The sequence below is a fragment of the Luoshenia tenuis genome (assembly GCF_014384745.1).
Lineage (GTDB): Bacteria > Bacillota > Clostridia > Christensenellales.
This window is the reverse complement of sequence record NZ_JACRSO010000001.1, coordinates 173,015-229,644: the sequence shown is the minus strand read 5'-3', so window position 1 is coordinate 229,644 and position 56,630 is coordinate 173,015. Positions and strand designations below refer to the sequence as shown.

The 56,630-nt window shown below is 56.5% G+C and carries 60 protein-coding genes and 1 tRNA gene (2 of these 61 running past the window's edge); 45 read left to right on the top strand and 16 right to left on the bottom strand.

What is annotated here, in order from left to right; translation table 11 throughout:
• Both H8699_RS01115 and H8699_RS01110 read right to left on the bottom strand, forming a co-directional pair.
• A protein-coding gene (locus H8699_RS01115; RefSeq protein WP_249284098.1) for an MATE family efflux transporter crosses the window boundary here: on the bottom strand, positions 1–861 show its 5' portion. Its footprint begins 567 nt before the window's first position; the window shows 861 of its 1,428 coding nt (coding positions 1–861); the start codon lies at positions 859–861; the stop codon falls past the left edge of the window.
• A 183-nt stretch (positions 862–1,044) separates the two neighbouring features.
• Positions 1,045–1,845: a peptidoglycan-binding domain-containing protein gene (locus H8699_RS01110; RefSeq protein WP_249284097.1), complete on the bottom strand. Its 801-nt coding sequence runs from the start codon at positions 1,843–1,845 to the stop codon at positions 1,045–1,047.
• Between the two features lie 155 nt (positions 1,846–2,000).
• Between H8699_RS01110 and H8699_RS01105 the strand changes: the two genes are divergently transcribed.
• Genes H8699_RS01105 through H8699_RS01085 form a run of 5 tightly spaced genes read left to right on the top strand, consistent with a single transcriptional unit; the run spans position 2,001 to position 7,099 of the window.
• Positions 2,001–2,207: a hypothetical protein gene (locus tag H8699_RS01105; protein ID WP_147518245.1), complete on the top strand. Its 207-nt coding sequence runs from the start codon at positions 2,001–2,003 to the stop codon at positions 2,205–2,207.
• A gap of 26 nt (positions 2,208–2,233) precedes the next feature.
• On the top strand, positions 2,234–3,739 hold the full coding sequence (locus H8699_RS01100) for a tagaturonate reductase (RefSeq protein WP_249284096.1): 1,506 nt from the start codon (positions 2,234–2,236) through the stop codon (positions 3,737–3,739).
• A 9-nt stretch (positions 3,740–3,748) separates the two neighbouring features.
• Positions 3,749–5,227: a UxaA family hydrolase gene (locus H8699_RS01095; protein ID WP_249284095.1), complete on the top strand. Its 1,479-nt coding sequence runs from the start codon at positions 3,749–3,751 to the stop codon at positions 5,225–5,227.
• Between the two features lie 54 nt (positions 5,228–5,281).
• Complete coding sequence (locus H8699_RS01090; RefSeq protein ID WP_249284094.1) at positions 5,282–6,532, top strand: glucuronate isomerase; 1,251 nt, start codon at positions 5,282–5,284, stop codon at positions 6,530–6,532.
• A gap of 39 nt (positions 6,533–6,571) precedes the next feature.
• Complete coding sequence (locus H8699_RS01085) at positions 6,572–7,099, top strand: peptidylprolyl isomerase (RefSeq protein ID WP_249284093.1); 528 nt, start codon at positions 6,572–6,574, stop codon at positions 7,097–7,099.
• 647 nt (positions 7,100–7,746) lie between these two features.
• Here H8699_RS01085 and H8699_RS01080 read toward each other — a convergent pair.
• From H8699_RS01080 to H8699_RS01070, 3 genes are all read right to left on the bottom strand, one after another.
• Entirely contained in the window at positions 7,747–8,214 is a 468-nt protein-coding gene (locus H8699_RS01080) for an AAA family ATPase (protein ID WP_249284092.1), read from the bottom strand.
• Positions 8,215–8,279: 65 nt separating this feature from the next.
• Positions 8,280–9,653, bottom strand: a complete 1,374-nt coding sequence (locus H8699_RS01075) for a sulfatase family protein (protein ID WP_249284091.1) — start codon at positions 9,651–9,653, stop codon at positions 8,280–8,282.
• Positions 9,654–9,794: 141 nt separating this feature from the next.
• Positions 9,795–10,430 carry a zinc ribbon domain-containing protein gene (locus tag H8699_RS01070; protein ID WP_249284090.1) on the bottom strand — a complete coding sequence of 212 codons (636 nt, stop codon included), beginning with the start codon at positions 10,428–10,430 and terminating at the stop codon, positions 9,795–9,797.
• Between the two features lie 209 nt (positions 10,431–10,639).
• Here H8699_RS01070 and H8699_RS01065 point away from each other — a divergent pair, with 209 nt between their 5' ends.
• Entirely contained in the window at positions 10,640–12,724 is a 2,085-nt protein-coding gene (locus H8699_RS01065) for a PTS sugar transporter subunit IIC/EAL domain-containing protein (RefSeq protein WP_249284089.1), read from the top strand.
• Positions 12,725–12,796: 72 nt separating this feature from the next.
• Here the strand turns inward: H8699_RS01065 and H8699_RS01060 are convergent, their stop codons facing one another.
• The 4 genes from H8699_RS01060 to H8699_RS01045 form a co-directional block, all read right to left on the bottom strand.
• A complete protein-coding gene (locus H8699_RS01060; RefSeq protein WP_249284088.1) occupies positions 12,797–13,666 on the bottom strand; it encodes a glycosyltransferase in 870 nt (289 codons plus the stop codon).
• Between the two features lie 189 nt (positions 13,667–13,855).
• The gene (locus tag H8699_RS01055) at positions 13,856–14,419 is read right to left on the bottom strand and encodes a 6-pyruvoyl trahydropterin synthase family protein (RefSeq protein ID WP_249284087.1); all 564 of its coding nucleotides are present in this window, start codon (positions 14,417–14,419) and stop codon (positions 13,856–13,858) included.
• Between the two features lie 481 nt (positions 14,420–14,900).
• Positions 14,901–16,211: an MFS transporter gene (locus H8699_RS01050; protein ID WP_249284086.1), complete on the bottom strand. Its 1,311-nt coding sequence runs from the start codon at positions 16,209–16,211 to the stop codon at positions 14,901–14,903.
• Positions 16,212–16,376: 165 nt separating this feature from the next.
• Positions 16,377–16,461: transfer RNA gene (locus H8699_RS01045), tRNA-Leu, on the bottom strand.
• Positions 16,462–16,660: 199 nt separating this feature from the next.
• Here H8699_RS01045 and H8699_RS01040 point away from each other — a divergent pair.
• Positions 16,661–16,879 (top strand): hypothetical protein, encoded by a 219-nt coding sequence (locus tag H8699_RS01040; RefSeq protein ID WP_147518424.1) that lies wholly within the window; start codon positions 16,661–16,663, stop codon positions 16,877–16,879.
• Positions 16,860–17,171: a YbjQ family protein gene (locus tag H8699_RS01035; RefSeq protein WP_249284085.1), complete on the top strand. Its 312-nt coding sequence runs from the start codon at positions 16,860–16,862 to the stop codon at positions 17,169–17,171. Before H8699_RS01040 ends, H8699_RS01035 begins: the two co-directional genes overlap by 20 nt.
• A gap of 146 nt (positions 17,172–17,317) precedes the next feature.
• Here H8699_RS01035 and H8699_RS01030 read toward each other — a convergent pair whose 3' ends face one another.
• The 3 genes from H8699_RS01030 to pdxS all read right to left on the bottom strand — a co-directional run bounded on the left by H8699_RS01030 (position 17,318) and on the right by pdxS (position 19,867).
• A complete protein-coding gene (locus tag H8699_RS01030) occupies positions 17,318–18,070 on the bottom strand; it encodes an EFR1 family ferrodoxin (RefSeq protein ID WP_249284084.1) in 753 nt (250 codons plus the stop codon).
• A 328-nt stretch (positions 18,071–18,398) separates the two neighbouring features.
• On the bottom strand, positions 18,399–18,986 hold the full coding sequence (pdxT, locus tag H8699_RS01025; protein ID WP_249284083.1) for a pyridoxal 5'-phosphate synthase glutaminase subunit PdxT: 588 nt from the start codon (positions 18,984–18,986) through the stop codon (positions 18,399–18,401).
• 2 nt (positions 18,987–18,988) lie between these two features.
• Positions 18,989–19,867, bottom strand: coding sequence for a pyridoxal 5'-phosphate synthase lyase subunit PdxS (gene pdxS / locus H8699_RS01020; protein ID WP_249284082.1), 879 nt, complete (start codon positions 19,865–19,867; stop codon positions 18,989–18,991).
• A 162-nt stretch (positions 19,868–20,029) separates the two neighbouring features.
• On the opposite strand from pdxS, the gene H8699_RS01015 reads away from it, so the two are divergent.
• Positions 20,030–20,566, top strand: coding sequence for a DJ-1/PfpI family protein (locus H8699_RS01015; protein ID WP_249284081.1), 537 nt, complete (start codon positions 20,030–20,032; stop codon positions 20,564–20,566).
• Positions 20,567–20,644: 78 nt separating this feature from the next.
• Here the strand turns inward: H8699_RS01015 and H8699_RS01010 are convergent, their stop codons facing one another.
• Entirely contained in the window at positions 20,645–22,072 is a 1,428-nt protein-coding gene (locus H8699_RS01010; RefSeq protein ID WP_249284080.1) for an SPFH domain-containing protein, read from the bottom strand.
• An 89-nt stretch (positions 22,073–22,161) separates the two neighbouring features.
• The gene (locus H8699_RS01005) at positions 22,162–22,752 is read right to left on the bottom strand and encodes a LexA family protein (RefSeq protein ID WP_249284079.1); all 591 of its coding nucleotides are present in this window, start codon (positions 22,750–22,752) and stop codon (positions 22,162–22,164) included.
• A gap of 173 nt (positions 22,753–22,925) precedes the next feature.
• Here H8699_RS01005 and H8699_RS01000 point away from each other — a divergent pair, with 173 nt between their 5' ends.
• The 27 genes from H8699_RS01000 (at position 22,926) to H8699_RS00870 (ending at position 47,808) form a co-directional block, all read left to right on the top strand.
• Entirely contained in the window at positions 22,926–23,123 is a 198-nt protein-coding gene (locus tag H8699_RS01000; RefSeq protein ID WP_138295445.1) for a hypothetical protein, read from the top strand.
• A gap of 156 nt (positions 23,124–23,279) precedes the next feature.
• The gene (locus H8699_RS00995; protein ID WP_249284078.1) at positions 23,280–25,190 is read left to right on the top strand and encodes an elongation factor G; all 1,911 of its coding nucleotides are present in this window, start codon (positions 23,280–23,282) and stop codon (positions 25,188–25,190) included.
• Between the two features lie 25 nt (positions 25,191–25,215).
• A complete protein-coding gene (locus H8699_RS00990; RefSeq protein ID WP_249284077.1) occupies positions 25,216–25,989 on the top strand; it encodes a sugar phosphate isomerase/epimerase family protein in 774 nt (257 codons plus the stop codon).
• 170 nt (positions 25,990–26,159) lie between these two features.
• Positions 26,160–26,648, top strand: a complete 489-nt coding sequence (locus H8699_RS00985; RefSeq protein ID WP_249284076.1) for a MarR family winged helix-turn-helix transcriptional regulator — start codon at positions 26,160–26,162, stop codon at positions 26,646–26,648.
• Between the two features lie 13 nt (positions 26,649–26,661).
• Positions 26,662–27,618, top strand: coding sequence for a beta-ketoacyl-ACP synthase III (locus tag H8699_RS00980; protein WP_249284075.1), 957 nt, complete (start codon positions 26,662–26,664; stop codon positions 27,616–27,618).
• Positions 27,619–27,659: 41 nt separating this feature from the next.
• Positions 27,660–27,878 (top strand): acyl carrier protein, encoded by a 219-nt coding sequence (locus H8699_RS00975; protein ID WP_249284074.1) that lies wholly within the window; start codon positions 27,660–27,662, stop codon positions 27,876–27,878.
• Positions 27,879–27,881: 3 nt separating this feature from the next.
• Positions 27,882–28,829, top strand: a complete 948-nt coding sequence (locus H8699_RS00970) for a nitronate monooxygenase (RefSeq protein WP_249284073.1) — start codon at positions 27,882–27,884, stop codon at positions 28,827–28,829.
• Positions 28,817–29,746 (top strand): ACP S-malonyltransferase, encoded by a 930-nt coding sequence (gene fabD / locus H8699_RS00965; RefSeq protein WP_249284072.1) that lies wholly within the window; start codon positions 28,817–28,819, stop codon positions 29,744–29,746. Before H8699_RS00970 ends, fabD begins: the two co-directional genes overlap by 13 nt.
• Positions 29,740–30,480, top strand: coding sequence for a 3-oxoacyl-[acyl-carrier-protein] reductase (fabG, locus tag H8699_RS00960; RefSeq protein WP_249284071.1), 741 nt, complete (start codon positions 29,740–29,742; stop codon positions 30,478–30,480). The genes fabD and fabG overlap by 7 nt, the downstream gene beginning before the upstream one ends.
• 11 nt (positions 30,481–30,491) lie before the next feature.
• Complete coding sequence (gene fabF / locus H8699_RS00955; protein WP_249284070.1) at positions 30,492–31,742, top strand: beta-ketoacyl-ACP synthase II; 1,251 nt, start codon at positions 30,492–30,494, stop codon at positions 31,740–31,742.
• Positions 31,742–32,203, top strand: a complete 462-nt coding sequence (gene accB, locus H8699_RS00950; RefSeq protein ID WP_249284069.1) for an acetyl-CoA carboxylase biotin carboxyl carrier protein — start codon at positions 31,742–31,744, stop codon at positions 32,201–32,203. Before fabF ends, accB begins: the two co-directional genes overlap by 1 nt.
• 15 nt (positions 32,204–32,218) lie before the next feature.
• The gene (fabZ, locus tag H8699_RS00945; RefSeq protein ID WP_249284068.1) at positions 32,219–32,638 is read left to right on the top strand and encodes a 3-hydroxyacyl-ACP dehydratase FabZ; all 420 of its coding nucleotides are present in this window, start codon (positions 32,219–32,221) and stop codon (positions 32,636–32,638) included.
• Between the two features lie 8 nt (positions 32,639–32,646).
• A complete protein-coding gene (gene accC / locus H8699_RS00940; protein WP_249284067.1) occupies positions 32,647–33,981 on the top strand; it encodes an acetyl-CoA carboxylase biotin carboxylase subunit in 1,335 nt (444 codons plus the stop codon).
• 31 nt (positions 33,982–34,012) lie between these two features.
• Positions 34,013–34,888: an acetyl-CoA carboxylase, carboxyltransferase subunit beta gene (gene accD, locus H8699_RS00935; protein WP_249284066.1), complete on the top strand. Its 876-nt coding sequence runs from the start codon at positions 34,013–34,015 to the stop codon at positions 34,886–34,888.
• Entirely contained in the window at positions 34,867–35,667 is an 801-nt protein-coding gene (locus H8699_RS00930) for an acetyl-CoA carboxylase carboxyltransferase subunit alpha (protein WP_407943991.1), read from the top strand. The genes accD and H8699_RS00930 overlap by 22 nt, the downstream gene beginning before the upstream one ends.
• Positions 35,664–36,497, top strand: a complete 834-nt coding sequence (locus H8699_RS00925; protein ID WP_249284064.1) for a DegV family protein — start codon at positions 35,664–35,666, stop codon at positions 36,495–36,497. The genes H8699_RS00930 and H8699_RS00925 overlap by 4 nt, the downstream gene beginning before the upstream one ends.
• 132 nt (positions 36,498–36,629) lie before the next feature.
• Positions 36,630–37,310: a DNA/RNA nuclease SfsA gene (gene sfsA / locus H8699_RS00920; RefSeq protein ID WP_249284063.1), complete on the top strand. Its 681-nt coding sequence runs from the start codon at positions 36,630–36,632 to the stop codon at positions 37,308–37,310.
• A gap of 23 nt (positions 37,311–37,333) precedes the next feature.
• Positions 37,334–38,044, top strand: coding sequence for an ABC transporter ATP-binding protein (locus H8699_RS00915; protein ID WP_249284062.1), 711 nt, complete (start codon positions 37,334–37,336; stop codon positions 38,042–38,044).
• Positions 38,041–39,609 carry a putative ABC exporter domain-containing protein gene (locus tag H8699_RS00910; RefSeq protein WP_249284061.1) on the top strand — a complete coding sequence of 523 codons (1,569 nt, stop codon included), beginning with the start codon at positions 38,041–38,043 and terminating at the stop codon, positions 39,607–39,609. The genes H8699_RS00915 and H8699_RS00910 overlap by 4 nt, the downstream gene beginning before the upstream one ends.
• A gap of 122 nt (positions 39,610–39,731) precedes the next feature.
• Positions 39,732–40,601 (top strand): DegV family protein, encoded by an 870-nt coding sequence (locus tag H8699_RS00905; RefSeq protein ID WP_249284060.1) that lies wholly within the window; start codon positions 39,732–39,734, stop codon positions 40,599–40,601.
• 164 nt (positions 40,602–40,765) lie between these two features.
• A complete protein-coding gene (locus H8699_RS00900; RefSeq protein WP_249284710.1) occupies positions 40,766–41,275 on the top strand; it encodes a GNAT family N-acetyltransferase in 510 nt (169 codons plus the stop codon).
• Entirely contained in the window at positions 41,272–41,952 is a 681-nt protein-coding gene (locus H8699_RS00895; protein WP_249284059.1) for a response regulator transcription factor, read from the top strand. The genes H8699_RS00900 and H8699_RS00895 overlap by 4 nt, the downstream gene beginning before the upstream one ends.
• On the top strand, positions 41,945–42,955 hold the full coding sequence (locus H8699_RS00890; protein ID WP_249284058.1) for a sensor histidine kinase: 1,011 nt from the start codon (positions 41,945–41,947) through the stop codon (positions 42,953–42,955). Before H8699_RS00895 ends, H8699_RS00890 begins: the two co-directional genes overlap by 8 nt.
• A gap of 128 nt (positions 42,956–43,083) precedes the next feature.
• Positions 43,084–43,851: an ABC transporter ATP-binding protein gene (locus H8699_RS00885; RefSeq protein WP_138295467.1), complete on the top strand. Its 768-nt coding sequence runs from the start codon at positions 43,084–43,086 to the stop codon at positions 43,849–43,851.
• The gene (locus H8699_RS00880) at positions 43,844–45,829 is read left to right on the top strand and encodes an FtsX-like permease family protein (protein WP_249284057.1); all 1,986 of its coding nucleotides are present in this window, start codon (positions 43,844–43,846) and stop codon (positions 45,827–45,829) included. Before H8699_RS00885 ends, H8699_RS00880 begins: the two co-directional genes overlap by 8 nt.
• Before the next feature lie 132 nt (positions 45,830–45,961).
• The gene (locus tag H8699_RS00875; protein ID WP_249284056.1) at positions 45,962–46,447 is read left to right on the top strand and encodes an HD domain-containing protein; all 486 of its coding nucleotides are present in this window, start codon (positions 45,962–45,964) and stop codon (positions 46,445–46,447) included.
• A gap of 14 nt (positions 46,448–46,461) precedes the next feature.
• Positions 46,462–47,808, top strand: coding sequence for a CCA tRNA nucleotidyltransferase (locus H8699_RS00870; protein WP_249284055.1), 1,347 nt, complete (start codon positions 46,462–46,464; stop codon positions 47,806–47,808).
• Positions 47,809–47,860: 52 nt separating this feature from the next.
• On the opposite strand, the gene H8699_RS00865 is transcribed toward H8699_RS00870, so the two are convergent.
• Complete coding sequence (locus H8699_RS00865; RefSeq protein WP_249284054.1) at positions 47,861–48,973, bottom strand: acyltransferase family protein; 1,113 nt, start codon at positions 48,971–48,973, stop codon at positions 47,861–47,863.
• Between the two features lie 173 nt (positions 48,974–49,146).
• On the bottom strand, positions 49,147–49,884 hold the full coding sequence (locus H8699_RS00860; RefSeq protein WP_249284053.1) for an SH3 domain-containing protein: 738 nt from the start codon (positions 49,882–49,884) through the stop codon (positions 49,147–49,149).
• A gap of 240 nt (positions 49,885–50,124) precedes the next feature.
• On the opposite strand from H8699_RS00860, the gene H8699_RS00855 reads away from it, so the two are divergent.
• The 9 genes from H8699_RS00855 to H8699_RS00815 form a co-directional block, all read left to right on the top strand.
• Positions 50,125–51,543 (top strand): potassium/proton antiporter, encoded by a 1,419-nt coding sequence (locus H8699_RS00855; protein WP_249284709.1) that lies wholly within the window; start codon positions 50,125–50,127, stop codon positions 51,541–51,543.
• Between the two features lie 13 nt (positions 51,544–51,556).
• The gene (locus H8699_RS00850) at positions 51,557–51,760 is read left to right on the top strand and encodes a YwbE family protein (protein WP_138295473.1); all 204 of its coding nucleotides are present in this window, start codon (positions 51,557–51,559) and stop codon (positions 51,758–51,760) included.
• A 5-nt stretch (positions 51,761–51,765) separates the two neighbouring features.
• Entirely contained in the window at positions 51,766–52,119 is a 354-nt protein-coding gene (locus H8699_RS00845; RefSeq protein WP_249284052.1) for an arsenate reductase family protein, read from the top strand.
• Positions 52,120–52,263: 144 nt separating this feature from the next.
• On the top strand, positions 52,264–53,070 hold the full coding sequence (locus tag H8699_RS00840) for a sugar phosphate isomerase/epimerase family protein (RefSeq protein ID WP_147518204.1): 807 nt from the start codon (positions 52,264–52,266) through the stop codon (positions 53,068–53,070).
• Between the two features lie 54 nt (positions 53,071–53,124).
• A complete protein-coding gene (locus H8699_RS00835; protein ID WP_249284051.1) occupies positions 53,125–53,970 on the top strand; it encodes a sugar phosphate isomerase/epimerase family protein in 846 nt (281 codons plus the stop codon).
• 188 nt (positions 53,971–54,158) lie between these two features.
• Entirely contained in the window at positions 54,159–55,460 is a 1,302-nt protein-coding gene (locus H8699_RS00830; protein WP_249284050.1) for a phenylacetate--CoA ligase family protein, read from the top strand.
• A gap of 15 nt (positions 55,461–55,475) precedes the next feature.
• Positions 55,476–55,907, top strand: coding sequence for an ACT domain-containing protein (locus tag H8699_RS00825; RefSeq protein WP_138295478.1), 432 nt, complete (start codon positions 55,476–55,478; stop codon positions 55,905–55,907).
• 134 nt (positions 55,908–56,041) lie between these two features.
• Positions 56,042–56,449 carry a rhodanese-like domain-containing protein gene (locus H8699_RS00820; protein ID WP_249284049.1) on the top strand — a complete coding sequence of 136 codons (408 nt, stop codon included), beginning with the start codon at positions 56,042–56,044 and terminating at the stop codon, positions 56,447–56,449.
• Positions 56,446–56,630 carry the start of a TlpA family protein disulfide reductase gene (locus H8699_RS00815; protein WP_249284048.1) on the top strand. 889 nt of this gene lie beyond the right edge of the window, so 185 of the gene's 1,074 nt are visible here — the first part of the coding sequence; the start codon lies at positions 56,446–56,448; its stop codon lies off the right edge, out of view. The genes H8699_RS00820 and H8699_RS00815 overlap by 4 nt, the downstream gene beginning before the upstream one ends.

Sequence of the window (56,630 nt, the reverse complement as noted above, 5' to 3'; positions counted from 1 at the left end):
GACCAGCCCTTCCACCACCCGGAACACTGCCAACGCGGCCAAAGCAGCAGCGGGCTGGCGGCCGATAATGGCGTTTAAGATCATATTCCCCACGCCCATGGCCGCCTCATTCCCCACAATAAACGAGCTTTTGGCGAAAAACTGCTTTAAAAATGCCTTGTTCCAGCGGAAATGCTCGCTGAAACGGAACAGATAAGGGTTGCGATCCCACAGGCAGGCCACCACGATAAAACCCAGGTTGACCACACCGGAGATCAGCGTGGCGATGGCGGCGCCCGCAATACCCAGGGCAGGGAAGCCGAGTTGCCCATAGATCAGCACCCAGTTGAGCGCGGTATTGGTCAAAAGTGCGGCGATAGAAGCGTAAAGGGGGATGCGTACCCGCTCGGTAGCGCGCAGCAGGGCGCTCATCCCATAGGCCAGCACCTGAAGGGGATAGTTGAAGCCGACGATGCTCAGGTACAGGGCGCCGGCCTGCTGTATGGGCGCTTTATCCGTATAGACCTGCATGATGGCCTGGGGCGCCAGCACCGCCAGCGCGCCAAAGAGCAGACCGAAAAACATCATACAGCTGATCATCAGGCCATAAGTCCGGCAGATACCCTGTTTGTTGTTGGCGCCCCAATATTGGGCCACAAAGATCACGCCGCCGTGGCAGAACCCAAAATAAGCGCTGAACAACAGGGACATGAACTGTGCGCACAGCCCCACGGCGGCCACCGCAGTCTCCCCCTGGGTGCTGATCATCAGCGTGTCTACGATGCCGGCCGAAGAGATCAGCAGATTTTGCAGTGCCACCGGCAGGCCGATGCGCAGCACGCCATCGTAAAAAGTCCGGTTCCCGAGCAAAGGGGTCTTCATCCCACATACCCTCCTAGTGCTTTAGCGCCGGAGCGCTATCAAAACGTTTTGAGACCAGTAACACTACCATAGCAAGAATGGCGGGCAAAGTCTAGCATTTATGTCTGCTTATTTATGCTTTATGACGATTTTTAAGCAAGAAAAAGGGGCGCGGCGACCAGCCGCGCCCCTCTGTGAAAGCTGTCACTCTCCCGCCGCCACCCGTACCATGGCCTGATGGTCTGAATCCTTCATATTGCGGATATGGGTCTTACTGTTTAAAAAGTGAATGCACACCTGCCCGGTCATCCCATTATCGGGCACGGTTTCATACCCATGGGGCATGCCGTTGGTAGAGCCGGCCACCCAGGTATCTCCGATTTTGACCAATACTGGCCGCCGGTTCCAGGCCCAAACGCCGCCGTAGCTGGCCTTCAAACGCTGGCAATCCTCCTGGGTAGCGGGCTCCACATCGGCATGGTTGCTGCCGCCCACCCGCACCATGGTGTAGGTAATGCCAGTCCACACGTCTTTAACCAGGGCGCTGCCTCCTCGGGGGAAGGCCCTCTCTACCTGGGTAAACCAATCCCACTTTTCGCCGGTCTGCACCGCGGCGGCAGCAGCCTCGGCAGCCTGCGCGGGCGTCAACTTCGGCGCTTTGGGGGCGACGGAACAAGGCGGTCTGCGTTTAGCGGCATTGCTGTAGAGAAAGGCCGCGGTCTCGGGGCCCACGGAGCCATCCACCGTCAGGCCGTTGGCGTCTTGAAAGGCGCATACCGCATCCACTGTAAGCAGGCCGTAATAGCCCGTGATTTTGTAATTATAATAGCCCAGATCCCGCAGGCGCATTTGCAGGTTCAAAACGCCGTCCCCCTGGCTGCCGTTATTAAAGATCTCCTGCTGCGTTTCCGGCGCGGCCACGGCACCGCACGGAAAGACATTTATCACACCCAGGCATAAAAGCAGCGCCAGGCTGATCCACCATTTTACAGCATTTTTGCGCACGCCGTTGCCCCCCTTGCTTTTTTTTCTAAAGTCATTTTATCACGCTTTTTTTAACTTATGCAATCCCCTGTGAAAGTATGGACAGCGACGCGATAAAAGGGATACAATATATACATGTATGGCTATAGACCATAGGGGATAGAGGAGGCGCAAAAATGCAGTGTGGCTGCCCCCATTGTGGGGATTTGATGGCTCAGGTACCCAAGGGCATGAACAGCTATTGCATCTGCCCGCAGTGCGGGCATACCTGCAACGCCTGCATGGGCACGGGCCAGAGCGTGCGTGCACCCAAGGTAGGCAAACTACAGCTCTCCCGCGAATTGCGGGAGTACCTTGAACATGAATTTGACGACGAGGCTTGACTTTCAGGAAAGAGGGGGAATAAAAAATGGCACTACTTACGCGCGCGTACTTAAAAGAGCATACCCCGCAGGGCATCGCGGTAGGGTCGCTGAAACAATACCCGGAGAAGGTGCTGCAGATCGGCGAGGGCAACTTTATGCGCGGTTTTGTGGATTGGATGATCGACGGGCTGAACCGGCAGGGCCTTTTTAACGGCAGCATTCTGGTGGTGCATCCTACGCCCCGGGGCCACGCAGCGCAGCTGGACGCCCAGGATGGATTGTATTCACTGATCCTGCGCTCGCGCATCGATGGCCAGGTGCGGGACGACCGCCAGATCGTGACCGCTATCGACCGGGCGCTGGACCCATATCAGCAGTATGAAGCGTTTTTGGCCAGCGCGCGCCAGAAAGAGATGCGCTTTATCTTTTCCAACACCACGGAGGCCGGCATTGCCTACGTGGCGCAGGCCAGGCCGGATGCCTGCCCGGAGAGCTTCCCGGCCAAGCTGGCTATCTGGCTGTATGAGCGCTACCGGGCTTTTGGCGGCGCACAGGATAAGGGAATGGTGGTCATCCCTTGCGAACTGATCGAGCAAAACGGGCAGAAGCTGCGGCAGATCATCCTGCGCCATGCCAAGGATTGGGGGCTGGAATCTGGGTTTGAAAGCTGGATCACATCTGCCTGCACGTTTTTGGATACTTTGGTAGACCGCATCGTCACCGGTTACCCGGCCGCCGAGGCAGAGAGCCTGCAGGCCGCCTGGGGCTATGAGGACCGCATGATCGATACCGGCGAGATCTTCCACTTTTTCGCCATCCAGGGGGACGCAAGCTGGGACGAGGAGCTGCCGCTGGTCAAAGGCGGTTATAACGTGGTGTGGGCCCGGGATATCGCGCCCTATCGGGACAGGAAGGTGCGCCTGTTAAACGGCGCGCATACCATGAGCGTGCTGGCCGCCTACCTGGGCGGGCTGGATATCGTGGGCGAGATGGTGGCCGACGGGGACTTTGGCGCTTTCCTGCGCAGCGGCCTTTATCAGGAGATCATCCCGGGGGTCGCGCTGCCGCTGGAGGAAAAACAGGCCTTTGCGGACGCGGTGCTGGAGCGCTTCTCCAACCCCTTTATGAAGCATAAGCTGCTGGATATTTCCTTAAACTCGGTATCCAAGTTTAAGGTGCGCAATCTCCCCTCTATCAAGGCGGCGCTGGAGCGGGGGGAGACGCCCCGCCGGCTCTTGCTGGCGCTGGCCGCGCTTTTTGCCTTCTACCGGCCGGCCAGGCAGGCGGATGGCGCGTTCTTTGGCCGCCGCGCAGGAGGGGATGAGTATCCCATCAGGGACGATCAGGAGATATTGCAGGCTTTTGCCGAAGCCTGGGCGGCGTATGACGCCAATGCTGACGCGGCCGCACTGGTCCGCGCGCTGTGCGCCCGTGCGGATTTCTGGGGCGAGGATCTGACGCGTCTGCCCGGTTTGACGGCGGGCGTGACCGAGCAGCTGCAGACCATACTCGATAAGGGTACGCGCGCGGCCTGCGCGGCGCTGAAATAGGAGGGGCTCATGCAAGATTTTATCCGCATCCACCCGCAGGATAACGTGGCGGTGGCCCTGCAAGCACAGCAGGCAGGGCAGAGTTTTATGGGGGTGACGGCGCTGCAGGGCATCCCTGCCGGGCATAAGATGGCGCTTAAACCCATCGCCGCGGGGGAAAAGATCATCAAATACGCCAGCCCCATCGGCGTAGCCACGGCAGATATTCCCGCCGGCGCGTGGGTGCATACCCATAACGTGAAAACACTGTTGGACGGGACGCTGGAATACAGCTATCAGCCGCAGCCTTCAGCCTTTCACCATCAGGATACCGGACGCACCTTTATGGGATATCGGCGGGCGGATGGGCGTGTAGGCATCCGCAACGAGATCTGGATCATCACGACGGTGGGCTGCGTCAACACCTCGGCCGCGCGCCTGGCAGAAAAGGCGCGCCAGCGCATAGCCGGCACCAGCATCGAGGGCGTCTATACCTTCCCGCATCCCTATGGCTGCTCTCAGATGGGGGAAGACCTGAAGCTTACCCAAAAGCTGCTGGCGGCATTGTGCCGCCATCCCAACTGCGCGGGCGTATTGGTGATGAGCCTGGGGTGTGAGAATAACCACCTGGGCGTGTTTAAAGAGGTGCTGGGGCCGGTGGATGAGAGCCGGGTCAAGTTCCTCATCGCCCAAGAGGTTGAGGACGAAGTGGAAGCGGGCCTGGAGCTGATCGATGAGATGATCGCATCCGCCCGGGAGGACCGGCGCGAGCCCATCCCGGTCAGCGAGCTGTGCGTAGGCCTTAAGTGCGGCGGTTCCGATGGGTTTTCGGGCATTACCGGCAACCCCTTATTAGGAGATTTTTCGGACCGGCTGTGCGCCGCGGGCGGCACTACGGTGATGACCGAGGTGCCCGAGATGTTCGGCGCGGAGACCCTGCTGATGAACCGGGCCAAGGATGAGGCGACCTTCCATAAGGTCGTGGATCTGATCAACGGCTTTAAAGAATACTTTATCCGCCACGGCCAAGTGGTGTACGAGAATCCCTCGCCAGGCAATAAGGAGGGAGGGATCACCACCCTGGAGGATAAATCGCTGGGCTGCACGCAAAAGGGCGGATCTTCCCCTGTGGTAGACGTGCTGGGCTTGGGCGAGCACGCCCGGGAGCACGGCCTCAATCTGCTGGACGGCCCGGGGAACGACCTGGTAGCCGTCACCATGCTGACCTGCGCCCACGCGCACCTGATCCTGTTTACCACCGGCCGGGGTACCCCCTTTGGCGCGCCGGCGCCCACGGTCAAAGTGGCCACTAATTCGGCCATGGCCGCCCGAAAGAAGGGGTGGATCGACTTTGACGCCGGACTTCTGCTGGATGGGCATAGCATGGATGAAGTGGGCGCGGCCTTTTTTGACTATATTATCGCCCTGGCCAGCGGGGAGACAGAAACCCGCGCCGAGCGCAACGGTTACCGGGAGATCGCCCTGTTTAAAGGCGGGGTCACGGTATAAAGCGCTTTTTGAATCGAATATAAAGAGAGATAAAGCAAGAAGGAGTGGAGAACCATGGCTGTATTACAAAGTAAAGAGGCGATTTGCAAACGGGTGGATGAGGCTGTGAAAAATGTTTGGGTGACCGATGTACATACCCACCTTTACCCGCCGTCCTTTGGGGACATCCTGCTGTGGAACGTGGATGAACTGCTGACTTATCATTATTTGGTGGCGGAGACCTTCCGCTATATCGACATGGATTATGACGCTTTTTGGGCGCTGAGCAAGCGCGAGCAGGCGGACCTGATCTTTAAGACGCTATTTATCGACCATTCTCCCATCAGCGAGAGCTGCCGCGGGGTGCTCACAGTGCTGCAAAAGCTGGGGCTGGACCCGGCAAGCCGCGACCTTGCCGCCTGGCGGGAGTATTTTGATCAGCTGACCGTTGAAGACTATACGGATAAGGTGTTTGAACTGGGCCGCATCAAACGGGTGGTAATGACCAATGATCCCTTTGACGACCTGGAGCGCCCCCACTGGGAAAAGCCGCAGACGGACGCGCGCTTTTTAGCCGCGCTGCGCATCGATCAACTGCTGCTGCACTACCCTGAAAACTGGGAGAAGATCAAGGGCTGGGGCTATGATGTGGATGCGGAACTCTCTATTAAGGCCGTGATCGAGGTGCAGCGCTTCCTTCGGGATTGGGCGGTGCGCATGCAGGCCCAGTACATGGCTGCCAGCCTGCCGCCGGCCTTTAAGGTGCCGGATAACACCCTTTGCGCCCGGCTGGTGGAGCAGGCGGTGCTGCCGGTCTGCCGGGAGATGAACATCCCCTTTGCGATGATGATCGGCGTGAAGAAACTGAGCAACCCCGACTTGCAGTTGGCCGGCGATTCTGAGGGCAAGGGCGATATCGATACGGTGGAGTATCTGTGCCGGACCTATCCCCACAACAAATTCCTTTGCACCATGCTGGCAAGGGAGAACCAGCACGAGCTGGCCGTTGCCGCCCGTAAATTCCGCAACCTTCTGGTCTTTGGCTGTTGGTGGTTCCTAAACAACCCCAGCCTTATCGAGGAGATGACCCGTATGCGCATTGAGCTGCTGGGCCTGAGCGTCGTGCCCCAGCACAGCGATGCGCGGGTGCTGGATCAGCTGATCTACAAATGGACCCACTCGCGCCGGATCATCGCCAAGGTGCTGCGGGATAAGTATTGCGACCTGTACGACACCGGCTGGCGCGTGACGGATGAGGAGATCGACCGGGATGTGGATAAGCTCTTCGGCGGCGCGTTTGACGATTTCCTGGCCTTGCAGCTATAATAGAGCGGCATGCGTTAATAAAGAAAGGGGCATTGTAAAATGGCAAAAAATCCTATTGTGACCTTTGAGATGGAGGATGGCGGCCGTATCGAGGCGGAGTTGTACCCCGAGGTCGCGCCCAACACGGTCAATAACTTTATTTCATTGGTGAAAAAGGGCTTTTACGACGGATTGATCTTCCACCGCGTGATCCCCGGTTTCATGATCCAGGGCGGCTGCCCGGATGGCACCGGCATGGGCGGACCGGGCTACAGCATCAAGGGCGAGTTCAAACTGGGCGGCGTGGAGAACGATTTGAAGCACACCCGCGGCGTGCTCTCCATGGCCCGCGCCATGATGCCGGACTCTGCCGGCTCCCAGTTCTTCATCATGGTGGCAGATGCGCCCCATCTGGATGGGCAATACGCGGCCTTTGGCAAGGTGACCAAGGGCATAGAGCAGGCCGATAAGATCGTCAACCAGCCCCGGGATATGCGCGACCGGCCCCATGAGGACCAGCGCATCCGTAAAGCTACGGTAGAGCTTTTTGGCGAAAGCTATCCGGAGCCGGAAAAGGTCGGAGAATAGGCTGATTACAATATCAGTAAAAAGGCGCTGCCGCAATTGCGGCAGCGCCTTTTATACAACTAAAGGTCGTACAAACTAAAATCCAATAGAAGTAAAAAAGAGGTAAAAACCTCTTCTTTACCGATACTAACATTTTTTCAATCCTCAGGCCAAAACGACCGACGTTAAAATTATAGCACAGTAGAATAAGTTTTGCACCCAGCGTATGGTTTAGATCCATTCTATAGACAGGTTTTCTAGTGATAGGAGCACAAAGGAATTTAACAATGAATGTACCCGAAAAGTTAATGGCCGATCAGCACTGCAAGCGTTAATAAATGAACTATAAAAGAGCAAAATTCCATTAGATCATGGAAGCTGATAGTTTCTTTCATTAACGCAACCTCCTTTCTGCAATTGCTGTCGCTTTCCGAGGTGCCACGTCCTTTTGCAATTCTTGAGACCATTATAGCATGTACACATTAGATTGGTCAAATAAATTTACATATACTAACATTGAATACTTAATTTTATTTGATTTAGGATATATCTCTACGATGCATACCTCCGACTGCTTGCTTCAGTATTGCCAGAGAAAGCAACCTGGTATGCGAACATGCGAGGCAGTTTTGTTGGAAATTTTGTGCCATATATTTTTGTTTTATATGTCAAAGAAAGCGGGCAAGCTCCTCTGGCGTTGGGGGCTGAAAAACGCGGATGTAAGCGTTCATCTCGGTGGTAGGAATGTAGAATGTCCCCTCTGGCTGCAAGCGGTTGCGCTCATCCAATCGCCGGTACAGTTCATCTATGGGCACGTCCATATAATGCAAACGGCATTGGGCACCCAGGCTGAGAGCCATTTGCCGGAGCGCCTCTCGTTCCTGCACGGCCCAAAAGCCAAAGTCTAAAATAACGTTACATCCCAGCATCAGCGCTTGCCGCGCCACATCCAGCATGATGGCCTCAATCTGGCTGTGCTTACGGTCATGATCGGGATGTCCCGCGTCATCGTCGAACAGCTTCAGATACCAGGCGTCTGGCGTGAGCAGCAGAGCGTTTGCCGTAGCGGCAAGCCCGCGGGCGTAAGTAGTCTTGCCGCTACAGGGCAGACCTACCATTAAGTGCAATACAGCCATTATATCCTCCCTGGGGCGTACAATGCGCAGTAAAAAAATCCAAACGCTGTGAAGAGCGCTCAGCCTTACTCGCAGTCGTAACCCTCCGGATCCCAGGTTGCTAGAGTATTGACGAAAGCGTCCGGCGTAGCGGGTACCCGGTCCAATACGCCGACCAGTGGATCGTGTGTTTGCAGCATCCAATCATTTAGCTGACGGGAAAGCGTATCATGAACCTCGCTGTAGCGCGGGTTATCCGCTAAGTTGTGCCCCTCTGCCGGATCGATCATCAGATTATAGAGCTGCTCGCGCGGGCGTACCAGGTTTAAAAAGCCTGCGCGCATCAGATCGCTCTTGCTGGGGCAGTTGTCGATATTGGCGGGGACATACTGGTTATGATAATCGTAGTAACGGATCAGCTTATAGCGCTGCGTACGGATCGCGCGGATAGGTTCGTAAGCGGCGTGATAAGTCACTTCGGAGAAGAGCTCATTTCGCACCTGCGCTTGCACGTCCTGCAGGATCGGGACCAGCGAGTATCCTTGCAGCCAATCGGGGCTGGGGATACCGGCTAGCTGGCAAAGGGTGGGATACAGGTCAAGATGGGATACCAGTGAATCGGATACCTGTCCGTTAGCCGGCGCGCCAGGCACGCGCAAAATCAGGGCAACGCCCGTGCCGGAATCCGTCAGGTTGCATTTCATATGCGGCATGGCCAGGCCATGGTCCGTAGTAAAGATCACGATGGTGTTATCCGCCCGGCCGGAGCGCCCTAGCGCAGCGAGCACCTGCCCCACGCACTCGTCTACAATGCGGGCGGAATAGATATAATTGGCCATATCTTCCCGGTTTTCCCGCGTGTTGGCGATGGGAAACGGGGGCAAAACATAATCGGGGTCTATATCCGCGGGGTGCTCGGGATAGATGCGGTGGGTATTGCTCATGCCAAAGGACAGGAAAAAGGGTTTATCGCCCGCTTCATGTTCAATATAATTTGCGGCCAGGCGGGCGTTTTGACGGTCAGAAACCTCTTTGGGAACGCTGGTTTTTTCCTCGCGGCGGGTGACTACGCCATCCCTTGCCGCACGGATGCCCAGATCATCCGCGGCCAGAATGCGGCTGTAACCGATCATGGCGGAATCCGGCGCCTCGTGCTGCACGCCGCAAAGCAGGCTTTCGTATCCATTATCGCGGAAATAGGAGGCCATATGCCTGCTGTAATCATTCATTTGAAAGCCGCGGTGGGCCAGGCCCAACATGCCGGTGCAATGCGGAGCCATGCCCGAAAGCAGGCCTGCCCGGCTGGGCGAACAGGTGGGCGCGCTGCAGTGCGCATTGGTAAACAGCACGCTTTCCCGGGCGAAAGCCATCAGGTTCGGCGTAGGGATGTGGTAACCATAGGGCTCAAAATATCTGCCGCTGTCATGGGTATGGATATAGAGGATATTGGGCCTTTCCATTAAACCAGCCTCCTTTTAAATTGATTAGTGGTTGCACGCTAGACATATTTCTTTCATCATATACAATGTGTACGGTATGTGCAAGCGCGGCCCAGCCGCGAACGCCGGATAAAAAACGGACGCCGTAAGGCGTCCGCTTGGTTACTCAAATTTTGCGCAGGCCGTGGCAAAATTGCGGATATCTTTCCACAACAGTGCGCCCCACATGGGTGTGCGCTGCATATGGCAGATTCTGCGGTTTTGCAGATCGGCGATCACAGGCAGCTCAAAGGCCGCGTAGTGCTTGGGCGGAATCTGCAGCGCCAGATCGACTGCGTCCTGTCCCACTGCGTTGCTGGCGGCAATGGCAAAGCTGCTAACGCCGGTCTGGAAGCCGCGCGGCAGGCCCTGATATATCTTGAGGGCATGCTTGATGCAGGCGTCGGAATAGGCGCGCAGCGTTTGGGCGTCTAGCTTTTCAAAAGAGGAGAGAAAAACATATTTTTTCATTTTGGAAGCGCCCCATTTGATTTTGAACTCCTCCGAATAATACATCCAGGCGTTTAGCTCAGGCACGAACTGGCCGATGCCCAAGCGCCCTTCAAGCAGCGAGCGGTAATCCTCAAAAGGCATGGCTCCATTAGACGTCGCCTGAGTGATAGGGCTAGGCTGAGGAAAGGGCTCCGCCGGTTGTGGTGCAGGCTGGGAAGCGGCGGTGCTACCCTGTGCGGCCGTGCCGCAAGCTGGGCAAAACTTCCCTCCGTCGGGGATCTGTGTTCCACATTTATAACAAAACATCCTTAGGCCTCCTGATTATGGATTATTTGTATATTCTCATTATAACCCACTGGGGAAAGGGAATACAACCCGTAATCAGTCTAGAAAGCGGAGCGAGCGGTATACGATTACACCCTAACTCTTCTTAAAAACGAAAGACCGATCTAAAGATTAGATAAAGTGCCGCATTTATGTTACAATAGAACACAATGGGTGGGGAGGTTGGGGAAGTGACGAAACGGATACTTAAAATTCTCTATGCGATAGAGAATTGCCAGGTGCTAAGCGCGATCAAAAAAGGATTCTTATTGATCATTCCCATCGTGCTGACCGGGTCTTTTGCCTTGTTGTTGCTCAATCTGCCAATACCGGCCTATCAAGGCTTTTTAGAAAGCTTTTGCGGCGGCCTTGTGCCGGTTCTTTTACAGTTCATCATTGATTCCACTACCGGTTTTTTATCCCTCTATTTAACGCTGGCCATCAGCTATTTTTATACGGCGCCCTTTGCTGGGGAAAACTTTGTCGTGCGTATCGTGGCCATGGTTTCCGCCTGCGCCTGTTTCATCGTATCCCTGGGTGGGGAGAGCGGCACGCTGTCGCTGGAAAGCTTTGGCACCATCGGCGTATTTACGGCAATGCTTTGCGCTATCCTCGCTACACGTCTGTTTTTTGCGCTTAACCGCTTGGTTTACCGCCGTTACCGCTCCTATGCGGCTGGAAACGATATCCATTTCCGCAGCTCTATGGCGGCAATATTGCCGGTGGCCGTTTGCGTTACGGTGTTTGCCCTAGGCAACCTGCTGCTGCAGATATGCTTCCATGAGGGAAACCTCAACGATTTGATCAGCGGGCTGCTTTTCCGGGCCTTTGGCGGGCTGCGCTATGAGCCGGCAAACGGTTTAGTGTTTCTCTTTTTATTGGATCTGCTTTGGGCCCTGGGCATCCATGGGGGCAATGCGCTGGACCCGGTGGCGCAAACGGTATTTGCCGGTGCGGGCGCATCGACCACGGTGATCACCAAGTCCTTTTTGGATAACTTTGCCGTGATCGGCGGCAGCGGCGCTACGCTCTGCCTGCTGCTGGCGATGCTGATCGCCTCACGTCAAAAGGGTAACCGCCAGTTAGCCTATTCGGCTACGCCGCTGGCGCTGTTCAATATAAATGAGATTCTGGTCTTCGGCCTGCCTATCGTCTTAAATCCCATACTGTTCATACCCTTTATCCTAACGCCGCTGCTTTCCATGCTGGTGGCCTATGGGGCCGTGATGCTGGGCTTGATGCCGGTGGCGGCCCAGGCGGTAAACTGGACCACCCCGGTGTTTTTCAGCGGCTACCTGGCCACCGGCTCCTTTAGCGGGGTGGTGGTGCAGTTGGTGATCGTAGCGCTGGGCACGCTGTTATATATCCCGTTTGTGCGCCTGTCCGAGCGCATCCAGGAAGGGCGGGAGGACTATTTGATCGGCGAGTTGACCCGGGATTTTCGCAAACGGATGGAAAACGGCGAACACATGAATTATTTAGAGCGCTATGACAGCCTGGGGATCATCGCCAAAGGCCTGGCCTCTCAGCTGCGCGCGGATGTGGATGCCAACAGGATACCGATGTGCTATCAGCCCCAGGTCAATGCGCAGGGGCACGTGATCGGCGCGGAGGCGCTTTTGCGCTGGCAGTATAATGGAAAGCCGGTTTTTCCGCCGCTGGTCGTCGCATTGGCGCAGGAGGACGGCTGCTTTCAAAAACTGACGTGGTGCATATTGGACACTGTGTGCCGGGATATTGCGCCCCTGCGAGAACGCTTTGGCCCCAACATCCATGTTTCAGCCAATATCGTCGCCCAACAGTTAGATGACCGGGCGATGGCAAGGCGGATCATCCAGCTGGCGGAGCATGCAGGTGTAAGCGGCAGTTTGGTGCTGGAGGTAACGGAGGAGACATCGCTTGTGAATCTACCCAATATCGCCTCCAATATCGAGCTGCTGGGCGTTAGCGGCATTCAGCTGGCGATCGACGATTTTAGCATGGGGCAGACGTCGCTAAGCTATTTGCGCAGCAACCACTTCCATTTTGTGAAGCTGGATGGCGGCCTGGTGCGCCAAGTGGTGGAAAACCAGCGCTCCCGGGAGATCATCGGTTCCATCGTTACCCTGGGGCACAGCCTGGGGTTTCAGGTCATTGCAGAGTTTGTTGAGAATGAAGCGATTCAGGATGAGCTGCTGAAGCTGGGGATTACCCTTTTTCAGGGTTATCTGTATGGACCGGCGGTTCCGCTTGAGAAACTGCTGGCGCTTGAACCAGGACAAAGAATAATGAGCTGACGCGGCCATGGGCCCCGTACGCCATAACATAAGCCCGCCCCGGTAGCTGCTATTGGGGCGGGCTTTCGCTTTTTATTTACCCGATGTTCCATCACTGGAAAACTGGACGGCAAATCGTCTTTGCGTATCCCGTACCAGCGCCTGTGCCTGGCTGGCAACGCATTCCCGCACGGTAGCGGGCAGGCCGGGGTCGGAACACAAGGCGATCTGTTCCTCCAAAACCCGTAGGCGGGAGCGCAGCCCGAGTGGCGAACGGGAAGCGGTCTGCATCAGAGAGCCCTTCCGGAGGCGGTAAACATACAAGCTCTCGTATAAATGGCGTGTACGCCGGGCTTTGAGCAGCGCGTTGAGGGTAAAGATCTCGTCTTCGTTAATGATGCCCTCTTCAAAGTGCAGCCCGGTTTGCAGCAAAAATTTGCGGCTCAAACACAAGGCCCAGACCATGCAGCGGTAATCTCCCACCCGGTACATATCCACAAACATGTCTCCGCCGTCCATAAGTCCTGGATGTTCGCGCTGCCTGCGCCACGCCTGGGGGGAGCCATCACCCATGGTCCAGCCATCTTTTTCGGGCAGTATATCGAACTCAAAGCACAGCAGATCCAGCATTCCGGAGGACATGGCTGCATACATACGCTGCAGGGCCTGCGGCTTTAAAACATCATCGCTGTCTAAAAAGGCGATATAGCGCCCGCGGGCTGCCGCGAGTCCTACGTTGCGCGCGTTGGAAAGCCCGCGATCCATTTGGTGAAAAACCTGCATCCTGGCGTCTTGCTGGGCGTATCGATCCAGCAGCTCCCCCGATCCATCGGTAGAGCCATTATCGATGCAGATCAGCTCAAAATCATCTAATGATTGGGTCAGCGCGCTGTTTAGACATTCATCCAGGTAATCCCGCGTATCGTGCACGGGGAGAATGACGGAAAACAAGGGTTCGTTCATCTTCATCGCAACCTTTTTGCTTTAGTGTATGTAGAAGGGGGCGGGGGCGTGAGGCAGTTGCGCATGCGTGAACGGCCGGCCGAACACCAAAGACCGGCAGGGCGGGCCATGGCGCCGCGCGATCTGCGCAGCCTTTGCCATTGCCGCCCTGCCGGTTCTATCCTTTAGGAGGGGATAAGGCTATGAAACTTACTTTTTATATCCGCACTTCGGGCATACGCCGTTTTGGTTCAGCGCAATACCGCACAGCGGACAGCGGGCGATATCGTTATGGGTTTCAAATTCGGCGCAAGCCGCATTGACGCCGCTGGTGAAAGTGATCTTGGCGATGTTCAGTTTATCCTTGAGTAGATCGTACACGATCTTGATCATACCCTCAACGGTCATAGTTTCCTTGGTTACGACCAGACGGCAATCCGGGTAGGCGGTGGCAAGCTCGGTCTTAAAGGCGGGGCCCTTCATCTTATTGGTCGGCGCGCCGTCTTTTATGCCCTGCTTTTCGTACACATCAAGTATTGCGGGCAGCAGCGGGTCATCTTCGCGCAGGATTAATGCGTGGTCAAAGTTTTTCAGCACTTCCCAGGCCGTCTTTTGAATCTCGTTACAGGGGAAAACCATATTGACGCCGGGTTCGACGGAATCTTCCACCTCGATGGTTAAAGACCCTGTGTGGCCATGCAAATACTGGGCCTCTCCTTTAAACCCGTAAAACCGGTGCGCGTACTGCAGTTCCAGATTCGTAATACTTCTCATCATCGTTCTCCTTTTTTATTAATTTACGGGAGGGTATCCTGCCCCCGTATGTGCACAAAACTAAAATCGTTGGGAGGATGTAGCCTTCGCGGGATGTTCATTGAGAGGGAAAAGCGGAATATCTTTGTCTTCTATACTATAGAGGGGTTCGGTCGTCAATGTTTTTATGGCCGAAAGATAATGAAGCGTCTATCTCAACCAAAGGACTGTTGCTTTTACCATAGTTATAAAGAATAAATTTGATATAAAATATTTAATGATATTTAATATCTGTTTAAAACATATCAAATAAAGTTACAGTTGTCAATACTTTCTTGGTACAAGAAATAAATAAACCAAACGGCTTTGGGGTGGACCCGGCCTTTTTACGCAAAGAAAAGCCGAAAGCCGGGCGTGTTTGGGCAAAGGATGTAAAAAATAACCGGCAACCCATTATGGATTACCGGTTGTCGGAAGATGCTGGTAAAAGGTTTGAAGAAAATCAGGATAGATCGCCATCGCTGGCAGATACAATACCTTCTTCTTTATCGTCATCATGGCGCAGCTCGGGCTCTTGGATACGGCTGATAACGACGATCGCCGTAATAAACAGGGCAAAAGCAAAGGCAAAGGGCAAACGGCGGTCAATACTTGAAAGCCAGCCTGCGAAATAGCCGAAGGGAGAAGAAAAGGCAATGGTAAAGGCCATGATCAGGGCATTGATCCGGGCCCGTTCTTTTGGATTGATATTCAGCTGCAGCAGCGCGTCCTTTCGAGGGGTTATCAGGGCGCTTGCTACCGCGCCCACCAGGATATAAATCATGACGAAGAATACATTCTCTGCCGGCGCCAATATCAGCAAAACGGAAGCAATTGCGTGAAGTACCAGCCCGGCCCATATAGGCGCTTTAAATTTCATCGAATCCATACGGTGTTGAATCCCGATTAAAAAGATCAACATGACCGTTGCGTTTAAAATGGGGAACAACGCCAGGTAACTATCCGGCAGCCCCAGTTTTTGCGTTGCATATAGACTAAAGAAGTTTACGCTGACCATGTTGGTGATATATAAGATGACAAAGACGGCGATCACCTTCATGATCTCCCTGTTTTTCAGTACCCGGGGCACCAAGTGTTTGTATTCAAACAGGATCTTGGCAAATGATTGGTTCTTTGTTTCCGCCATCCGGGCCTGCCCCTGCCGGGTTTCTTTACAATGCCTGTAGGTGATCAAAATTTTGATCATCATATTGATCGAAAATACCAGATATAAGACCCGGACGACGGGGACGACCGAAAACGCATTGATAAACAAGCCCGAGATCGGTGCGAAGAATACGGCGATCAAACCGCCGATATTGCACCAGGTATAGATGCCAACAAGGTCTTTAGCGTCGGCGTCCTCAATCAGCAGGCAATACCATGCGGTTTGGTTGATCTGTTCAAAGCTGTTGAAGAGAACGGCGATCAAAAACATCCAAAAGTTGTTGGAAACGGCCCAGATCAAACAGGCCACACCCCAGCCGAAAAAGTCGCCCATCATGGTGGTGAACTTGCGCCCCAGCTTATCGGTGAGGATACCGCCGCAAAAGGAAAAAAACACCTGGACGAACATGGCGATCGATAAGATCAAACCGATCTGCACGTCCGTTACGCCCAGAGTATACATGTATAGCGTGGAGAAGGGGGCGATCAGGTTATAAGGGATCCCCCACAGCGGTTCAATTAAGACCAGTGTGCGTGGGTTACCTTTGTTTCGCCTGAGCAATTCCAAAAGCGGGTGTTTACCCAGTGCCCTTATTTTCTGCATCATCTCTCGCGGCGCCTCCCCTTCGACTTTTATTTTTTCTACGCGGCCCACTTGTTTTTTGCGCCAGCGGCGCGTCGCTTTGCTATGTATGGCGTTTCGGATCGCTAGATACTATTAAAAAATAAGCCCATAAACACCGGTTTCGCTGTGTTTATGGGCTGTCTGCCTTGGTGCGGTCAGTGGGACTTGAACCCACACGTCTCTCGACACGCGCCCCTCAAACGCGCCTGTCTGCCTGTTCCAGCATGACCGCAAGACCATTCCCGCCTCTATCCTACCAGTAGGATAAATTCAGGTAAGAAGCGTTTATAATTATAACAACAAAGCAAGTGCCTGTCAACACTCAAACCATGTAAGGCAGGGCGTGAAAATGAATATTTACCTAGGGTGCATTGTAAAGTGGTGGCGGGGCTCTTATAATGATAAAAAAGGCGGAAGGCGGGCGAAGGCATTTGGATAAAAGGTTAGTGGCGCCCATCGTCATCACGGCATTTTTGATCGTTTATTTTTTGATCTTCGCGGGGTTGTGCTTTGTGCTGCCGATGCCGCTATGGGCAAAGTGGACCGGACTGATCGTACCGATGGCGCTCATAGGCGTTTCACTTTTTGTGCTTGTTGAACGAATTAAAGAAGTAAGGAGTGGGGAAGAGGATGATCTTAGTCAATACTGATTACATCACCGGCAAAGAGCTGGAGATGCTGGGCCTGGTGAAGGGCTCCACCATTCAATCCAAAAATATCGGCCGGGATATTACCCAGGGATTTAAAACCTTGGTAGGCGGAGAGCTGAAGGCCTATAACGAGATGATGAACGATGCGCGCGCCCTGGCGACCAAGCGGATGGTGGAGGAAGCCGAGGGGATAGGGGCCGATGCGGTAGTCAACATCCGATATGCCTCTTCGGCCATCATGCAGGGCGCGGCCGAGGTTATCGCCTACGGTACGGCGGTAAAATTCAGATAAGAGGACGCGGTAAATAGATATATAGGGCTTACATGCGTGCGATGCGCTTAAAAACGAGGATAGGCCCGGCCTATACGCACGGGCGCTGGATTCGCTGAAAAAAGGGAGAGGATACGGGCCCCGTGTCCTCTCCCATCTATCTGTTTTTAGCTCTGTTTGGGGCATACATAGCGCGGTAGCCCCTGGCTGTGCTTACCATATTCGATGGCTTCCGCGGGGCAGCGGCAGATGCACGCCATGCAGTGCGTACAGTGCGTGCCCCAGACGGGTTTGCCCTCTGCCAGGTGGACGTTGCCGAGAGGACAGACGTGGGTACATTTGCCGCAGGATATACAGCGGTCCGTAACATAAAACTTTTTGGCATGCACGACAAAAGGATAAAACAGATCATTTACAATACCACTGTTTAGTCTATCACTTAAAGAACTGTGAGAGGGCGCAAAGCAGTCGCCGCTTTTTATTAAAAGAGACGCGCGATCGATCGCGCTTTCGGCTTGATCGATGGTCTGGAGGGCCTCGTCCTTGGCCGGCGTCGTAAATAAAGCAATATAATTTTCAGGCATGGTGATCCCGGCACAGCCGCAATAGCGCATCTCCTTTGCGGCGCAGAGTTTCTTTAGGTATTTTTCCGCATTCCCAATGCTTTCGCCGCAGGTCATGACAAAATAAATGTTTCTATTCCCCGTCAGGCTGGTACGCTCCAAATAGTTCTGTAAAATACGGGGGATCCGCCAGGCGTAAGTGGGCGCGACGACCACCCACGGACGTGATGAGCGCATTTGTGAAAAATCATGATGCTTGATCTTATCAAAAAGATCAATGACTTCATCGCCGATCGCCTTGCCGATTCGCTTTGCGACATATGCGCTGTTGCCTGTCCCTGAAAAATATAAAATCATGGCGCTTCTCCTTTAGCTTATGCGCGGCGCACAGCGCCCGGGCACGATGTTCCATATTGATTATCATTTGCATTAGATCACATTCTAAAACGCTATTCATGCCACTTTTCATCCATTATACCCAGATGCCGGAGCAGACGCAACCTCGGCTAAGGGCAATGCGGATTATGCGCTGGCTTGTTACGTTGCCTGGCGATTTTGCCGTAACTTAGGGCTTAAGGTAATATGCTTTGATAAACGCAACCCGGATGGGACAGAGAAGCTGATCGAATAAAAGAGGCGGCTTAACCCAGGGGCTAAGCCGCTGCTATACACAACTTAAGGTTTATTAGGACTGAGACAGAACCATATCCGCAAAATAGCGGTGCATCCGCAGATCGTCCGTCAGCTCCGGGTGAAAGGAGGTGGCCAGCAGATTATCCTGCCGCGCGGCGACGATGTGGCCCTTCACTTCAGCAAGCGGATAAGCCCGCCCCCAGGTTTTTTCGATCCAAGGGGCCCGGATAAAAACCATGGGCAATGGCCCGCCCGGGATGCCGGCCACCGGGGTGGCACAGCGGAAACTATCCAGCTGGGTGCCAAAGGCGTTGCGGCGGATAGCGATATCCATACAACCAAGGTGCGCTGTTTCGCCGCACACCTCGCTGGCCAGCAGGATGGCGCCGGCGCAGGTGCCCCAAACCGGCAAGCCAGAGGCAATGCGCGCCTGAAGCGGGACCTGCAGGCCAAAGATGCGCAGCAGTTTGCCGATAGTGGTGCTCTCGCCGCCCGGCAGGATCAGCCCGTCGATCTGGCGCAGATCCTCCGGCGTTTTGACGGGAAGGGCACTGATCTGGGGCAGGGCCTCCAGCATGGCCAGGTGTTCGGCCACAGAACCCTGTAGCGCCAGAACGCCGATCTTCTTTACCGGAGCCATGGCTACCAACCCCGCTCGGCTAGGCGCTCCTCGGGCGGGATCTCGCCCAGGTCTTTGCCCTTCATAGCCTCGCCAATGCCCTGGCTTACCTGCGCCAGTACGCTAGGATCGTTATAAAAAGCGGTGGCCTTGACGATGGCGCGGGCTCGCTTTTCCGGATCGGCGGACTTGAAGATGCCCGAGCCAACAAACACTCCCTCGCTGCCCAGCTGCATCATCAGCGCCGCGTCGGCTGGGGTGGCGATACCGCCGGCGGCAAAGTTGACCACGGGGAGCTTGCCCTCCCGGGCGACCTGGCAGACCAGCTCGTAAGGGGCGCCGTGTTCTTTGGCATAGGTCATCAGCTCTTCGCTTGGCATATGGGTCAGGGCGCGGATCTCGGCCATCATCGTGCGCATATGGCGCACGGCCTCGACCACATTGCCGGTTCCGGCCTCGCCTTTGGTGCGGATCATGCTGGCGCCCTCTCCAATGCGGCGCAGGGCCTCGCCAAGGTTGCGGGCGCCGCAGACAAAGGGAACCTTAAAAGCGCGCTTATCCAGATGGTAGGCATCGTCCGCGGGGGTAAGCACCTCGCTCTCGTCGATGTAGTCTACCGCGAGCGCCTCCAGAATCTGCGCCTCTACGATATGGCCGATGCGTACTTTAGCCATTACGGGAATGGTCACCGCTTCCTGGATCTCGCGGATCATCTTCGGGTCGCTCATCCGCGCTACGCCGCCCTGCTTGCGGATATCCGCAGGCACCCGTTCCAGCGCCATTACGGCCACCGCGCCCGCCTCCTGGGCGATCTTAGCTTGCGCTACATTGGTCACATCCATAATGACGCCGCCTTTAAGCATCTGCGCCAGGTTTTTGTTGAGTGTCAAACGTTCATCCATTCGTGCTGCCTCCTGATTGTAAAAGTTTCTTGCATTATAGCTTTAAGACTGGCCTTATTAAAATGGTCAGAAAAAGTATAATTAGTGGGGCCAGTTTTGGAGGTGGCAGGCCGGGTGATCCGTGTTATAATATAGCCATCATGATTGGGGGAGGAATAGGATATGCGCTATCAGGGCAAGCGGGTGGCCATCATCGTGGATACGGGTACGCACGACCACGAATTTTGGTTCCCGTACTATCGCTTTTTAGAGGAGGGGGCCCAGGTCGTCGTGGCGGGGCTGGAGCCCGGCCAGGTACTGGGGGAGGGTGTAAACGGAAAAGACGGGCTGCCCATCCCGGTAGATTGCAAGATCGATGAACTGCAGGCGGAGGAGATCGATCTGCTGTTTTTGCCCGGCGGGATCTACGGGCCGCTGCGGCTGAGGATGTGCCAGCCGCTGATCGAGCTGGTGCGCGCCTGCCATGCGCGGGGAACGCTGATCTGCTCGATCTGCCACGCGCCCTGGATTTTGATCTCGGCGGGGCTGGTGCAGGGGCGCACCATTGCCTGCCCGCCGGACATCGCGGTGGACATTGAAAACGCCGGCGGCGTACCCACGCAGGAGCCCGCGGTGCTGGATGGAGGGATCTTAAGCAGTGTTTATTTTGGACGGCTGCCGGAGATGTTTGCACTGTTGAACCAAAACTGGCCTGCATAAAGAGGCGCTTGCAGGCGCATGAGGGAATCGATAAAACAAAAAGAGGATGGCTGTAGCCATCCTCTTTTGTTCGCTTCATTAACTGGGGTCTACCTGATCCTCATCGTCAAACCGGTCACCACACTCGGGGCAGAACTTGGGCGGATGCGTTTTATCCTCCGGCTCCCAGCCGCACTTGTCGCAGCGGTAGACCGGTACGCCGGCGGGTTTCTTTTTGCCGCACTCCATGCAGAACTTGCCCTTGTTGACGGTGCCGCAGGTGCAAGTCCAACCATCCTCATCCGGCCGTTTCGCGCCGCATTGCGCGCAGAATTTACCGGTATTGCCGGTGGAGCCGCAGGCGCAATTCCAGCCTTCCGGTTTGGGCTCCGGCTTTTTCGCGCCGCAGGAAGGGCAGAACTTACCGGCGTTGCCGGTAGCGCCGCAACTGCAATCCCACCGGCTGCCTTCGGCCTCAGGCTGCCCGGAGGCGGGCTGCTGGGCGGCTGTAGCCTGCTCCTGTCCCATCTGGAAAAGGTTTGCAGCGTTCATCCCGCCGGCATTGGCAGCCATATTCATCCCGGCAAAGGCCATGACGGGGCCCGCGTTGGGGTTGGCCGCGGCGGCGCGCATGGCGTCTGCCTGGGCGCCCACCATGGTAGCCGCCGCCATGGTGGGGTTGCGCATAACGGCGGTGCGCTGGAGCTCTTTGATCATGTTCTCGTCCTCTTCCGAGGCGGAAACGGAACTGACGCCAAAAGATGCAACGGCGATACCGCGCAGATCACGCCACTTATCCGAGAGCTCTTCGTTAAGGGCCTCGGCGATCTCGGAGGTATGGCCGGGCAGGGCGCTGTAGCGCACGCCCAAAGCGGATATTTTGGCAAATGCCGGCTGAAGCGCCGTCATCAACTCGGTCTTTAACTGGCTATCGATCTGGCCGCGGTTATAGGCGCGCTCCACATTGCCGGAAACGTTGGCGTAGAAAAGCAGCGGATCGACGATTTTATAGGAGTATTCCCCATAGCAGCGGATGGCGATATCGATATCCAGCCCGATGTTCTGATCCACCACCCGGAAGGGCACCGGCGTAGCCGTGCCGTACTTATTGCCGATGATCTCCTTGGTATTGACATAGTAGACCCGCTGATCTTTGCCGGTATCCGCGCCAAAGGTAAAGCGCTTGCCTACCAGTTTAAAAGAATCCATCAGCCCCTTGCCAAAGCCGCCGTACAGCATGCTGGGCTCGGTACTGGCGTCGTACAGAAACTCGCCCGGCTCGGCGCAGAACTCTACCACCTTGCCCTGGTCGACGATCATCATAAACTGCCCTTCGTTTACGGCCACCACCGAACCGTTGGTAATGATATTTTCGCTGGCACGGGTATTGGAGCTGCGGGCGTTGGTGCGTTTGACGCCCTTGGTCACCAACACGTCTGCCGGTAAGGCTTCGCAGTAAAAATATTCCCGCCACTGGTCGGCCATTACGCCGCCGATAGCGCCACCGATAGCTTTAATCAAGCCCATAATGCACGCGCCTCCCCATTAAGCTTGCGTATTCGCTCTTTTTTACCATTATAGTGCATTTTATCCCCTTTGAATATAGATGTATGCAACTAAAATTTGCCCCGCAGCTCTACCACCCGGCCCAGTACGCGGATAGGGAGGTTGGCCACCTCCTCGCTGGAATAGTGCATGGGTGGGAAATTGGGGTTAAAGGAGACCAGACGGATGCCGTCTTTTTCACGCATCAGGCGCTTGCAGGTCGCATCATAACCATTGACCAGGACGATGGCGATCTGCCCGTTTTCCACCTCCGGCTGCTTGCGCACGATCACCACATCCCCGTCCATAATGCGTGGCTCCATGCTGGTGCCGTGGATCTGCAACGCGAAAAATTCGCCCGTTGCCGCCAGATCGGTAGAGATCTCTTCATAATCGATAATATTTTCCACCACCTCGATGGGTATGCCGGCCGCTACGTTGCCCAGCACCGGTACCTTGACGCCCCGCCCTTCTTCCGAAAAGCCCAAAAGATAATCGATGGAAACGTGGAAATAGGCTGCCAGCCGCTGCAGCGCGGCGTTATCCGGCTGGCTGGCGCCGGACTCCCACATGGATATGGTAGAGCGGGCCACCCCCATATGGCTGGCCAGCGCCTGCTGATTGATTTTGTGGGCCTTGCGCAATTCTTTTAAATGCTGCATCTGTTTTACCGCCCTTATTTGCTTAAGTTACCTCTATTATAATGTCAGATGTACTGACATGCAAGGGGGATAAAGAAATTAATGTCAATATTATTGACAAATAATGGGCGAGGTGCTATATTGATGTCAGAGATACTGACATATAAGCAGAACCTGCGAGGGAGGAATGAACGATGCTGGAGTTTGCGGAGATGTTGTTGGCCAATGCGCAGACGCAGTACCTGGTGGCTGTGCTGGGGCTGTACTTTATGATGCTGGCCGTGGCGCTGGGGTTGTATAAGTGCTTTGTGCGCCCGATGGTCAAAGATATCGCCCGGGTGGTGCGGGGCGTACAACGGGGGACGATCCGGCGCAAGGCCGCGGCTAAGTAGACTTTTTGCGTAAATAACATAGACCCTTCTTAGAATTGGATGGCGGACATGGGGCGTTCCCTTTAGGGAGCGCTCCATGTCCATTTTTTGCGCGCTTGGGGCGGGGAGTATGTTATACTAAAAACGTACAATATTGATAGCAAAGGCGGGGATTTTTTGTACAAGACCATTGGCATCCTGGCGCATGTGGACGCGGGAAAGACCACGCTGTCTGAGCAGATCCTCTACCACGCCAGGGCGATACGCGCACCAGGGCGGGTGGACCACCAGGATACATTGCTGGATTACCGCCCGACCGAGCGCCGGCGCGGCATCACCATATTTGGCGCGCAGGCCTCCTTTACCCTGGGGGGTACGCAATATGCCCTGGTGGATACCCCGGGACACGTGGATTTTGCAGCGGAGATGGAGCGCGCGCTCTGCGTTTTAGATGTGGCGGTGGTCGTGGTCAGCTGTGTGGAAGGGGTACAGGCCCATACGGAGACCATTTGCCAGATGCTGACGGAGCGCGGGATCCCCACCTTCTTTTTTCTGAATAAAGTGGATCGCGAGGGGGCGGATGCCGGGCGCACGCTGAAACAGATTCAAGAGCGGTGCGCGCCTGGCGCGCTGGACTTTACCGGCGGCTATACCCGGACGCTGATCGAGGAGCTGGCGCAGCTGGACGACGAGCTGCTGGAGCGCTATCTGGACGGCGGTTTTGACGAGGCGCTATGGCAGGCGCGCGCGGGCGTGCTGATCGCCGCGGGCCGGGTTTGCCCCTGCTACGCGGGCAGCGCACTGGGCGGTAGCGGCGTAGCCGCGTTTTTGCAGGGACTGGAGGGGCTGACCCACACCCGTTTTGACGCGGAGGGGCCGCTGCAGGCCCGGGCCTATCAGGTCCGCCACGATGAAAAGGGAAATCGACTGGTATTTTTAAAGATCCTGCGCGGCCGTCTCCAGGTTAAGGATGCGGTGGGGGAGGAGAAGATCGACGAGCTGTTCTTCTGTCAGGGAGAGCGGCGCATCCCATCCCGCGAGGCCGTGGCCGGGCAGCTATGCGCCGTCAAAGGCCTGTCGCAGATCCGGCCGGGGGATGGGATCGGCCTGCCCGCGCTGGAAGAAAGGGCGTTTCGCCCGGCTCTGGCGGCCAGGGTGATCTATGAGCGCCATCGTCTCCACGAGGTGTTGCGCGCCCTTAAGACCCTGGAGGATGAGGAACCCCTGCTGGCGGTGACCTGGCAGGAAACGTTGCAGGAGATGCGGGTGAACGTGATGGGTCCCATCCAGCTGGAGGTATTGGCCGAACAGCTGCAAAGCCGCTTTGGGCTTACGGTAACCTTTGGCCCCTGCGAGGTATTATATCTTGAAACGGTGGCGGCCCCTACCGTGGGGTGCGGGCATTTTGAACCCCTGCGCCATTACGCAGAGGTGCACCTGCGTCTGGAGCCGGGGGCGCGGGGCAGCGGCATCACCTTTAAAAGCGCCTGCCCGGTAGACCTGCTGGAGCAGAACTGGCAGAACCTGATCCGCACGCACGTGCTGGAAAAGCAGCACAAAGGGCCGCTTACCGGGGCGGGGCTGACGGACACCATCGTAACGCTGCTGGCGGGCCGGGCGCACGAAAAGCATACCGAGGGCGGGGACTTCCGCGAGGCTACCTACAGGGCTATCCGACAGGGGCTTTTTCACGCGGAGGTAACGCTTTTAGAGCCGGTGTACGCCTTTCGGATCGCGGTGCCCTCGCCCCTGGCCGGGCGGGTGATGGCGGACATCAGCCGGATGCAAGGCTGCTTTGACCCGCCGCAGGACGACGGAGAGAGCGCCCTGATCGCCGGTGAGGCGCCGGTGGCCAATATGATGGAATATGCGGCCGAGCTGGCGGCCTTTACCAAGGGGCGGGGGCGGATCAGCCAAAAGCTGGCGGGCTACCGGCCCTGTCACAATGCCGATGAGGTGATCGCCCGCAGCGGATATGAGCGGGACAGGGATGAAGCCAATACGGCCGATTCGGTCTTTTGCTCGCACGGCGCGGGCTACCGGGTGCGCTGGGATGAGGCGCCGGCGCACATGCACTGTAAATTATAAGAATCAAAAAATGGGGGGATCGCAATTGGGTAAGGTAAGGTTTGGCGTATGCCAGTGGTGCATACCGGCGCAGGGGGTGCAGGCCATCGCATTGGCCAGCGAATTGGGCTTTGCGGGCGTTGAGATGGATATGGGGATCGGAAAGCCCGGGTTGGAGCTGCGGGAAGAAGCGGTGCTTGACGCCTTTATCGCCGCGAAGGAAAAAACGGGCATGGCCTACCCGGCGCTGGCGCTCAACGGGATTGAGATGAACCGGCCCCAGGTCGAGGAGGAGACGCGGACGCTGATCCTCAGGGCGGCGCAGATCGCCCGGCAGCTGGGTGCGGATACGCTGCAAATGCCCTCCTTTGGCAGCGCGCAGATGGAGGACGAGGCCGATTTTGAGCAGAGCGTAAAGGCCCTGCGCTTTGCCTGCGACCAGGCGCCGGATCTGCAGATCGGCAGCGAAAACACCTTGGGCATCCAGGGCAACCAGCGGCTTTTGGAACAGGTGAACCGGGATAACTTTTTTATCTATTATGATGGAGCGAACATCGAGAACATCCGCCGGGAGGACGGCGCGGCGTTTTACACCCAGATGGCCGGCGCAATACGCCAGGCCCATGCCAAAGACCTGTACCTGGCCCAGCCCTGGCAAAAAGCGCGGCCCGCGGTACTGGGCCAGGGCGAATGCCGCGCGCAGGAGATATTGGAGACCATGCGCGCGCTGGATTTTTCAGGATGGATATTTGTAGAAAACGGGCATGAAGGGGAACGGCTGAAAAAGGATCTGCACGTTTTGAAGCGCTGTTTTGACTAGGCGGTCCGATATAGAAAAAGGCTGGGCAGAAGGATGCCCGGCCTTTTTTGTTGGACCGGATGACAAAATTGGACAAAATGTGCGCCCTTCTCACGGTTGACAAGGAAGGACAATATGCCTATAATTAGATAAACTAACTAATTAATTGGACGCGAAAGGGGGATCGACGCATGTTGGACGTTTACTCACAACAGCTTAACGACCTGCTGGTAGATTCCTATCGCGCCCTGCAAAAGGTCGAAGAGAAGATGGTCAAGGGGACCCAGAGCATCGACCTTTCCATCAGCGAGATGCACATGCTGGAGATCACGGGCAAATACGGCGAGGAAGGCTGCACCATCAGCGACCTGGCACAGGAGCTGCAGATCACCCTGCCGTCGGTGACGGTGGCCATTAAAAAGCTGGAACGCAAGGGATACGTGCAAAAGATCAAAAGCGAGCAGGATGCCCGGCGGGTTCACGTGGTGCCCACCCGCGCCGGCCGCAGGATGAACGCGGTGCACCGCTATTTTCACGAGCAGATGGTGCGCGCCTTTATCCGCGAGATCAGCGAGGAGGAAAAGCCCGCGCTGCTCAAGGCCATGCAGAACCTGAACGCCTTTTTGGAAAAGAACATGGATCGGATGGATGGCGCCGCGAATAAGGGCCAAGGCGATTAAAGGAGATGGAGAAGTGTTAAGAATAACCGGAACCGGCAGCGCGCTGCCCGAAACGATCGTAGACAACGAGGCGTTGACCGGGTTTTTGGATACCAGCGACGAATGGATCCGTACCCGCACCGGCATTTTACAGCGCCACGTAACGGGGGATGAAACCCTGGAGGAGCTGGCCATTGCCTCGGCGCGCAGGGCGATCGACAACGCGGGCATCTCGCCCGAGCAGATCGATATGATCCTGTGCTCCAGCGCCCTGCATACCTATTTGACGCCGGGTTTAAGCTGCATCGTGCAGGGGGCGATAGGTGCGCCCTCCTGTCCGTGTATGGATCTAAACGCCGCGTGCGCCGGTTTTTTATACGCCCTGGACGTGGCACAGGCCTATTTTATGGCGGGCAAGGCGGAGACCATCCTCATCGTGTGCGCGGAGGAGACCAGTTGCATGGTGGATTGGACCGACCGGGCCACTTGCGTGCTGTTTGGCGATGGGGCTGGCAGCGTGATCGTCCAAAAGGGCGGACAGATGGGCCCGGTCAAGATGAGTACCCGCTGCGCGCCGGAGTTTTTGCAGGCGCGCCTGGCGCCGGGCAACAGCCCCTATAAAAAGAATAAGCTGGAACCCATGCCGCTGTATATGAACGGGCAGGAGGTCTATAAATTTGCGGTCTCCTCCTCTACGGCGGACCTGCGGGATGTGATGGCCAAAGCGGAGCTTACGGCGGATGACGTGCGCTACTTTTTACTGCACCAGGCCAATATGCGGATATTAGAGGCGGTACGCACGCGGCTTAAGCAGCCGCCCGAGAAGTTCCCCCACTGTATCGAGCGCTGTGGGAACACCTCTTCGGCAAGCATCCCCATTATCTTAGATGAACTGAACCGGGCGGGTAAGATCAACGATGGCGATTGGCTGGCCATGAGCGCCTTTGGCGCGGGATTGACCAACGCGGCATGCATGCTGCGCTGGGGCTAAGCCTTCGTAAATAAATTAAAAAACATTTGGAGGAAAAGAAAATGACTTTTGAAAAAGTGGCACAGATTCTGGCGGATTATAAGGGCATCGACGTTTCCGAGGTAAAGGGTGAGAGCACGTTTGCCGAGCTGGGGCTGGACAGCCTGGATACGGTAGAGCTGATCATGTCCATTGAGGATACCTTTGGCGTATCCATCGAGATGGATGAGAACCTCAAGTGCGTCAACGATATCGTGGCGCTGATCGACGCGGGGAAATAAGCGATGATCAAAACGCCGATTTGTGAATTGTTCGGCATCGAGTATCCGATCTTTCAGGGCGGCATGGCCTGGGTATCGGATGCATCGCTGGCGGGTGCGGTATCCGCAGGCGGGGGCCTGGGCATCATCTCGGCTATGAATATGCCGGGCGAGGCGCTGCGCAGCGAGATACGCACCTGCCGGGCGCATACGGATAAGCCCTTTGGCGTGAACATTATGCTGATGAGCCCCAGCGCCCCGGAGCAGGCCCAGGTGGTGCTGGAGGAAAAGGTGCCGGTCGTTACCACTGGGGCGGGGCTGCCCTCCAAGTTTATTAAAGGATGGGTGGCCGCGGGCATCAAAGTGGTGCCGGTGGTGCCCTCAACCGCCATTGCGCGGATGGTAGAGCGCATGGGGGCCTGCGCTGTGATCGCCGAGGGCGGCGAATCCGGCGGGCATGTGGGCGATTTGACCACCATGGCGCTGCTGCCCCAGGTTTGCGATGCGGTGCAGGTGCCTGTATTGGGCGCCGGCGGCATTGCCGATGGGCGGGGGATCGCCGCGGCCTTTATGCTGGGCGCCCAGGGCGTACAGTGCGGCACGCGCTTTCTCTCGGCATTCGAGTGCACGATCCATGAGAATTATAAAAAGAAGGTGCTGGAGGCCCGAGATATCGACACCATCGCCACGGGCAAGCGATTGGGGCATCCGGTGCGCTCGCTCAAAAATCCCTTTAGCCGCAAGTTCTTTGAGATGGAGTACGACGCGGGCGTGACCAATGAGGAGCTAGAGCAGTACGGCACCGGCGCGCTGCGCCTGGCCGCCCGGGAGGGGGACGAGGAGCGCGGATGCTTTATGGCCGGGCAGATTGCGGCCATGGTGAAGAAAGAACAGCCTGCCGCCGAGATCATTAGCGAAATGTTCGGCCAGGCAGAGCAGATTTTGTTGGGAGCGACAAAATGGGTAAAATAGCCTTTGTGTTTGCCGGCCAGGGCGCACAGTATACGGGGATGGGTCAGTCCCTGTACGCATGCAGCCCTGCGGCTAAAGAAGTATTTGACCGGGCGGAGGCGATCCGCCCCGGCACCATCCGTCAGTGTTTTGAGGGCGATAAAGAGACGTTGGGGCAGACCATCAATACCCAGCCTTGTCTGTTTACGGTGGATTACGCCTGCGCAGCAGCGGCAAAAGAGGCCGGCATCTCGCCGCAGGGGGCGGCCGGTTTTTCGCTGGGCGAGGTGGCGGCCGTGGCGTATTGCGGCGTATTGGATTTTGAGGCCGCATTTCGTTTGGTCTGCCGCCGGGCGGAGCTGATGGACGATTGCGCCAAGCAGAATCCCGGCGCTATGGCGGCGATCCTGCGGCTGACCCCGGAACAGGTGACCGACGCCTGTGAGGGGTTTGATGCGGTTTTCCCCGTCAACTATAACAGCCCCCAGCAGACCGTAGTTTCGGGCAGCGCGCAGCAGCTGGACGCCTATATTGAAAAGGTGACTGCGCTGGGCGGCAGGGCGATGAAGCTACCGGTCAGCGGCGGGTTCCATTCGCCCTTTATGGCGCAGGCCGCTAAGGGCCTTGCCAGCTATATGGCCGGGCTTGAAATGGCCGAGCCGGCCCTGCCGCTTTACGCCAATTACGATGCGGCGCCCTACTGCGCCGTCAGGGCGAAGGAACTGCTGGCCCTGCAGGTGCAAAGCCCGGTGCGTTGGCAAAAAACAGTAGAAAATATGATGGCTGAGGGGTTTGATACCTTTGTGGAGGTGGGCGCGGGCAAAACGCTTTGCGGCCTGATCCGCAAGATCGCCCCGCAGGCACAGGTATATCAGGTGGAAAACGAGCAGACCCTGCTGGCCGCAGGGCAGGCCCTGGCAGGAGGAGAGAGATGTTAAAGGGTAAAGTAGCGCTGGTTACCGGCGCCTCTCGCGGAATCGGCCGCGCCATCGCGCTGGAGCTGGCGCGCAGCGGCGCGGATATCGCCGTGATCTATGCGGGCAATGCGCAGGCGGCGGCAGCCACGGTAGCGGATATCGCCGCCCTGGGCGTGCGGGCCAAAGCCTACGCCTGTGACGTGGCGGACTTTGACGCCGTGGCCGAAACGGTGAAGGCGGTAACGGCGGATCTGGGGCCGGTTTACGTATTGGTGAACAATGCGGGCATCACCCGGGATAAGTTGACGCTGCAGATGAAGCAGGAGGACTTTGAGAAAGTGATCGACGTCAACCTCAAGGGCGCCTTCAACTTTATCCGCCACACGTACTCGGGCTTTGTGCGCAGCCGGGCCGGGCGCATCATTAACATCACCTCGGTATCGGGGCTGATGGGCAATGCGGGCCAGGCCAATTATGCTGCAGCCAAGGCCGGCCTGATCGGGCTGACCAAGAGCGTGGCGCGGGAGCTGGCCGCACGCGGGGTGACCTGTAACGCGGTGGCGCCGGGCTTTGTGCAAACGGATATGACCGACCAGATGCCCGCATCCGCACGGGAGGCGCTGCTGGGGGCCATCCCCATGAAGCGGGGCGGGGTTCCGGAGGATATCGCCAACGCCGTGGCCTTTTTGGCCTCGGACGCGACGGGCTACATCACCGGCACGGTATTGCAGGTGGATGGCGGCCTGAACATGTAAGGAGGGATAAGATGAAAAGGGTAGCGATTACCGGCCTTGGGGTGATTACCCCAGTCGGCAACGATGTAAATACTTTTTGGGAAAACCTGACCGCGGGCGTCTGCGGCATCGGGGCCATCACCAAATTCCCGACGGACGATCTGAAGGTGAAGATCGCCGCCGAGGTCAAGGACTTTGACCCTGCGGCCTTTGGAATGGATGTGCCCACGGCCAGGAAGCTGGATCTTTATACCCAGTATGCGCTGGCTGCGGCCAAACAGGCCGTAGAGGACAGCGGGATCGCGGAATCCGGCTTGGCGCCGGAGCGTTTTGGCGTATATGTGGGCAGCGGCATCGGCGGTATGGGTACCTTTGTAAACGAGACCCAGAAGCTGATGCAAAGGGGCCCCTCCCGGGTATCGCCCTTTTTCATCCCCATGATGATCGGCAATATCGCCGCGGGCAATATCGCCATTCAGTACGGCGCGCAGGGCCCCTGCCTGCCGGTGGTCACGGCCTGCGCTACCTCTACCCACGCGGTAGGCGAGGCCTACCGGGCTATCGCTGGCGGCTATGCGGATGCGATCATCGCCGGCGGCTCGGAGGCCACCATCAATCCCCTGGCTGTGGCGGGCTTTACCAACTGCATGGCCCTGGCCGTGGAGGAGGATCCTCAAAAGGCCAGCCTGCCCTTTGACAAGCGCCGCAAGGGCTTTGCGATGGGGGAGGGCGCTGGCATCCTGATCCTGGAGGAGATGGAGCGCGCACGCGCGCGCGGCGCGAAGATCTATGGCGAGATCTGCGGATACGCCAACACCTGCGACGCTTACCATGTGACCGCGCCGCATCCCGAGGGACTGTGCGCTTCCCGCGCCATCGCCATGGCGGCCAGTGAAGCGGGTATTCGGGATGAGGATACGGTGTATATCAACGCCCACGGCACCGGCACGCCTATGAACGATTCTTCCGAGACCCTGGCCATTAAAAAGGCGTTGGGCGAGGATATGGCGCGCCGGGCGATGATCAGCTCCACCAAGTCCATGACGGGGCATATGCTGGGCGCGGCCGGTGCGGTGGAAGCTGCGGCCTCTACCCTGGCGCTGCACAGGGGCGTGATCCCGCCCACCATTAACCTTGAAGAGCCAGACCCGGCCTGCGATCTGGATTACGTGCCGGGCAGCGCCCGTAAAGCGCAGGCCACGCTGGCCCTATCCGTCTCGCTGGGCTTTGGCGGGCATAACGGCTGTATCGCGATACGGCCGGCTGATGCAGAGGTGAAATAATGGATATCGCAAAAATCAAGGAATTGGCGCAGCTGCTTAACGACGCGGGCTTAAGCGCCCTGGAGCTTAAAGAGGGGGACGCTACGCTGCGGCTGGAATCGGCCAAGTTTACGCCGGCGCAACCGGCGCCAGCCCCTGTGATGCAGGCCGTGCCCGCGGCGGAACCCCAGCCGGCAGCGTCCGCACCCGCGGCACCTGTACCAGATGGCGGAGTGGATTTTAACGCGTTAAGCGAGTTTAAATCCCCCATGGTGGGCGTGTTTTACGCCGCGCCCGGCCCGGATCAGGCCCCGTTCGTAGAGGTGGGCAAGCGGGTTAAAAAAGGCGATGTGCTGTGCATCATCGAGGCGATGAAGTTGATGAACGAGATCACCGCTGAGCAGGACGGGGAGATCGTGGATATCTGCGTATCCGATGGCGACGTGGTGGAGTACGGCCAGACGCTGTTTAAGATTTTTTAAGGAGGCGCAAGGGCGATGGACAGAGAGCAGATCAAAGAGATTTTGCCGCACCGGGAGCCAATGCTGCTCATCGACCGGGCGTGGCTGGATGAGGACGGCGTGGCGCATGCCCTTTATCACGTGCGGGGAGATGAGTTTTTCCTCCAGGGGCATTTTCCGGGCAACCCGGTGGTGCCGGGCGTGATCCAGTGTGAGATCATGGCGCAGGCCTGCGCGATTTTGTTGGGCGAGCAGCTAAAGGGCAAAACCCCTTTTTACACCGGCATCGACAAGGTGCGCTTTAAAGCGCAGGTGCGCCCGGGGGACGATATTGAGGTTACGGCCGAAGTTTTGCGCGCAAAGGGGCCGTTTTACTTTACCAAATGTACAGCCAGCGTGCGCGGCGCGCTATGCGCCCAGGGGGAACTTTCCTTTGCATTGGTAGAAGGGAGATAAAGGCGCCCATGTTTTCTAAAATCTTGATTGCCAACCGCGGCGAGATCGCGGTGCGCATCATCCGCGCCTGTAAGGAGATGGGGATCACTACCGTGGCGGTGTTTTCCGAAGCGGACCGGGATGCGCTGCACGTGAGCCTGGCTGACGAGAGTTACTGCATCGGCCCGGCCCAGGTAGGGCAAAGCTACCTGAATATGGAGGCGATCCTTTCCGCGGCGGTGGTCTCCGGGGCGGAGGCGATCCATCCGGGCTATGGGCTGCTCAGCGAAAACGCGCGCTTTGCCACGTTGTGCCAGCAGTGCAATATTACCTTTATCGGCCCCACGGGCGAAATGATCGAGAAGATGGGCGATAAGGACGAGGCGCGCCGCACCATGAAGCAGGCAGGCGTGCCGGTGGTGCCGGGCAGCGACATCGTAGAATCGGTGGATGAGGCGCTGCGTCTAGGGGCGCAGATCGGCTATCCGCTGCTGGTCAAGGCACGCTCGGGCGGCGGCGGACGGGGCATCCGCCGGGTAGACAGCGAGGCGGAGATAGAGCGCGCCTTTTTAGCGGCCACCGCCGAGGCGCAAAGCGCCTTTGGGGACGGAGCCGTCTATATGGAAAAGTTCCTTTTCCCCGTCAAACATATCGAGGTGCAGCTGCTTTGCGATGCGCACGGGCAGGTAGTCTGCCTGGGCGAGCGGGAGTGCTCTATGCAGCGCAAAAACCAGAAACTGCTGGAGGAGAGCCCGTCTGTGGCCGTTAGCCCAAAAATGCGGGAGGAAATGATGGCGGCCAGCGCCAAGGCGGCTAAGGCCATCGGCTACCGGGGGCTTGGCACCATCGAATTTCTGCTTTCGCAGGACGGGCACTTTTATTTCATGGAGATGAATACCCGCTTACAGGTGGAGCATCCGGTCACCGAGATGGTGACGGGGATCGACCTGGTCAAGTGGCAGATCCGCGTAGCGGCCGGGCTGGAGCTGGATTTTACCCAGAAGGATGTGACCTTGAACGGCCACGCCATCGAGTGCCGCATCAACGCGGAGGACCCGTACCACGATTTCAGGCCCAGCTGCGGGCAGATCACCATGCTGCACATCCCGGGCGGGCCCTGGGTGCGCTTTGATACGGCGCTGTATCAGGGGTACACGATCCCGCCGTTTTACGATTCCATGGTGGGTAAACTCATCGTCCACGCCCCCACGCGGGAGGAGGCCATCCGCAAAATGCAGGCGGCTCTTTGCGAAGTGGTGGTGGAAGGGATCGAAAACAACCGTGAGTTGCAGCTGGACCTGATCTCGGATGAAAGGTTTGGCGACGGCAGCTATACCACGGATTTTCTTGCGGAAAGGGGGTAGCGCCGTTTTAGCCTAAAATGGTGCGGAGATAATGCTGAAAAAGAGCATGTTTATCAAACCCAAGATTCAATTAGAGGGCCAGAGCGGCGATAGCGTGCAGGTTAAAGATAAGCCCACGCTGCCAGAGGAGGTCTGCACGGCCTGCCCGGGCTGCAAGGCGATGCTCTTTATCCACGATTTGGAAGAGGAGATGGGCGTTTGCCCCAAGTGCGGCTATCACTTCCGCCTGGGCGCGCGTTCGCGCATCGCTCTGATCGCGGACGAGGGCAGCTTTTGCGAGCACGATGGGGAGATGGCCCCGGACAATATCATCGGTTTTGAGCAATATGAAAAAAAGCTGCACAAGGCCCAGAAGGCCAGCGGAGAAAAGGACGCGGCGCTGACGGGGGTCTGCCACATCGAAGGTATACCCTGCGCCATCTTTGCGATGGATCCGCAGTTTATGATGGGCAGCATGGGCACGGTGGTGGGCGAAAAGATCACCCGCCTTTTTGAGTTTGCCACCCGGGAGCGCTTGCCGGTGGTGGGCTTTACCGTATCTGGCGGCGCCAGGATGCAGGAGGGCATTTTCTCTCTGATGCAGATGGCAAAGACCAGCGGCGCGGTGGAGCGCCATAGCGCGGCGGGCAATTTTTACCTGACGGTGCTGACGGACCCGACCACCGGCGGGGTGACCGCCAGCTTTGCCATGGAGGGGGATATCATCCTCTCCGAGCCCAAGGCGCTGATCGGCTTTGCAGGGCCGCGCGTGATCGAACAGACCATGCGCCAAAAGCTGCCGGAGGGCTTCCAGCGGGCGGAGTTTTTGCTGGAAAAGGGATTTGTGGATAAGATCGTAGACCGGCGAGAGGAGAAAAAGCTGATCGCCGCCCTGCTGCGGCTCCACTGCAAGGAGGTGGGCGCATGACGGCGTATGAACGGCTTTCCGCCGCGCGGGCCAAAGGGCGGCCCACGGCCCAGCAATATATTGCCCACATTTTTACCGATTTTATCGAGCTGCATGGGGACCGGGTCTTTGCGGACGATGCGGCGGTGATCGGCGGCATCGCGTCTCTTTGCGGCCGGCCGGTGACGGTGATCGGCCTGGAAAAGGGGATCGATACCAAGGAAAAGGTGCGCCGCAACTTTGGGGCGGCCCAGCCGGAAGGATATAGAAAGGCCCTGCGGCTGATGAAGCAGGCGGAAAAATTCGGCCGGCCGGTGGTCTGCCTGGTGGACACGGCAGGGGCATATTGCGGCCTGGGTGCGGAGGAGCGCGGCCAGGGGCGGGCTATCGCGCTGAACCTGATGGAGATGATGGCGCTTAAAGTGCCGGTGATCTCAATTTTGATCGGCGAGGGCGGCAGCGGAGGCGCATTGGCCCTGGCCGTGGCGGATCAGGTTTGGATGCTGGAAAACGCGGTATATTCGGTGATCTCGCCCGAGGGTGCGGCCAGCATCATCTGGAAGGACGCCTCCAAGGTCGAAAAGGCCTGCGATAACCTGAAGATCACGGCGGACGAACTGAAAGCCTTTGGCGTGGTAGAGCGGGTGTTCCGCGAGCCGGAAGGGGATTTTACCCCGCTATATGAAGAACTGCGCCAGGCGCTGGACGCCAGCTTTCAAGAAACTTTAGGGTGGCCGGTAGAAAAGCTGTTAGATCGCCGGTATGACCGGTTCCGTAAATTTGGGGGTGTAAGCGAATGATCGTAATCGTAACCGATTCCACGGCGGGCATGACGCATCAGGAGGCCAGGGAACTGGGGGCCATGGTTGTGCCGATGACTTACACCGTGGCGGGCAACCTCCATACGGAAACCTATTTAAACGCGGATGTGAGCTATATTGATGAGATCGCCGCCACGCAGGATCTGCGCACCTCGCAGGCCGCCATTGGCGAGTACCTAGCCACCTTTACCCACCTGCGGCGCAAGGGATACGAGGTGCTATGCCTGGCCATCTCCTCTCGGTTGAGCGGTACGTTCAGCAATGCGACGTTCTGCGCCAAAGAGCTGGGGAAAGAGGGCATACGAGTGGTGGACACCCGTACTACGGCGGGAGGATTGCTGCTGATGGTACGCGCAGCGCGGCGTCTGATCGACGCGGGCCTTTCCCTCGAAGAAACGGCCCGAAAGATCGAAGCCATGCGGGATGCGGTCAATATTCGCTTCTCCGTTGGAGATATGACGCCGCTGCGCCGCAGTGGACGGTTGGGGCCGGTGCGTCAATCGGTGGGTACGATCCTCAACATCCGCCCCATCCTCACCTGCCGCAAGGGCAGCGTAGTGGCCTGCGGAATGGTACGCGGCCGTAACGAGCAGCTGCGTACCCTGGTGAACACGGTCCCCGAGGGCGCCCATGAGGTATTGGTAGAATATATAAAGGACAAAGAAGGCGCACAAAATATGGCCCAGCGGCTGGAACAGCGTTTGAAGCGCACCGTTGAGCTGCGCAGGGTGGGCCCGGTGCTGGGCATCCACCTGGGGCTGGACGCGATCGGTGTGATCTGGCGCGAAGACGAAAAGCCTACGATTTAAACAAAAAAAGGGGCGTGCGGCATGATCTTGGTGCCGCGGCATAGTGAATAGGGGGGCGCTTTACACAGCGCCCTCCTATTTTTTACATAATCTTTAGAAGTTTGCCCTGCCGGGGTGTGGTAAGATAAGAGCATGATCTATACAAATATGGCACAAGGCGAGTTTATTAGCCGCCCCAATCGCTTTATCGCCCAAGTAGATTTGGCGGGCGAACGGATGGATGTACATGTGAAAAATACCGGCCGGTGCGCCGAACTGCTTACGCCGGGGGCGCGGGTCTGGCTGCAGCGCAGCGGCAACCACAAGCGCAAGACAGGGTACGACCTGATCGCCGTGGAAAAGGACGGACAGGTGGTCAATATCGACAGCGCTGCGCCCAATGCCGCGTTTGGAGAGTGGGCGGCGCAAAGCGGGCTGTTTGGTTATAAACCGACCCTATACCCGGAGCGCCGCTTTGGCGCCTCGCGGTTCGATTTTTATATCGAACAGGGCGGAGTGGGCAGCTTTGTCGAGGTAAAGGGGGTCACGCTGCTGCGCGAGGGCGTAGCTCTTTTCCCGGATGCGCCTACCGAGCGGGGCGTGCGGCATCTCCATGAATTGGTGGCCGCGGCGGCCCAGGGGTATGGCGCATATCTGTTTTTTATCATCCAGTTAAGGGGCGCGCGGTATTTAAGCCCCAACTGGGAAACGCACCCGGCCTTTGGCGAGGCGATGCGAAAGGCGCGGGAAGGCGGGGTACACCTGCAAGCGAGAGAATGCATCGTCACGCCCGAGAGCATGGCCATCGGGCGCGAGGTGGAGATACGGCTTTAAAAGTAAAACGTTAGGAGCGGGATATGTTAAAGGTTGAAGGGGTTACTAAGCGGTACGGCAAAACGCTGGCGAACGACGATATCAGCTTTTCGGTGGAGGATGGGCAGATCGCAGTGCTGATGGGGCCCAACGGCGCGGGGAAATCTACCATAATCAAATGTATCGTGGGCTTGCTGCGCTTTCAGGGCAAGATCACGCTGAACGGTTACGATAATAAATCGGTTGAAGCTAAGGCGCAGATCGGCTATATCCCGGAGATGCCGGCGGTGTACGATCTTTTAACGGTGCAAGAGCATATGCAGTTTATCCTGCGGGCTTACCGGAAGATGGATAACTTGGACTATGCGCAGGCGCTGCTTGAGCGCCTGGAACTGTGGGATAAAAAAGATAAGCTGGGCAAGCAGCTTTCCAAGGGGATGCAGCAGAAGCTCTCCATCGCTTGCGCGCTGGCCCACAGCCCGCGGGTGGTGATCTTTGACGAGCCGCTGGTGGGGCTGGACCCTCACGCCATCAAGGAGTTAAAGGCGATTTTTCAGGAGCTGCGGCAAGGCGGCGCATCGGTGTTGATCAGCACGCATATGATCGACAGCGTGGAAGATAGCTGGGACGTGGCGCATATTATGATGCAGGGCCGCTTTGCCGCAACCATGGCCAACTGGCCCTCAGAAATGAATGAAAAGACGCTGGAACAGCTGTTTTTTGAGATCACCGAGGGGCGGGAGGAAGGGCGATGAAGGCGCTTTTTTACCTGCTGGGAACGCGGATCAAAAACCAGTTCAAACTTTTGCTGCACAGCCCCGGCCGGTTGATCGGCGTGGGGGCGATGCTGGCCCTGCTAATTTTTATGATGACGGGGGCCGCAACTGGCGAGGCGGCGGAAGAATACCGGGATGTGAGCGAAGTATACGCCATGGCTGCGGCGCTTTACGCCGTGATCTTCGTTATGAACGCGCGCAACGGATTTAATAAAGGGGCCAGCCTGTTTTCCATGGCGGATGTGAACCTGGTCTTTGTGTCGCCCATCAAGCCCAAGCGGGCGCTGCTTTATGGACTGATCCAACAGCTGGGCACCGCGCTGCTGCTGGGCTTCTTCCTGCTTTTCCAATACGGGTGGCTGTATAACAGTTATGGTATCCCGGTGGGCGCGCTGGTAGTAATTTTGCTGGGGTATGCATTTACGGTATTTTGCGCGCAGCTGGTCAGCATGGCGCTTTACACCCTCACGGCCGGCAACCCCAGGCGCAAGCGGCAGGTCAAAGCTGTGTTTTACGGCGTCATAGGGGCTTTTGCCCTGTATCTATTCATCAGGCTGTATGCCGGCAGGGCAGACCTGCTTGGCGCGGGCGTGTCGGCGCTCAACGGGCCGGTGCTCTCCGCTTTTCCGGTGGCGGGCTGGCTGGCCGCTGCCGTACGGGGCGCACTGACAGGGCAGCTTATGCCTCTGCTTGTGGGCGCTGGCGCTACGGTGCTGCTGGTAGGCGGCATTATCTTATATATCGAAAAAGCGCGCGCGGATTTCTATGAGGATGTGCTTCAGGCCACAGAACTCGCCTTCAGCGCCGCACAGGCCAGCAAGGAAGGCCGCATCGGCGAAGCCGCGCCCGGCGCGGTGCACGTGGGCAAAAGCGGAATCAGCCGGGGGATGGGGGCCAGCGTTTTTTACGAAAAGCACAAGATCGAAAACCGCAGGGCCAGAAAATTTATAGTGGATTCCGCCTCGCTGACCTTTATACTGGTCACGGTAGCCATGGCGGTATTTATGCGGGAAGCCGGAATATTAGCTGTATTCGCCTTTGGGACCTATATGCAGATGTTCTCGGTCTCGCTGGGGCGCTGGGTCAAAGAGCTGACGCGCCCGTTTATCTACCTGGTGCCCGAACCGCCCTTTAAAAAGCTGCTTTACTGTATCAAGGAAAGCGTGCCGCGCATGGTAGCAGAAGCAGTGGTAATCTTTATCCCGGTGGGGCTGATCTTGGGGACGGGCCCGATAGAAGTTTTGTTTTGCATCCTGGCGCGGCTGTCCTTTGGGCTGCTGTTTACCGCGGGGAATATTCTGGTGGAGCGCTGCTTAAGCGGGCTGACTCTAAAGCCGCTGATCTTGATGGCCTATTTTCTATCTTTGCTTGTGCTGTCCGCTCCGGGGATTATCGCCGGCCTGCTTTTGAATATGGCTGTAGCGGGGGCCCTGGGGGACCTGCCCATTTTACTGGGGATGGCTGCCGTCAACACGCTGGTGGGGCTGCTGGTCATTTTCCTTTGCCGCAATATGCTGACCTATGCGGAGCTGAACAACCGCTAGCCTATGCCCGCGTAAGATTTGACAGCCTGGCGCGCCATCTATTATACTTATATTTCAATGTCGAATAATGACGCACGCACCAGGGCATATGGGCGGTGTGATGAAAGGAATGGTTTTTAGCTTTGGGTACAATTGCGTTGGTAACCGATTCGGCCTGCGATGTTTCCCCGCAGCTGCAAGAGCGTTATCATTTAGATATCATGAGCTTTTCGATCACGGTGGATGGAAAAAGCTACGTTGAAAGGGAAGATTTTACGGCGGATGAATATTACGCCATGCTGCGCGAGGCCCAGGGGTTGCCGGCCACGGCGCACATTACCCCTTTCCGCTTTCTGGAAAAATTTATGGCGTATGACGACCAGGGGACAGAGGACCTGATCCTGGTCACCATCTGCTCTAAAGGCTCCGCCACGAATGATGCGGCGCAGGTGGCGCGCACCCAATTTGCCGAGGAACGGCCCCAGAGCAAGATGCGCATCCATATCGTGGATAGCTATACGTATTCAATGGCCTATGGCGAGGTGCTCTGCCAGGCGGGACAGATGGTGATAGACGGCGAAGCGGCCGAAACGATTCTTGAATTTCTGGAGGATGCTTTTGCAAGGCGCGAGGTCGTGCTGGCGGCTTATTCGCTTAAATTCATCAAACAGTCCGGGCGGGTCTCGGCGGCGGCGGCCATCGCGGGCGAGGTACTGGGCGTGCGGCCGATCATCACCCTGATCGACGGGGAAAGCAAGGTGGTTTCCAAGGTACGGGGCATTGGCAAGGTGCTGCCCGCCACCATGGAGATCGTCAAAAAGCGGATCGAGCCGGGCACAAGCTATATGGTGGGTATCACCGATATGCTGGACGAACAGGAGACCCGCGAAATCTGCACCAACGTGATGGGCTATCCGCCCAAGGGCTTTTTCAAACTGGGCAGCGCCGTCAGCACCAATACCGGCCCGGATGCGGTGGGCATCGTATTTTCCGGCCAGAAGCGGGCACGCTGATTTTCGACAAAAATGGATGATAAGCCGCATGCGACCTGTAAGGGTTTTGCGTGCGGCTTGTGTTATAATAAGGCAATAGGTTGTAAAATACGGACTGGCCAAACGGCGTTTGAAAAGGGAAGCCCGCGGCCAAAGTGGAATGGAGGCCGGCGGCGTTGCAGGTGATGCTGAGAGATTGGATGTTGGAGGATGCGCCGCAGCTGATGCGCTTGGCGGATAACCCCAAAGTCGGGCGGTACCTGCGGGACTTTTTCCCCTCGCCTTACCGCCTGGAGGATGCGAACCACTATATCGCCCTTTGCCTGGCGCACCGGGACGCGGGGCAGCTGAACTACGCCATTGAGGTAGACGGGCTTTTGGCCGGCAGCATCTCGGTACTGGGGCAGAGCGATATCCACCGCAAAAGCGCGGAGATCGGCTACTGGCTGGGCGAGCCGTTTTGGGGCCGGGGCGTGATGCCCCGGGCGGTGGAGCGGATCTGCCAGGAGGCGTTTGCGCGTTTAGACGTGGTACGAATCTATGCCGAGGTGTTTGCCCCCAACAAGGCATCGGCCCGGGTGCTTGAAAAGAGCGGATTTTATCTGGAGGCTGTGCTGAAAAACAGCCTTTGCAAGGGTGAAAGGCTGTATGACGGCCTGATTTACGCGCGCATGCGGGAAGGAGCAAAGGGATGAACGACTATCGGATCCTGGTGGTGGAGGACGAGCTGACCATCGCCGCGCTGCTTTGCGAGGGCCTCTCAAAATGGGGATTTGATGCGCAGTACACCACGGATTTTGAGCACGTGCTGGCTACCGTGGCCCGGGAAAATCCCCACCTGGTACTGCTGGATATCTCCCTGCCCTTTTATAACGGTTATTACTGGTGCGGGGAGATCCGCAAGGTCTCCAAGGTGCCCATCGTTTTTATCTCCTCGCGTACGGAAAATATGGATATCGTGCTGGCGATGAATATGGGCGGGGATGATTTTATCACCAAACCCTTTGAACTGGAAATCGTGGTGGCTAAGGTGCAGGCCGTCCTGCGCCGGGCTTACGATTATCAGCCCGAGAGCTCGCATATCGCCTTTTGCGGCGCGGTGCTGAACCTGGGGGAGGCGGCGGTGTATTATGGGGGCGAAAAGATCGAACTGACCCGAAACGAATTTAAGATTCTCCAAACGCTGCTGGAGCATAAGGGCGGCGTGGTCGCCCGGGAGGAGCTGATGCAAAAACTGTGGGACAGCGATAGCTTTGTAGATGACAACACCCTGACGGTGAACGTCAACCGCCTGCGCAAAAAGCTGGAGGCTGCGGGCCTGGCCGACTGCATCGAAACCAAAAAGGGATTGGGGTACCGGATCGATGATTAAGCAATACCTGATCTACAGGCGGGCGCTGATCCTGCTCTATCTGGCGGTGATGATTCTCTTCCCGGGGGTGCAGGCGATCTGCCGGGTCACGCTTTCCCCGGTGCTGAGCGTGATGCAGATCATCACCTTTTTCATGGTCATTTTTTGGATAGGAGATTTTTTGCGCTTTCGCGGGCGTCACCGGCAACTCGAACAGATCGCGCGCCAGCTTTCTGTGCAACCGTACGAGTTTCCGCAGCCCCGCAACCTTTGCGAGGCGGACGATTTCATGGTGATCCAGGGATTGTACGATAAGCTGCGGGACAGCCTCCAGGCCGTGGATGAACACCATGCCGAGCAGGAGGAGATCTACACCCTTTGGGTACATCAGATCAAAACGCCTATCGCGGCGCTGCAACTGTTGGAGCAAAGCGACCTGCCCTTTGACGATAAGGCGCGGGGGCTGCTGCGCCAGGAGCTTTTTAAAATCGAGCAATATGTGGAGATGGCGCTGCAATACATTAAGATGGAGGACCTCTCCACCGACCTTGTGGTGCGGGAGTATTCTTTGCAGGAGATCGTGCGCGCCAGCGTGAAAAAGTACGCGCCGCTGTTTATCTATAAAAAACTTACTATCGAGATCGAGGACTTCGATACGGTGGTGTTGACCGATAGCAAATGGCTCTCCTTTATCATCGAGCAGCTGCTCTCTAACGCCATCAAGTATACCTATGCCGGGGGCGTATCGATCAGCTGCAAAAAGAAGATGAATGGCCGCCCGGCCGAGCTGCACATCCGGGATACCGGCATCGGCATCAAGCGCGAGGACCTGCAGCGCGTATTTGAAAAGGGCTATACCGGCTACAACGGGCGGGTGGATAAAAAGGCCAGCGGCATCGGGCTGTATCTGGCGCGCAAAGTGGCCCGGGAGATGGCCCACGAGGTCTATCTGGATTCGGCCGTGGGGGAGGGGACGCTGGCGGTGGTGCGCTTTCCCCTGCACGATAAGGCTGATTATGAGTAAATGACACCCCTTTGGGGCTAAGTGACAGGATTGTAAGGTTGACGGCGGAAATGTAAGCTAGAGAAATGGCAGCGCATTTCCGCCGTTTTGTATAATGGGTGTACCAAGGAGAGAAAAGAGGAATGCACATGGAGCTTTTAGAAGTCAAAAACCTTAAAAAAGTATATAATACGCGCTTTGGTGCCCAGCAGTACACGGCGCTTTCCTCCGTCAGCTTTGCCATCGAGCGGGGGGAGTACGTGGCCATCATGGGCGCGTCCGGCTCGGGCAAGACCACGCTGCTCAACATCATCGCCTCGCTGGATAAGCCTACCAGCGGAGACGTGCTGCTGGAGGGGAAGAACCTGCGCCAGATCAAGGACCGGGAGCTTTCCGCCTTCCGCCGCAAGAATTTGGGTTTTGTCTTTCAGGATTTTAACCTGCTGGATACCTTTTCCATCAAGGATAATATCCTTTTGCCGCTGGTGCTGAGCAATGTGCCCTATAAAGAGATGGAAAAGCGACTCGAGCCCATTGCCAAGAGCCTGGGCTTAAGCCAGCTGCTGCCCAAGTACCCCTATGAGGTATCGGGCGGCGAAAAGCAGCGCGCCGCCGTGGCCCGCGCGGTGATCACCCAGCCCAAACTGGTGTTGGCGGACGAACCTACCGGCGCGCTGGACTCCAAATCCTCCCAGCGGCTGCTGGACATTTTTGAGCAGCTGCACGATGGGGGGCAGACGATCCTGATGGTCACCCACTCGTCCATGGCGGCCAGCCACGCTTCCCGGGTGCTGTTTATCAAGGATGGCGAGGTGTTCAGCCAGCTGTACCGCGGCGAGGAGAGCAACCGGGAGTTTTTTGACAAGATCGTGGCCAACCTGTCGGTACTCTCGGATGGGGGTGTGGACATTGGCTAAAGGCTTTTTCGCGAAGATGGCCTGGAGCAACTTAAAGCGCAACCGCTCGTCCTATATGCCGTATTTGATCGCCACGGTGATCACGGTGGCCATCTACTTTATCATCGTCACCATGATGGATACACCAGGGCTGCGCAACGTGCCAGGCGGGCCTACCTTGCAGACCATGTTTATGATCGGGGAGACCGTGCTGGTCGTCTTTTGCGTGATCTTTATGGTCTACCTGAACAGCTTTTTGATCAAGCGGCGCAAAAAAGAATTTGGGCTTTACGCTATCCTGGGCCTTGAAAAGCGCCACGTGGGCAGGATGATGCTCTGGGAGAGCCTGATGCTCAATGGCGGGGCGATCGTCATCGGCACGGTGGCGGGGCTGATCTTCGGCAAGCTGATCTTTATGATGCTGATGGGGCTGCTGAACGTCTCGCCGGACAGCGAGTTCATCGTTCCGGCCGAGGCCTTTATCAAGACCGGGGCGCTGTTTTTGGTCATCTTTGTCTTTACATCGCTCTATAACCTGTTCAAGGTGCGCCTGGCCAACCCTATCGACCTTTTGACCGGCGAACAGCAGGGCGAAAAGCGTTTCCGCACGGCGATCCCGCTGGCAATCATCGGGGCGGCGCTGCTTGGTTGGGCGTACTACACGGCCCTTTCGGTGCGCAACGCCTCGGATGCGTTTATCGGCTTTATGTTCGCGGTGATCGCCGTGATCCTGGCCACGTACATGCTCTTTACCGCGGGCAGCTACCTGCTGCTGCGCATCCTGCGGCGCAATAAGCGGCTTTACTATAAGCCCAACAACTTTGTAGCCATCTCCGGAATGATGCACCGCATGCGGCAAAATGCCGCCGGGCTGGCCTCTATCTGCATCCTTTCGACCATGGTGCTGGTCACCATCACCACCAGCGTATCCCTTTACGCTGGGCAGGAGCAGATGCTAAAGGTGCTCTATCCTAACGACCTGACCCTGTCCATGAATGAGGAGGTCTATGCCCAGCGCATCGATACGCTCAAAGAGCAGATTCGGGAAACGGCCGCGCAAAACGGCGTGACCATCGAGAGCATGTATGCCACGCATACCCTGAATATGACGCGCCGGCTGGAAGGGGATCAACTGACCCAGCCGGGAACCATTGATTATACCGACCCCAGCCGGATGGATGTGGCCTTTCTCACCGCCGGGCAGTATAACGAGCTGACGGGCGACCAGCTGGAGCTTGAGGCGCAGGAAACGGTCGTGATCACCAATGCGCCGCTTGGCGGCGTGCAGAGCCTGACGATTAACGGCCATACGCTGCAGATCGCTCAGGCGGTATGCGATTCGCCTCTGGTGGACGGCAAAAACAGCGAGGAGAAAAACGCCCTGTATCTGGTGGTGCGCGATTGGGAAACAGCCCAGGAGATCAGCGGGTATAAAGAGGATAACGATGATTCGCCCTCCTGGGAGAATTGTACTATGGTCGTCAATTACACGGGCGAGCAGGATCAAATGAACGCCTTTGCCGCAGCGGTAGATGGCCTGCGCAAGTTGGATGGCGATGTGATCTACCACGTAAACGACATCAACACCAACCGTTTGGACATCTACGGCGTATCCGGCGGGCTGCTGTTTATCGGCGCGTTTTTTACGATCCTGTTCCTGATGGCCACGGTGCTGATCATCTACTTCAAGCAGATATCCGAGGGCTTTGAGGATAAGGCGCGCTTTGAGATTCTCCAAAAGGTCGGCATGGATGACAGGGCGGTAAAGCGGTCGATCAACAAACAGATCCTGCTGGTCTTCTTCCTGCCGCTGGTGGGTGCGCTTCTGCACACCGGCATGGCGGCGAATATGATCATCAAGATGCTGGAGATGTTCTCGCTCTACGATGTAGGTTTGACGCTGGGCTGCATGGGGATTGCCTGCGTGGCGTTCTCGCTGGTCTACGTGCTGGTCTATCAGCTTACGGCAAAGGTCTATTACCGCACGGTCAAATGGTAAACGTTACTTAAGTCCTCTCTCAAGAGGCTCTTCCACGGCAAAAAGGCACGGCATACGCCGCCCTTTAAGCGATGGAAGGGCCTCTTTTTATGGTATACTAAGCCTATCAGATGAAAATGGAGGGGAGAGCAGATGGCGCATTTACAGGGGCAGCTGGTATGCGATATGGTAGCCTATGAAGGGGCGGATCACGGCAGGGTCAATCACTTTTTAAAGGTGTATGCCTATGCGCGCACCATCGCCCTGCAGGAGGGCCTGGATTGCCAGCAGCAGGAGATATTGGAGCTTGCGGCGATCCTGCACGATGTGGGTATTAAGGTCAGCGAGGAAAAGTACGGCAGCGGCGCGGGGAAATACCAAGAGATCGAGGGGCCGCCTATCGCGCGTGAAATGCTGCAAAAGCGCGGCGCGCCCCTGGATTGGATCGAGCGGATAAGCTATCTGGTGGGACATCACCATACCTATCACGATGTGCAGGGGATGGATTACCAGATTTTGCTGGAGGCTGACTTTTTGGTCAATATCGAGGAGGGCGGCATGCCGTTAAACGATAAGATGCGCAGCCTTTTTAAAACGCAGGCGGGCAAAGCGCTGCTGCGCGACCTGTTTGGCGGATGATGGGGAGCAAATTGATGGACGGTGTATATGCGGTGGCGCTGCCCCAGGCGGCCGCGCAGCTGATCGGCGTGTTGAACGCGGCGGGCCATGCGGCCTACGCGGTGGGAGGCTGTGTGCGCGATAGCTTGCTCGGGCGCACGCCTAAGGACTGGGATATCTGCACCGACGCGCTGCCCGAACAGGTGATGGCGGCGTTCCAGGCGTACAGGGTCCTGCCCACGGGCCTCAAACATGGTACGGTGACGGTATTTGCAGAAGGGGAAGGTTATGAGATCACCACCTTCCGCAAAGAGGCGGGCTATAGCGACCATCGCCATCCGGATGCGGTGGCGTTTGTATCCGCCCTGCGAGAAGATCTGGCGCGGCGAGATTTTACCATGAACGCCATGGCGTACCACCCGCAAGAGGGCTTAAAGGATTATTTCGGCGGGGTGGCGGATCTCCGGTGCGGAACGATTCGCTGCGTGGGCCAACCGGCCTGGCGCTTTGAGGAAGATGCGCTGCGCATGATGCGGGCGCTGCGCTTTGCCGCGGTCTACGGGTTTACCATCGAGGCGGAGACCGCCCGGGCGATACACGCCTGCCGCCGCCTGCTCTCTTGCGTAGCGCCGGAGCGACTGCGCGCGGAGCTGGACGCCCTGTTGTGCGGCGCGGCTGTGGAAAAAGTGCTGCTGGCCTTTCCGGATGTGATCTTTACGCTGATACCCGAACTGGCGATGGCGCAGGGCTTTAACCAGCACAACCGTTACCATGCTTATGATGTTTGGACGCATACCGTCAAAAGCGTAGCGGCCGCGCCGCAGGATATAACCTTACGGCTGACGATGCTGCTGCACGATGTAGGCAAGCCGCTGTGTTTTACACGGGACGCATCCGGCGTGGGGCATTTTTACGGGCACCCTGCCGCTGGGGCGCAGCTGGCGCGGGGGATATTCGCGCGCCTGCGCTATGATAGGGCTACGGCTATGCAGGTAGAGCGCTTGGTAGAGCAGCATTGCCGCGAGCTTCCGCCGCGGGATAAACCCATGCGCCGGGCGCTGAACCGGCTAGGTGAGGTGGGGGTGCGGCAGCTGCTGGCCGTAAAACGGGCGGATATCAAGGCGCAGGCCCCCGCCGTTACAGAAGAAAGGCTATTGACTCTTTGCCAGGTGGAGCGCTGCCTGGATGAGGTGCTGGCACAGGGGGCCTGCTTTACCCTAAAGGATCTGGCGGTGAGCGGGAAAGACCTGTTGGAGCTGGGCATGCAGCCCGGCCCCGACGTGGGCAAAACCCTTAAGGCGCTGCTGGAGGATGTGCTGGACGGCCGGCTGGAAAATGAATATGAAGCGCTGCTGGAAACCGTGAAAAAGGCGACCGAATGACGGCCGCCTTTTTTAAAAGGAATTTTAAAATGCTGTCGTTATTGGAAGACGCTTATTTGCCCTCATCGGAAGCCGGCAATGTTGGCACAGGCACCTTAGCGACCTTTTTTAACAGGTTTGAAACAGGTATTTCAACATACCGATGGAAAAGGTAGATCACAATAAACGTAACGGGAATGCCGAGCAGCAGCGCTAGACTGACATGTCCCAAGATGCCATACAGGGTTAGAATGATCAAACTGCCCGCCGGCATGTGCAGTAGATAAGTGGCAAAGCTGATACGATCAAAAGCACGCACAAAACGATTAACTCTGAATTTACTTTCGCAAAGCAAGCATATCACAAAAATGGCAGCGGCAAAAAGCAGACTGATGATATAGGGCTGCTCGGCATACATGGGAAGGTTGAAACTGAAAAAATACTGGACGATAAGCAGATAAAGCACGACCAAAAGCCCCAGCCCCTTAGGGATGCTGATGGTTTTTTGATAAGTAAAAGCAATCGTCATCCCTACTAACGGGAACATGAGCCAGGGAATAAAGCTGTACAGATAGCCCAATTCGGGAATTGTCTGCAGGTTCAGAATTTTGGAAACGGCGAAAAATACTACGAGAAAAGCCTCATACACAACCATCGAAAGGAAAGGTTTCTTTTGCATAAGTTTCAGCAGTGGGATCGCTAAAATCCAAAACAGCATAAGCGGATACAGAAACCAGGTTGCTCCGTTGATAACATCGGGTAGCCCTAAAAAATAGTTGATAAAGAAAGCGTTCGTCACCCATTGCATGGCGTTAAATTGGCTCCAATAGGTAGGAGCTCCCGTAAGCAGTCCAACGATCAAATGCAAAAGGTAAAAAACGGCGGTCGCTAGTGCCAGCAAAAGAATCGTCCGCACGATCTTTTTTACCAATATGCCTGAAATAGAGGTGCGGTAAACTTGCGCTGCAAATAAAAAGCCGCTGATGATAAAAAATAGGCTGACGCCTAGCGCGCCGAAATCCTGTATGAGAAACAAAGGGCGATTGAAAAAGTGCTGCACGGCGTGAACTGGCAACCATTGCGGAAATCGAAAGGCGATAAAGTGATCGTAAACGATCAACAGGGTGGCGAATACCCGCAAAAAGCGGATACATTCGAAATTTCGGGAACTGCCGGAAGTGCCCATATAATACCTCATTTCGTCTTAATAATCGATAAATAGCGGATTTGCACTGCTATGATAGCATAACCGAACAAACATAGCAATTGAATAATATATGAAACCCGTGAAAATAAGAATAACCAGCAGCCATTTGAGGCCGCTGGTTAAAAGATATGTATAGAAAGTTGAAACGCTGATTAAATGTCGATATAGTCGGCTGAGGCGTACCCTACCCGGCCGTTATAGTGCACCACGTACCAACCCTGCCACTCGCCTACAACGGTGATCACGTCGCCGTTTTGCGCTTGGCCGATTACGGCGGCATCCAGCGAAGGATAGGCGCGGATGTTCAGCGGGCTGCCCTGGGTGACCACCCGGCCGTTTAACCAGGGCTGGGGCTGTACAAAGGGGATGCCGAAGTACTCCGTCAGGGAGAGCACGACGTTTTGCGCAATGGTTTCGATATTGTTTTTGATCCAGGTGGCGTCCTCTACATTGTCGTGATAGGCAAATTCGATCAGCACCGCAGGCGCGCGGGTGCGGGCTACTTCGCCTATGGTGGTGGTAGGCAGGGTGCGCACCAGGCTGGGAATGGGATAAATATCCCGCAGGTTGGCCGCGATAATATCGGCTGCCCGCCGGCTGGAGGCGCTGGTGGGATAATAATATACGTCGCTGCCGCGGATCATTCCCGATAGCGCAGCCGGTGCGGCGTTGGAATGCAGCGCCAGGTGCAGGTCGTAATTGCCGGCGTTGGACTGTACGATGGAGGACGCGGCCGTCATTTGCGGCGTATTGCGGGTGAACTGGATGCCGCTGGCAATGAGATAAGGCTCCATCGCGTCAGCGATCAGGTTCATGTATTGCTCCTCATTGCCGCCGGTGACATACTGGTTAAATTCCTGGGTGGACGGGCTCAAGTAGATAAAGGGCATAGGCACTCCTCCTTGCAGGTTGTTCAAATGAAAAAGCGGTTTGATGCCAGTGTATGCCAGATGGTATAAAAAGGTGAAATCGTATGCGATCAAGTCGCTCATGACAAACAATGCGCAAAAACACATGCAAATGGACAAAAATTATTCGGGTTAAATCATTGCGGCGGGCGGTAAAGTTAGTTTATAATCTAAATGTAGCCATATAGTAGGATGAGGACGTTTAAAGGAAGGTGATGTTCAATCGCAGCGGGAATTTTAATTGGCGCAGTTATTCTGTTCATCTGTGTAGGTTCCAGTAAAATACTTTATCGCTTTGGCGTGCCGACGCTTCTCATGTTCATTCTGTTGGGCATGGTTTTCGGCTCTGACGGCCTGGTCGGCATTCCTTTTGACAACTTTGAGGTAGCCAAACAGGTCTCTTCTGTAGCTCTGGTCTTTATCATGTTTTACGGCGGGTTTGGGACCAACTGGAAGATGGCGCGGCCCGTTGCGCTGCCTTCTATTTTGATGTCGACCCTGGGCACCGTGGTCACGGCACTACTGACGGGCGTATTTTGCCACTTCGTGCTGCGCATGGAATGGCTGGAGGGGCTCTTGGTGGGCTCGGTTATCGGTTCTACGGACGCAGCTTCGGTTTTCTCGATTCTGAGGAGTAAAAAACTGAATTTAAAGGGTGGCCTGGCCTCGCTTTTAGAGATCGAAAGCGGCTCGAACGACCCTATTTCCTATATGATGACGGTGATCGTACTGGCCCTGATGTCCACGGGTGCGGACATCTCCGTGCTGGGGCAGCTGTTTGCCCAGATTGCCTTTGGCCTTGGCGGCGGATTTTTGCTGGCCTATCTGGCGGTCCGGCTGCTGCGGCATGCCAGCTTTGAGATCAGCGGCCTGCATACGATTTTGGTGGTGGCTGTGGCGCTGGCGGCCTACGCTCTGCCGGAGCTGATCGGCGGCAACGGATACTTAAGCGTTTACATCGTGGGTATCGTGCTGGGCAACAGCAAGATCCTGCATAAGCGCACGCTGGTCAACTTTTTTGACGGCATCACATGGCTGATGCAGATCGTGCTGTTCTTTATGCTGGGGCTGCTGTCCTTCCCCTCGCAGATGCCGGCCATCATTTTACCGGCTCTCGCCATCGCCCTGTTTATGACGTTTGTCGCCCGGCCGGTGGCCACCTTTGGGATACTCAGCTGGTTTAAAATGAGCTTTAAGCAAAAGATCCTGGTCTCCTGGGCGGGGCTGCGAGGCGCGGCTTCCATCGTATTTGCGATCTTTGCTATGACTAGCGGCGTTTATCCGCACAACGACGTTTTCCATATCGTTTTCTTTGTGGCGCTGCTCTCGGTCACGGTGCAGGGGACATTGTTGCCGCCGCTGGCTAAAAAACTGGGCCTGGTGGAGGCGACGGGAGATTCGGTACTGCGTACCTTCAACGATTATCAAGATGAAAGCGGCACCAAGCTGGTGGAGTTTACCGTGCGCGCCAGCGACAGCTGCGTCAATAAGAGCATTATGGATGCAGACCTGCCCGAAGAGGTGCTGGTGGTCATGATCAAGCGCGGCAAGGAATTCATCGTCCCCAAGGGCGCTACGGTGATACGAGAAGGGGATATATTGGTGCTGAACGGAATGGACACCAGCAAATTTTTAGCTTAGAAAGGGCAACGATATGAAAAACGGCACATTGCGCGCGGACATTCAGATCGGAGCGCTGGTGGACATCGTATTAAAGAAGGATCAGCCCACCGGCAAACTGACGCGCGGTCACGTAAAGAGGATCTTGACAAAATCGCCCAACCACCCCCATGGCATCAAAGTGATGCTGGAAGAGCAGGATCAGGTGGGGCGGGTAAAAAACATCTTGGAGGAGTGAAGACCATGGCATTGTTTATCGCCTATCCGCCATGTTCCACCTGCCAAAAAGCGCGCAGGTGGTTACAGGATGCCGGCATTGCTTTTGAGGAGCGAAACATCAAAACGCAGCCGCCCACGGCCGGGGAGTTGGCGCAGTGGAAAAAGATCAGCGGGCTGGCGCTGAAGAAATTTTTCAACACCAGCGGCATGTTGTACCGCTCACTAGGGCTGAAGGATAAGCTGCCGGATATGGGAGAGCAGGAGCAGTTGGAGCTGCTGGCATCAGACGGCATGCTGGTCAAAAGGCCGATCGTGATACAGGGGGATACCGTGCTGGTGGGTTTTAAGCCGCAGCAATGGGAAGCGCTTAAAAAGTAGCGCGATAAAAAGTTAGAAAAAATATGGAATAATTCCAAAAACAAAGCAGGAATTATCCTAGATAAGTCGAATGTTTATAAAGTATGTTCATAAATATGTGAACGGGAAGAGGATTAAACCTTATACCAGAAAGGGGACTAAACAATGGCGAAAGCAGAAATTTCCCTGCAACCGTATAGCATCCGTGAGTACCTGAAAACGCCGGAGCAGTGGAAGGATTCCATGCGCAAAGTGCGGGAGATCGGTTACCGGTCGGTTCAGATCGGGCGCGTTGCCGGCCTGACGCCGCAGGAGACCAAGGATCATTTGGATAGCCTGGGGATGGAACTGAGCACCTATTGCGGCGACCTGTTCTCGATCCGTGACGATATCGACGGCTTCATCAAAGAGTGCAAGCTCTTTGACGTGGACGAGATCATGATCGGTACCATGCCGGCTGAGTTCCGTGTGGACCGCGAAGGATATGAAAAAGCCATCGCCCTGATGAACGAGGTGGGCAAGCAGCTCTCCCAGGCGGGCATCTACCTGGCCTATCACAACCATGCCCAGGAATTCCGCCGCTGGGGCCTGAACGGTGTGCGCGGGATCGACCTGCTCTTTGACGAGCTCAATCCGGATTACGTCCACTTTATGCTGGATACCCACTGGGTACAGTCCGGCGGCGGCGACGTGATCGAGTACATCAAAAAATGCAAGGGCCGCATGCAGTACATCCACGTCAAGGATTACCGCATTGCCCCCATCAACTACCACACCTGGTTTGGCGCTACCCCCAAGGAGTTTGCCGAGATCGGCGAGGGCAACCTGCCTTGGCCCGAGATTATCGAGACCTGCAAGGCCCAGGGCATCAACATCTTCATCGTCGAGCAGGATAACACCTACCTGCGCAACTCCTTTGACGCGGTGGAGATCAGCTTCAACAACCTGGTGAAATACGGCCTGAAAGCGTAATTGGGCGCTTTGATCCGATTCGATGACGATTACCGTTAAGGAGGTTACTTGAATATGAAGATTTCCCTTTGCCCTATGGCGATCGGTCCCTATCTGCGCCCGTTGCAAGGCGAAGTGATGGATTCCAGCATGCCGGAAGCTGCTTTAGATACGGTAAAATCCGCACTGACCAAGGTCTCTAACATGGGTTATGACGGCATTGAGACCGCTACGCCCAGCGTCTTTTCCTGCCCGCAGGAGTTCCGCGATTTTATGGATTCCATTAATCTCGAGGTGCTGACCTGCGGCGGATTGACCTATGACGAGCTCAAGTTTGGCGACCTGAAGGATAAGATTGCCGAGTGCAAGACCCTGGGCGCCAAAAACGTGATGATCGGCCAGATGCCGCACGAGTGCGCGGGCAATTATGACGAGTTGCTGGCCTTCTGCCGCGCGATGAACCGCGCCGGCAAGATTCTGGCGGATGAGGGCATCGCCCTTTCCTACCACAACCATGCCTGCGACTTTGCCAAGGTCAATGGCCAGAGCCATTTGCAGATCATCATGGATAACACCTGCGATAAGAGCGTGTTCTTTGAGCTGGATACCCACTGGCTGCAATCCGGCGGCGCGCATGTTATCAGCTGGATCAAAAAGACGGCTGGCCGCGTGCGGTTCATCCACTTTAAAGATTACGGCATCGACGAGTACTCCGATACCAACTGGCTGGAGTGCACCCACAAACTGTGGATGGAGATCGGCCAGGGCAACCTGAACTGGCCGGGCATCATCGAGGCTTGCAAGGAAGCCAAGATCGAATGGTGCTCTGTGGAGCAGGATGTGGTTCGCCGTCCTGGCTTTGAAGCCAGCAAGATCAGCGTGGACTACCTCCACAGCCTGGGCATCGGCGCCAAACGCTAAATGTAAGACGCGTACGAATACCCCGCGGGCTTTTGCCTGCGGGGTATTTTTTGTTTTTGCCGGCGCTGGACGCAAAATTCGCTATTTTTTTCTTGCGATGGGCGGCGAACATGTTATTATATAAAAAGGCGGGCTTTGCCCGTAAGTTATCAATCTATTTAGTTTATGCATAGAAGGGATGAAGGCCAATGGAGAACTATTATCAGCCGGAGATCGAGTGCGCGTCCCGCGAGCAGATCCGCGCCTGGCAGGATGAGCATCTGGTGAAAACGGTGCATCATGTCTATAAAAATGTGCCCTATTACCGGAATCTGATGGATCAAAAGGGCGTGACGCCGGAGGACATCAAGTCTGTAGACGATCTGCACAAATTGCCCTTTTTGACCAAGGACGATCTGCGGGAGGCCTATCCGTACGGCCTGGTGGCTATGCCGCTGAGCGATTGCGTACGCATCCAATCCACCAGTGGCACGACGGGGCGCCGGGTGGTCGCGTTTTATACCCAGCACGATATCGACCTGTGGGATGAGTGCTGCGCACGCGCCATCATGGCGGCGGGCGGCACGAAGGACGATGTGGTGCATGTCAGCTATGGCTACGGGCTGTTCACCGGCGGCCCGGGGCTCAACGGCGGTTCGCACAAGGTCGGCTCGCTGACGCTGCCCATGAGCTCGGGCAATACCGACCGCCAGATCCAGTTTATGACGGATCTGGGCTCTACCATCCTTTGCTGCACGCCCTCTTACGCAGCTTACCTGGCCGAAACCATCTGCGAGCGCGGCCTGCAGGATCAGATCAAGCTCAAGGCCGGTATCTTCGGCGCGGAAGCCTGGAGTGAGGAGATGCGCCAGGATATTCAGAATAAACTGGGCATTAAGGCGTATGATATCTATGGATTAACTGAGATCTCCGGCCCGGGCGTATCCTTTGAGTGCAGCGAGCAGACCGGCATGCACATCAATGAGGATCATTTTATCGCCGAGATCATCGACCCCAACACCGGTGAAGTGCTGCCTGATGGGGAAAAGGGTGAGCTGGTGTTCACCAGCATCACCAAAGAGGCGTTCCCGCTGCTGCGCTACCGCACGCGGGATATCTGCGTACTCACCCGCGAGAAGTGCTCCTGCGGCCGCACGCATGTAAAGATGTCCAAGCCCATGGGCCGCAGCGACGATATGCTGATCGTAAAAGGCGTAAACGTGTTCCCCTCCCAGATCGAAACCGTGCTGCTGGGCAAGGGTTACCCGGCCAATTATCAGATCACCGTCAGCCGCGAAAACAACAGCGATAAGCTGGATGTGGAAGTAGAGATGACTCCGGAGATGTTCTCCGACTCGATGGGCGATATAGAGACCCGCGAGGCTGAACTGGTGGCGGCTCTCAAGGCCATGCTGGGCATCTACGCGAAAGTGCATTTGGTGGCGCCTAAAACCATTGCCCGCAGCGAGGGCAAGGCGGTACGCATCATTGATAACCGCAAATTATATTAAAAGGGGGCATAAAGCATGACGGCAAAACAGATTTCGGTCTTTTTGCAGAACCAGCCGGGTAAGCTGGCTGATTTTTGCGAGATCCTCTCCAAACACCATATTGACATGCGGGCCATGTCCATGGCGGAAAGTCGGGACTTTGGCATCCTGCGCCTGATCGTGGACGACAGCCAGAAGACGGCGGATGTATTGAAAGAAGAAGGCTACGTCTATGCGGTGACCCCGGTACTGGCTGTGGAAGTTCCCGATGAGCCGGGCGGCTTGATGAAAATCCTCAACATCCTGAAGGAGAACCAGATTAACCTGGAATACTCCTATGCGTTTATTGCCCGCAAGACGGATTGCGCGTATATGATCTTCCGCGTGCAGCAGACCGAGCAGGCAGCGGAGGCGCTTGCCAAGGGCGGCGTCAAGCTGATCTGCCAGCATGAATTAAGTGAGCTTTAATATAACTCGGTGCTTTAAGGGGCGGCCGCAGCTATTGCTGCGGCCGTTTTTTATTTTCACTTGACAAAAGTAACTGAAATAATTATAATTGCAGTATAAACTGAAATTATAAAAATGACAGATTGGGGCGGATCATGATGAAAAAAAGCTGGGTAAAAAGCGTGCTGCTGGTCGGTGTGATGACGACTGCGGCGGCCTGCGCGCCGGTGGGCGGCACGGCTTACCATAAAATCGACGCGGAGGCGGTAAAGACCATGCTGGATCAGGAAACGGGCATAGTACTTGTGGACGTACGCAGGCCTGATGAATACGCGCAGGGCCATATTCCTGAGGCGATCAATATCCCAAACGAGACCATAGGCACAGCTGCGCAGGATGCCCTGCCAGATAAGGAAGCGACACTTGTGGTCTATTGCCGCTCTGGCGTGCGCAGCCGCCAGGCTTCCGGTAAGCTGGTCGATATGGGCTATCGCGCGGTATATGATATGGGCGGGATCATCCACTGGCCTTACGATACGGTAAAGGGGGATGGAGCGAAATGAAGCGCAAAAAGGGCGTTTTCGCGGTACTGACGGCATTAACGCTGGGAGCGGTATGGCTGCTCTCGGCCTGCAGCCCGGCTGCGGCGCCGGCGCCCTCTAAGGCCGCCGGGCAGGATGACAATGCCTTTGGAACCTTTGAAACATACGATCTGCAGGGCGAGGCGGTATCGCAGGAGCTGTT

Bases quoted from the DNA above. Each gene is read 5' to 3' on its own strand.
- H8699_RS01105 (WP_147518245.1), top strand. From the start codon at position 2,001: ATGCAGTGTGGCTGCCCCCATTGTGGGGATTTGATGGCTCAGGTACCC.
- H8699_RS01100 (WP_249284096.1), top strand. From the start codon at position 2,234: ATGGCACTACTTACGCGCGCGTACTTAAAAGAGCATACCCCGCAGGGC.
- H8699_RS01095 (WP_249284095.1), top strand. From the start codon at position 3,749: ATGCAAGATTTTATCCGCATCCACCCGCAGGATAACGTGGCGGTGGCC.
- H8699_RS01090 (WP_249284094.1), top strand. From the start codon at position 5,282: ATGGCTGTATTACAAAGTAAAGAGGCGATTTGCAAACGGGTGGATGAG.
- H8699_RS01085 (WP_249284093.1), top strand. From the start codon at position 6,572: ATGGCAAAAAATCCTATTGTGACCTTTGAGATGGAGGATGGCGGCCGT.
- H8699_RS01080 (WP_249284092.1), bottom strand. From the start codon at position 8,214: ATGGCTGTATTGCACTTAATGGTAGGTCTGCCCTGTAGCGGCAAGACT.
- H8699_RS01075 (WP_249284091.1), bottom strand. From the start codon at position 9,653: ATGGAAAGGCCCAATATCCTCTATATCCATACCCATGACAGCGGCAGA.
- H8699_RS01070 (WP_249284090.1), bottom strand. From the start codon at position 10,430: ATGTTTTGTTATAAATGTGGAACACAGATCCCCGACGGAGGGAAGTTT.
- H8699_RS01060 (WP_249284088.1), bottom strand. From the start codon at position 13,666: ATGAACGAACCCTTGTTTTCCGTCATTCTCCCCGTGCACGATACGCGG.
- H8699_RS01055 (WP_249284087.1), bottom strand. From the start codon at position 14,419: ATGAGAAGTATTACGAATCTGGAACTGCAGTACGCGCACCGGTTTTAC.
- H8699_RS01050 (WP_249284086.1), bottom strand. From the start codon at position 16,211: ATGATGCAGAAAATAAGGGCACTGGGTAAACACCCGCTTTTGGAATTG.
- H8699_RS01035 (WP_249284085.1), top strand. From the start codon at position 16,860: ATGATCTTAGTCAATACTGATTACATCACCGGCAAAGAGCTGGAGATG.
- H8699_RS01030 (WP_249284084.1), bottom strand. From the start codon at position 18,070: ATGATTTTATATTTTTCAGGGACAGGCAACAGCGCATATGTCGCAAAG.
- pdxT (WP_249284083.1), bottom strand. From the start codon at position 18,986: ATGGCTCCGGTAAAGAAGATCGGCGTTCTGGCGCTACAGGGTTCTGTG.
- pdxS (WP_249284082.1), bottom strand. From the start codon at position 19,867: ATGGATGAACGTTTGACACTCAACAAAAACCTGGCGCAGATGCTTAAA.
- H8699_RS01015 (WP_249284081.1), top strand. From the start codon at position 20,030: ATGCGCTATCAGGGCAAGCGGGTGGCCATCATCGTGGATACGGGTACG.
- H8699_RS01010 (WP_249284080.1), bottom strand. From the start codon at position 22,072: ATGGGCTTGATTAAAGCTATCGGTGGCGCTATCGGCGGCGTAATGGCC.
- H8699_RS01005 (WP_249284079.1), bottom strand. From the start codon at position 22,752: ATGCAGCATTTAAAAGAATTGCGCAAGGCCCACAAAATCAATCAGCAG.
- H8699_RS01000 (WP_138295445.1), top strand. From the start codon at position 22,926: ATGCTGGAGTTTGCGGAGATGTTGTTGGCCAATGCGCAGACGCAGTAC.
- H8699_RS00985 (WP_249284076.1), top strand. From the start codon at position 26,160: ATGTTGGACGTTTACTCACAACAGCTTAACGACCTGCTGGTAGATTCC.
- H8699_RS00975 (WP_249284074.1), top strand. From the start codon at position 27,660: ATGACTTTTGAAAAAGTGGCACAGATTCTGGCGGATTATAAGGGCATC.
- H8699_RS00970 (WP_249284073.1), top strand. From the start codon at position 27,882: ATGATCAAAACGCCGATTTGTGAATTGTTCGGCATCGAGTATCCGATC.
- fabD (WP_249284072.1), top strand. From the start codon at position 28,817: ATGGGTAAAATAGCCTTTGTGTTTGCCGGCCAGGGCGCACAGTATACG.
- fabG (WP_249284071.1), top strand. From the start codon at position 29,740: ATGTTAAAGGGTAAAGTAGCGCTGGTTACCGGCGCCTCTCGCGGAATC.
- fabF (WP_249284070.1), top strand. From the start codon at position 30,492: ATGAAAAGGGTAGCGATTACCGGCCTTGGGGTGATTACCCCAGTCGGC.
- accB (WP_249284069.1), top strand. From the start codon at position 31,742: ATGGATATCGCAAAAATCAAGGAATTGGCGCAGCTGCTTAACGACGCG.
- fabZ (WP_249284068.1), top strand. From the start codon at position 32,219: ATGGACAGAGAGCAGATCAAAGAGATTTTGCCGCACCGGGAGCCAATG.
- accC (WP_249284067.1), top strand. From the start codon at position 32,647: ATGTTTTCTAAAATCTTGATTGCCAACCGCGGCGAGATCGCGGTGCGC.
- accD (WP_249284066.1), top strand. From the start codon at position 34,013: ATGCTGAAAAAGAGCATGTTTATCAAACCCAAGATTCAATTAGAGGGC.
- H8699_RS00925 (WP_249284064.1), top strand. From the start codon at position 35,664: ATGATCGTAATCGTAACCGATTCCACGGCGGGCATGACGCATCAGGAG.
- sfsA (WP_249284063.1), top strand. From the start codon at position 36,630: ATGATCTATACAAATATGGCACAAGGCGAGTTTATTAGCCGCCCCAAT.
- H8699_RS00915 (WP_249284062.1), top strand. From the start codon at position 37,334: ATGTTAAAGGTTGAAGGGGTTACTAAGCGGTACGGCAAAACGCTGGCG.
- H8699_RS00910 (WP_249284061.1), top strand. From the start codon at position 38,041: ATGAAGGCGCTTTTTTACCTGCTGGGAACGCGGATCAAAAACCAGTTC.
- H8699_RS00900 (WP_249284710.1), top strand. From the start codon at position 40,766: ATGCTGAGAGATTGGATGTTGGAGGATGCGCCGCAGCTGATGCGCTTG.
- H8699_RS00895 (WP_249284059.1), top strand. From the start codon at position 41,272: ATGAACGACTATCGGATCCTGGTGGTGGAGGACGAGCTGACCATCGCC.
- H8699_RS00890 (WP_249284058.1), top strand. From the start codon at position 41,945: ATGATTAAGCAATACCTGATCTACAGGCGGGCGCTGATCCTGCTCTAT.
- H8699_RS00885 (WP_138295467.1), top strand. From the start codon at position 43,084: ATGGAGCTTTTAGAAGTCAAAAACCTTAAAAAAGTATATAATACGCGC.
- H8699_RS00875 (WP_249284056.1), top strand. From the start codon at position 45,962: ATGGCGCATTTACAGGGGCAGCTGGTATGCGATATGGTAGCCTATGAA.
- H8699_RS00870 (WP_249284055.1), top strand. From the start codon at position 46,462: ATGGACGGTGTATATGCGGTGGCGCTGCCCCAGGCGGCCGCGCAGCTG.
- H8699_RS00865 (WP_249284054.1), bottom strand. From the start codon at position 48,973: ATGGGCACTTCCGGCAGTTCCCGAAATTTCGAATGTATCCGCTTTTTG.
- H8699_RS00860 (WP_249284053.1), bottom strand. From the start codon at position 49,884: ATGCCCTTTATCTACTTGAGCCCGTCCACCCAGGAATTTAACCAGTAT.
- H8699_RS00850 (WP_138295473.1), top strand. From the start codon at position 51,557: ATGAAAAACGGCACATTGCGCGCGGACATTCAGATCGGAGCGCTGGTG.
- H8699_RS00845 (WP_249284052.1), top strand. From the start codon at position 51,766: ATGGCATTGTTTATCGCCTATCCGCCATGTTCCACCTGCCAAAAAGCG.
- H8699_RS00840 (WP_147518204.1), top strand. From the start codon at position 52,264: ATGGCGAAAGCAGAAATTTCCCTGCAACCGTATAGCATCCGTGAGTAC.
- H8699_RS00835 (WP_249284051.1), top strand. From the start codon at position 53,125: ATGAAGATTTCCCTTTGCCCTATGGCGATCGGTCCCTATCTGCGCCCG.
- H8699_RS00830 (WP_249284050.1), top strand. From the start codon at position 54,159: ATGGAGAACTATTATCAGCCGGAGATCGAGTGCGCGTCCCGCGAGCAG.
- H8699_RS00825 (WP_138295478.1), top strand. From the start codon at position 55,476: ATGACGGCAAAACAGATTTCGGTCTTTTTGCAGAACCAGCCGGGTAAG.
- H8699_RS00820 (WP_249284049.1), top strand. From the start codon at position 56,042: ATGATGAAAAAAAGCTGGGTAAAAAGCGTGCTGCTGGTCGGTGTGATG.